This window comes from Bradyrhizobium sp. USDA 4353 (genome assembly GCF_054063215.1).
On the sequence record NZ_JBSSGB010000001.1, the window covers coordinates 2,609,305 to 2,666,975 of the forward strand.

45 protein-coding genes and 4 pseudogenes (1 of these 49 running past the window's edge) are annotated in these 57,671 nt (G+C 66.0%); 25 read left to right on the forward strand and 24 right to left on the reverse strand.

Features of this window, described 5'->3' with window-relative positions; genetic code table 11:
* Positions 1-127 precede the first annotated feature (127 nt).
* The 3 genes from ACVILH_RS11690 (at position 128) to ACVILH_RS11700 (ending at position 2,460) form a co-directional block, all read left to right on the forward strand.
* Positions 128-1,303 carry a DUF3734 domain-containing protein gene (locus ACVILH_RS11690; RefSeq protein WP_456713020.1) on the forward strand — a complete coding sequence of 392 codons (1,176 nt, stop codon included), beginning with the start codon at positions 128-130 and terminating at the stop codon, positions 1,301-1,303.
* Positions 1,304-1,307: 4 nt separating this feature from the next.
* Positions 1,308-2,099 (forward strand): 3-hydroxybutyrate dehydrogenase, encoded by a 792-nt coding sequence (locus tag ACVILH_RS11695; protein WP_456713021.1) that lies wholly within the window; start codon positions 1,308-1,310, stop codon positions 2,097-2,099.
* Positions 2,100-2,208: 109 nt separating this feature from the next.
* Entirely contained in the window at positions 2,209-2,460 is a 252-nt protein-coding gene (locus ACVILH_RS11700; RefSeq protein WP_006614646.1) for a SemiSWEET transporter, read from the forward strand.
* Positions 2,461-2,482: 22 nt separating this feature from the next.
* On the opposite strand, the gene ACVILH_RS11705 is transcribed toward ACVILH_RS11700, so the two are convergent.
* The 3 genes from ACVILH_RS11705 to ACVILH_RS11715 all read right to left on the reverse strand — a co-directional run bounded on the left by ACVILH_RS11705 (position 2,483) and on the right by ACVILH_RS11715 (position 5,643).
* Positions 2,483-3,142 carry a L,D-transpeptidase gene (locus ACVILH_RS11705; protein WP_456713022.1) on the reverse strand — a complete coding sequence of 220 codons (660 nt, stop codon included), beginning with the start codon at positions 3,140-3,142 and terminating at the stop codon, positions 2,483-2,485.
* Positions 3,143-3,317: 175 nt separating this feature from the next.
* The gene (locus ACVILH_RS11710) at positions 3,318-4,694 is read right to left on the reverse strand and encodes a lipopolysaccharide biosynthesis protein (protein ID WP_456713023.1); all 1,377 of its coding nucleotides are present in this window, start codon (positions 4,692-4,694) and stop codon (positions 3,318-3,320) included.
* A gap of 94 nt (positions 4,695-4,788) precedes the next feature.
* Complete coding sequence (locus tag ACVILH_RS11715) at positions 4,789-5,643, reverse strand: protein-disulfide reductase DsbD domain-containing protein (RefSeq protein ID WP_456713024.1); 855 nt, start codon at positions 5,641-5,643, stop codon at positions 4,789-4,791.
* A 137-nt stretch (positions 5,644-5,780) separates the two neighbouring features.
* On the opposite strand from ACVILH_RS11715, the gene ACVILH_RS11720 reads away from it, so the two are divergent.
* Positions 5,781-6,431, forward strand: coding sequence for a YqgE/AlgH family protein (locus tag ACVILH_RS11720; RefSeq protein WP_006614642.1), 651 nt, complete (start codon positions 5,781-5,783; stop codon positions 6,429-6,431).
* A gap of 361 nt (positions 6,432-6,792) precedes the next feature.
* On the opposite strand, the gene ACVILH_RS11725 is transcribed toward ACVILH_RS11720, so the two are convergent.
* On the reverse strand, positions 6,793-7,680 hold the full coding sequence (locus ACVILH_RS11725) for a TauD/TfdA dioxygenase family protein (RefSeq protein ID WP_456716953.1): 888 nt from the start codon (positions 7,678-7,680) through the stop codon (positions 6,793-6,795).
* 133 nt (positions 7,681-7,813) lie between these two features.
* Positions 7,814-8,593 carry an SDR family NAD(P)-dependent oxidoreductase gene (locus tag ACVILH_RS11730; protein WP_456713025.1) on the reverse strand — a complete coding sequence of 260 codons (780 nt, stop codon included), beginning with the start codon at positions 8,591-8,593 and terminating at the stop codon, positions 7,814-7,816.
* A gap of 136 nt (positions 8,594-8,729) precedes the next feature.
* On the opposite strand from ACVILH_RS11730, the gene ACVILH_RS11735 reads away from it, so the two are divergent.
* The 3 genes from ACVILH_RS11735 (at position 8,730) to ACVILH_RS11745 (ending at position 11,144) form a co-directional block, all read left to right on the forward strand.
* Complete coding sequence (locus tag ACVILH_RS11735) at positions 8,730-9,869, forward strand: PQQ-dependent sugar dehydrogenase (RefSeq protein WP_456713026.1); 1,140 nt, start codon at positions 8,730-8,732, stop codon at positions 9,867-9,869.
* Positions 9,870-9,965: 96 nt separating this feature from the next.
* Positions 9,966-10,700 carry an SDR family NAD(P)-dependent oxidoreductase gene (locus ACVILH_RS11740; RefSeq protein WP_456713027.1) on the forward strand — a complete coding sequence of 245 codons (735 nt, stop codon included), beginning with the start codon at positions 9,966-9,968 and terminating at the stop codon, positions 10,698-10,700.
* Positions 10,701-10,775: 75 nt separating this feature from the next.
* The gene (locus tag ACVILH_RS11745) at positions 10,776-11,144 is read left to right on the forward strand and encodes a CsbD family protein (RefSeq protein ID WP_456713028.1); all 369 of its coding nucleotides are present in this window, start codon (positions 10,776-10,778) and stop codon (positions 11,142-11,144) included.
* Between the two features lie 115 nt (positions 11,145-11,259).
* Here the strand turns inward: ACVILH_RS11745 and ACVILH_RS11750 are convergent, their stop codons facing one another.
* Entirely contained in the window at positions 11,260-13,077 is a 1,818-nt protein-coding gene (locus ACVILH_RS11750; RefSeq protein ID WP_456713029.1) for a DUF459 domain-containing protein, read from the reverse strand.
* Positions 13,078-13,228: 151 nt separating this feature from the next.
* Positions 13,229-14,632: a lytic murein transglycosylase gene (locus ACVILH_RS11755; protein ID WP_456713030.1), complete on the reverse strand. Its 1,404-nt coding sequence runs from the start codon at positions 14,630-14,632 to the stop codon at positions 13,229-13,231.
* Positions 14,633-14,848: 216 nt separating this feature from the next.
* Here ACVILH_RS11755 and galU point away from each other — a divergent pair.
* Positions 14,849-15,732 (forward strand): annotated as a pseudogene (galU, locus tag ACVILH_RS11760) (UTP--glucose-1-phosphate uridylyltransferase GalU).
* 34 nt (positions 15,733-15,766) lie between these two features.
* On the opposite strand, the gene ACVILH_RS11765 reads toward galU, so the two are convergent.
* Positions 15,767-17,272, reverse strand: a complete 1,506-nt coding sequence (locus tag ACVILH_RS11765; RefSeq protein WP_456713031.1) for a diguanylate cyclase — start codon at positions 17,270-17,272, stop codon at positions 15,767-15,769.
* A gap of 131 nt (positions 17,273-17,403) precedes the next feature.
* On the opposite strand from ACVILH_RS11765, the gene ACVILH_RS11770 reads away from it, so the two are divergent.
* The 7 genes from ACVILH_RS11770 (at position 17,404) to ACVILH_RS11800 (ending at position 25,537) form a co-directional block, all read left to right on the forward strand.
* Complete coding sequence (locus tag ACVILH_RS11770) at positions 17,404-17,661, forward strand: DUF7662 domain-containing protein (protein ID WP_456713032.1); 258 nt, start codon at positions 17,404-17,406, stop codon at positions 17,659-17,661.
* Between the two features lie 129 nt (positions 17,662-17,790).
* On the forward strand, positions 17,791-19,584 hold the full coding sequence (locus ACVILH_RS11775; RefSeq protein ID WP_456713033.1) for a peptide ABC transporter substrate-binding protein: 1,794 nt from the start codon (positions 17,791-17,793) through the stop codon (positions 19,582-19,584).
* Positions 19,585-19,839: 255 nt separating this feature from the next.
* Entirely contained in the window at positions 19,840-21,633 is a 1,794-nt protein-coding gene (locus ACVILH_RS11780; protein ID WP_456713034.1) for a peptide ABC transporter substrate-binding protein, read from the forward strand.
* Positions 21,634-21,674: 41 nt separating this feature from the next.
* Complete coding sequence (locus ACVILH_RS11785) at positions 21,675-22,634, forward strand: ABC transporter permease (RefSeq protein WP_456713035.1); 960 nt, start codon at positions 21,675-21,677, stop codon at positions 22,632-22,634.
* The gene (locus tag ACVILH_RS11790; protein WP_456713036.1) at positions 22,600-23,541 is read left to right on the forward strand and encodes an ABC transporter permease; all 942 of its coding nucleotides are present in this window, start codon (positions 22,600-22,602) and stop codon (positions 23,539-23,541) included. The genes ACVILH_RS11785 and ACVILH_RS11790 overlap by 35 nt, the downstream gene beginning before the upstream one ends.
* Positions 23,541-24,539 carry an ABC transporter ATP-binding protein gene (locus ACVILH_RS11795; RefSeq protein ID WP_456713037.1) on the forward strand — a complete coding sequence of 333 codons (999 nt, stop codon included), beginning with the start codon at positions 23,541-23,543 and terminating at the stop codon, positions 24,537-24,539. Before ACVILH_RS11790 ends, ACVILH_RS11795 begins: the two co-directional genes overlap by 1 nt.
* Positions 24,539-25,537, forward strand: a complete 999-nt coding sequence (locus tag ACVILH_RS11800; RefSeq protein ID WP_456713038.1) for an ABC transporter ATP-binding protein — start codon at positions 24,539-24,541, stop codon at positions 25,535-25,537. Before ACVILH_RS11795 ends, ACVILH_RS11800 begins: the two co-directional genes overlap by 1 nt.
* Positions 25,538-25,813: 276 nt before the next feature.
* On the opposite strand, the pseudogene ACVILH_RS11805 reads toward ACVILH_RS11800, so the two are convergent.
* Both ACVILH_RS11805 and ACVILH_RS11810 read right to left on the reverse strand, forming a co-directional pair.
* Positions 25,814-27,800 (reverse strand): annotated as a pseudogene (locus ACVILH_RS11805) (cache domain-containing protein).
* A 252-nt stretch (positions 27,801-28,052) separates the two neighbouring features.
* Positions 28,053-29,906, reverse strand: coding sequence for a feruloyl-CoA synthase (locus ACVILH_RS11810; protein WP_456713039.1), 1,854 nt, complete (start codon positions 29,904-29,906; stop codon positions 28,053-28,055).
* A gap of 248 nt (positions 29,907-30,154) precedes the next feature.
* On the opposite strand from ACVILH_RS11810, the gene ACVILH_RS11815 reads away from it, so the two are divergent.
* Positions 30,155-30,634, forward strand: coding sequence for a MarR family winged helix-turn-helix transcriptional regulator (locus tag ACVILH_RS11815; RefSeq protein WP_456713040.1), 480 nt, complete (start codon positions 30,155-30,157; stop codon positions 30,632-30,634).
* Between the two features lie 214 nt (positions 30,635-30,848).
* Here ACVILH_RS11815 and ACVILH_RS11820 read toward each other — a convergent pair whose 3' ends face one another.
* Together ACVILH_RS11820 and ACVILH_RS11825 are read right to left on the reverse strand one after the other, a co-directional pair.
* Positions 30,849-33,728 carry an EAL domain-containing protein gene (locus tag ACVILH_RS11820; protein WP_456713041.1) on the reverse strand — a complete coding sequence of 960 codons (2,880 nt, stop codon included), beginning with the start codon at positions 33,726-33,728 and terminating at the stop codon, positions 30,849-30,851.
* Positions 33,729-33,896: 168 nt separating this feature from the next.
* Entirely contained in the window at positions 33,897-34,895 is a 999-nt protein-coding gene (locus tag ACVILH_RS11825; protein WP_456713042.1) for an NAD(P)H-quinone oxidoreductase, read from the reverse strand.
* 86 nt (positions 34,896-34,981) lie between these two features.
* Here ACVILH_RS11825 and ACVILH_RS11830 point away from each other — a divergent pair, with 86 nt between their 5' ends.
* Positions 34,982-35,173, forward strand: a complete 192-nt coding sequence (locus tag ACVILH_RS11830) for a DUF1192 domain-containing protein (protein ID WP_456713043.1) — start codon at positions 34,982-34,984, stop codon at positions 35,171-35,173.
* 627 nt (positions 35,174-35,800) lie between these two features.
* Positions 35,801-36,313 carry a protease adaptor protein RcdA gene (gene rcdA / locus ACVILH_RS11835; RefSeq protein WP_006614619.1) on the forward strand — a complete coding sequence of 171 codons (513 nt, stop codon included), beginning with the start codon at positions 35,801-35,803 and terminating at the stop codon, positions 36,311-36,313.
* Between the two features lie 145 nt (positions 36,314-36,458).
* Here the strand turns inward: rcdA and rpmE are convergent, their stop codons facing one another.
* A complete protein-coding gene (gene rpmE / locus ACVILH_RS11840) occupies positions 36,459-36,686 on the reverse strand; it encodes a 50S ribosomal protein L31 (protein ID WP_012046762.1) in 228 nt (75 codons plus the stop codon).
* Positions 36,687-36,909: 223 nt separating this feature from the next.
* On the opposite strand from rpmE, the gene ACVILH_RS11845 reads away from it, so the two are divergent.
* On the forward strand, positions 36,910-38,763 hold the full coding sequence (locus ACVILH_RS11845) for an ABC transporter ATP-binding protein/permease (protein ID WP_456713044.1): 1,854 nt from the start codon (positions 36,910-36,912) through the stop codon (positions 38,761-38,763).
* A gap of 142 nt (positions 38,764-38,905) precedes the next feature.
* Entirely contained in the window at positions 38,906-39,106 is a 201-nt protein-coding gene (locus tag ACVILH_RS11850; protein WP_006614616.1) for a hypothetical protein, read from the forward strand.
* 299 nt (positions 39,107-39,405) lie between these two features.
* Here the strand turns inward: ACVILH_RS11850 and ACVILH_RS11855 are convergent, their stop codons facing one another.
* From ACVILH_RS11855 to ACVILH_RS11865, 3 genes and pseudogenes are all read right to left on the reverse strand, one after another.
* Positions 39,406-39,867, reverse strand: coding sequence for a GNAT family N-acetyltransferase (locus tag ACVILH_RS11855; protein ID WP_456713045.1), 462 nt, complete (start codon positions 39,865-39,867; stop codon positions 39,406-39,408).
* Positions 39,864-40,893 (reverse strand): annotated as a pseudogene (locus ACVILH_RS11860) (peptidoglycan -binding protein). Before ACVILH_RS11860 ends, ACVILH_RS11855 begins: the two are co-directional and overlap by 4 nt.
* Positions 40,894-41,181: 288 nt before the next feature.
* Positions 41,182-42,171 (reverse strand): flagellar motor protein MotA, encoded by a 990-nt coding sequence (locus ACVILH_RS11865; RefSeq protein ID WP_456713046.1) that lies wholly within the window; start codon positions 42,169-42,171, stop codon positions 41,182-41,184.
* Positions 42,172-42,354: 183 nt separating this feature from the next.
* On the opposite strand from ACVILH_RS11865, the gene ACVILH_RS11870 reads away from it, so the two are divergent.
* From ACVILH_RS11870 to ACVILH_RS11890, 5 genes and pseudogenes are all read left to right on the forward strand, one after another.
* Positions 42,355-43,170 (forward strand): DUF1295 domain-containing protein, encoded by an 816-nt coding sequence (locus ACVILH_RS11870; protein WP_456713047.1) that lies wholly within the window; start codon positions 42,355-42,357, stop codon positions 43,168-43,170.
* The gene (locus ACVILH_RS11875; RefSeq protein ID WP_456713048.1) at positions 43,167-44,195 is read left to right on the forward strand and encodes an SAM-dependent methyltransferase; all 1,029 of its coding nucleotides are present in this window, start codon (positions 43,167-43,169) and stop codon (positions 44,193-44,195) included. The genes ACVILH_RS11870 and ACVILH_RS11875 overlap by 4 nt, the downstream gene beginning before the upstream one ends.
* 275 nt (positions 44,196-44,470) lie before the next feature.
* Positions 44,471-45,664, forward strand: coding sequence for an efflux RND transporter periplasmic adaptor subunit (locus tag ACVILH_RS11880; protein ID WP_456713049.1), 1,194 nt, complete (start codon positions 44,471-44,473; stop codon positions 45,662-45,664).
* Positions 45,665-45,670: 6 nt separating this feature from the next.
* A pseudogene (locus ACVILH_RS11885) lies at positions 45,671-48,824 on the forward strand (multidrug efflux RND transporter permease subunit).
* Between the two features lie 333 nt (positions 48,825-49,157).
* Complete coding sequence (locus tag ACVILH_RS11890) at positions 49,158-49,769, forward strand: outer membrane protein (RefSeq protein ID WP_456713050.1); 612 nt, start codon at positions 49,158-49,160, stop codon at positions 49,767-49,769.
* Between the two features lie 227 nt (positions 49,770-49,996).
* Here the strand turns inward: ACVILH_RS11890 and ACVILH_RS11895 are convergent, their stop codons facing one another.
* From ACVILH_RS11895 to recQ, 8 genes are all read right to left on the reverse strand, one after another.
* The gene (locus ACVILH_RS11895; protein WP_257166422.1) at positions 49,997-50,788 is read right to left on the reverse strand and encodes an inositol monophosphatase family protein; all 792 of its coding nucleotides are present in this window, start codon (positions 50,786-50,788) and stop codon (positions 49,997-49,999) included.
* A 153-nt stretch (positions 50,789-50,941) separates the two neighbouring features.
* Positions 50,942-52,042, reverse strand: a complete 1,101-nt coding sequence (locus ACVILH_RS11900) for a tetratricopeptide repeat protein (protein WP_456713051.1) — start codon at positions 52,040-52,042, stop codon at positions 50,942-50,944.
* A 10-nt stretch (positions 52,043-52,052) separates the two neighbouring features.
* A complete protein-coding gene (locus tag ACVILH_RS11905) occupies positions 52,053-52,727 on the reverse strand; it encodes a thiamine phosphate synthase (protein ID WP_456713052.1) in 675 nt (224 codons plus the stop codon).
* Between the two features lie 656 nt (positions 52,728-53,383).
* The gene (fba, locus tag ACVILH_RS11910) at positions 53,384-54,451 is read right to left on the reverse strand and encodes a class II fructose-bisphosphate aldolase (protein WP_456713053.1); all 1,068 of its coding nucleotides are present in this window, start codon (positions 54,449-54,451) and stop codon (positions 53,384-53,386) included.
* A gap of 203 nt (positions 54,452-54,654) precedes the next feature.
* Positions 54,655-54,912 (reverse strand): hypothetical protein, encoded by a 258-nt coding sequence (locus ACVILH_RS11915; RefSeq protein ID WP_456713054.1) that lies wholly within the window; start codon positions 54,910-54,912, stop codon positions 54,655-54,657.
* A 45-nt stretch (positions 54,913-54,957) separates the two neighbouring features.
* Complete coding sequence (locus tag ACVILH_RS11920; RefSeq protein ID WP_456713055.1) at positions 54,958-56,148, reverse strand: phosphoglycerate kinase; 1,191 nt, start codon at positions 56,146-56,148, stop codon at positions 54,958-54,960.
* A gap of 297 nt (positions 56,149-56,445) precedes the next feature.
* Positions 56,446-57,453, reverse strand: coding sequence for a type I glyceraldehyde-3-phosphate dehydrogenase (gene gap, locus ACVILH_RS11925; RefSeq protein ID WP_456713056.1), 1,008 nt, complete (start codon positions 57,451-57,453; stop codon positions 56,446-56,448).
* Between the two features lie 145 nt (positions 57,454-57,598).
* On the reverse strand, positions 57,599-57,671 hold the 3' portion of the coding sequence (gene recQ, locus ACVILH_RS11930) for a DNA helicase RecQ (RefSeq protein ID WP_456713057.1). The gene runs 1,802 nt beyond the window's last position; the window shows 73 of its 1,875 coding nt (coding positions 1,803-1,875); its start codon lies off the right edge, out of view; its stop codon occupies positions 57,599-57,601.

Consider the following 57,671-nt stretch of genomic DNA (forward strand, 5'->3'; position numbering starts at 1 on the left):
TGCGCGGGCGGCAACCTGTCCGGTTGGGCCTCACCGCTGGCCGGAGGCGACCTATTCCGGAGGTTGATTTGACGTTATCAGGAACTCACGCCACGCTGGCGCAACTGCTGATAACCGATCGATTGACATGAATGCTCATCCGCTGCCGGCTCCGCCGACAACTCCGTCCGATGCCAAGCGCGTGCTCGTCCTGCAGGGCGGCGGCGCGCTCGGCTCCTATCAGGCCGGCGCCTATCAGGCGCTGTGCCATTTCGACTTTGAGCCGGAATGGGTCGCCGGCATTTCCATCGGAGCGATCAATTCCGCGATCATCGCCGGCAACGAGCCCGAGAGGCGCGTCGAGCGCCTCAAGGAATTCTGGCACATGGTGTCGTCGCCGGTGCCGTGGAAGCCGCTGCTCAACGGCGATCATCACCGCTCGGCCTTCAACGAGGCGAGCGCGGCGCTGATCGCGGCGTTCGGCGTGCCCGGCTTCTTCACGCCGCGCTTTCCGCCGGCGCCGCTGTGGCCCGCCGGCACGCCGCAATCGGTGAGCTATTACGACACCGCGCCGCTGAAAAAGACGCTGGAGCGGCTGGTCGATTTCGATCGCATCAACGATCTCAAGACCCGGCTGTCGGTCGGCGCCGTCGGCGTGTCCACCGGCAATTTCACCTATTTCGACAATGTCGAATTCAAGAAGCAGGGCAAGCGTATCACGCCCGAGCACATCATGGCCTCGGGCGCGCTGCCGCCCGGCTTCCCGCCGGTGGAGATCGACGGCGAGCATTACTGGGACGGCGGCATCGCCTCCAACACGCCGCTCGACTACGTGCTCGACATCGGCACCGACCGCGATCTCCTGATCTTCCAGGTCGATCTGTTCTCGGCACGCGGCGAGCTGCCGCGCACCTTGCTGGAAGCCGCCGAGCGCGAGAAGGACATCCGCTATTCCAGCCGGACGCGGATGAACACCGACAAGAACCGCATGATCCACAATCTGCGCAAGGCGTTCCGCGAGCTCTACGGCAAGCTGCCCGACGATCTGCGCAACGATCCCTCGCTGGAGATCCTGTGCAAGGCGGCGCAGGAGAACACCGTCACGGTCGTGCACCTGATCTATCGCAGCAAGAACTACGAGACGTCGTCAAAGGATTACGACTTCTCCCATGTCGCGATGGTCGAGCATTGGGAGGCGGGAGTGCGCGACGTCCATTTATCGATGCGCCACAAGGACTGGCTGGAGCGGCCGCAGTCCGGCGAAACCATGGTCACCTACGATCTCACGCAGGACGGCAACCTCGCTGCCGCCAAGAAGGAGTAAAGCAATGACGACGAATCTGAAGGGCAAGACCGCGGTGGTCACTGGCTCGACCAGCGGCATTGGGCTCGCGATTGCGCGCGGCTTCGCCAGCGCAGGCGCCAATGTCGTGATCAACGGCTTCGGCGCGCCTGATGACATCGAGAAGGAGCGCGCGGCGATCGAGAGCGAGTTCAAGGTCAAGGCGGTGCATTCGCCGGCCGACATGACCAAGCCGGCCGAGATCGCCGGCATGATCGCGTTGGGTGAGAGCACGTTCGGCTCGGTCGACATCCTCGTCAACAATGCCGGCATCCAGTTCGTCTCGCCGGTCGAGGATTTCCCGGCCGAGAAGTGGGAGCAGATCATTGCGATCAATCTCTCCTCGGCGTTCTACGGCATCCACGCCGCCGTGCCCGGCATGAAGAAGCGCGGCTGGGGCCGCATCATCAACACGGCGTCCGCGCACTCGCTGGTCGCCTCGCCGTTCAAGTCGGCCTATGTCTCGGCCAAGCACGGCATCGCCGGCCTGACGAAGACCGTGGCGCTCGAGCTCGCGACCCACAAGATCACCTGCAACTGCATCTCGCCGGGCTATGTCTGGACGCCGCTGGTCGAGAAGCAGATCCCCGACACGATGAAGGCGCGCAACCTCACCAAGGAGCAGGTCATCCACGACGTGCTGCTCGCCGCGCAGCCGACCAAGGAGTTCGTCACCGTCGACCAGGTCGCCGCGCTCGCGCTGTTCCTGTGCAGCGACGAGGCGGCGCAGATCACCGGCACCAACCTGTCGATCGACGGCGGCTGGACCGCGGAGTAGCCGCGGCACAGCAACGGACAAAGCGCCAGTTTCGCGCCGAAGCGGGTTTCGCTTCGGCGCGCGTCATTCTACAAGCGTGCGTTCCACGACCAGCGCACGGATCTTCCTCTTGTTGACCACGATCATCGGCCTCGGCGCCGCCACCTGCACCACATGCTCGTTCCTGCCCCAGGTCATCAAGGCCTGGCGCTCGCGCTCGACCCATGACATCTCGATGGGCATGTTCGTGCTGCAGACCACCGGCAATTCGATGTGGCTGCTCTACGGTGCGCTGATCAGCGATTTGCCGCTGGTGGTCGCCAACGCGATCACGCTCGGCCTCGTGGCGGCGATCCTCGGCCTCAAGCTGCGCTACGGCTAGGCTGCGCCGCGCGTCGCAACGATCAGCTGCGGCGGGCGAAGATGTTGGTGTTGGTCGACGCGACGCTCTGGCCCGGCGGCAGCACGACCACGGTCGAGCCGAGCTGGACATGACTGTAGAGGTCGGCGACGTCGGTGTTGGTCATCCGGATGCAGCCCGACGAGATGGCCTGGCCGATATATTCGGGCTGGTTGGTGCCGTGGATGCGGTACAGCGTGTCCTTGTTGCCCTCGTAGAGATAGATCGCGCGGGCGCCGAGCGGATTGGCCGGCCCGCCGGCGACACGCTTCGGATAGGGCCCGAGGCGCGCCTGGATGTCGGCCGTGGGAACCCAGTCCGGCCACTCGGCGAGCTTGCCGACAGTGGCGACGCCGGAGAACGCCATTGCCTCCTCGCCGACCGCCACGCCATAGCGGATCGCCTTGCGGTCGGGCAGGACGTAGTAGAGCAGTCGCGCATCGGTATCGACGACGATGGTGCCCGGCTGTTCCTCTCTCGTGTACTCGACGATGTGACGCTGGAACTGCTGCGGGATCTGCGCCTCGGCATAGGGCGCGCGGGCCAGTAGCTGGCGATCGCGCGGCGTCAGGGCGGCATCGGTCGTCGGCGACAGCGTCGCTTCCATGCAGCCGGCCAGCATCAATGTTGCGGCCAGCGATAGCGCGACCCCCAGTCTCGACATCTCGTTCTCCCCCAGCGCACGGTCAAATCATGTGCCCGGAGGATCGCGCCAATATCATGGCGGTGCACCCAACACTTGCGTGATCGGCGCGTGTGCCGACGCTGCGCGTTGCGAGGTTCTCAGTTCCGTCCAGCGCAGGACAAGATGACGCAACAGATGCGACGAGACCGGTTCCTCACGAGGCCTTGCCGAAGGCGAGAACGTGAAGGCCGAGCCGCTGCTTGACGATGCGAAACAGCAGCACGGTCTCGAACACCAGCGACAGCGAGGTCGCGGCCGCGGCGCCATGGCCGCCGAAGCGCGGCACCAGCAGGATGCACAGGACGAGGTTCATCACGAAGGCCGCCGCATAGGCCATCGCGCAGGCGCGCTGCTGGCCGAGCATGTTCAGGAGCCGCTCCACCGGGCCGATCGCCGCGCGCACCACGAGGCCGATCGCGGCGATGAACATGATGTCGTAGCCGGTCGTGAACTGCGCGCCGAACAGAAACAGCAGCGGCTTGCCGAGCGCGAGCAGCACCAGCGTCGCGGCGAGCGAGGGCCAGAACGTCCATTTGATCGCGTAGGCGACATAGGCCGACAGCCGCGCCTTGTCGCCGAGGGCATGATATTCGGCGAAACGATGCGCCGTCGTCGCCGACATCGCGTAGTGAATGAACGACACCAGCGCCAGCGTCTTCACGACGGCGAAGTAGATGCCGACCTCCTCGGAGGAACGGAATTGCTGCAGCACCAGCACATCGGTGTAGGACAGCAGCAGATAGAAGCTCTCGACCAGAAGGATCGGCAGCGAGATCGCGAGCCAGCCTCGCACATCGTACTGCTTCGGTCCATTCTCGATGTGACGATCGAGCCTGCGGTTCAGCACCAGCATCTGGCCGAGCATCGCGATCCACACCGCGGCTGCGCTTGCCGCCATCGCGGCGGTCGCGCCGAGATCGAAGCCGAGCACGAAGGCGCCGGCGGTGAAGCCGATGATCAGGGATTGCCGGATGATGAATTGCGGCATCAGGCCGAGGCTCATCCAGTCGTGCGAGCGCGCGATGCCGTCCTGGGTGTTGGCGACGACGAAGGCCGGCAAGGTGAGGCAGCCGATGTAAAGCGGCATGCGCTCGCTCGGATCGATCCAGGGCGAGAGCAGGGCGATCAGGCCGGCGAGCAGCAGCGCGGCGATGGTGGATGTCGCGAGCGTCAGCCAGCGGCCGCCGGAGAGGAAGCCGCGCAGCAGCGCGTGCTGGTTCGAGGTGCGGTAGTCCGGGATGATCTTCTGCGCCGAGGATGCGATGCCGAAATCCAGCATGCTGCCGAGCAGCAGCACCCAGGTCCAGACATAGACGTAGATGCCGTAGTCCGAGCCGCCCATCCAGCGCGCGAGCAGGATCTGGCTGAGATAAGCGAGCCCGGCGCTGAGCACGCGGATGATGAAGATGGTGCCGGCCAGCCGCCGCGTCAGCGAGGCCTCGCCGCTGCCGCCGAGCGCGGCCAGGCGCGCCTTCAGCCGCGCTGCGAGGCGCGTCGATGTCGTGTCGTTGCGGGCGTCGATCACGGCCACGGCAGAGGCTCCACGGCCGCGCGGATCGCGGCTGAGGATCCTCTCCTATCAACGCATCGTTAAGAATCGGTTGGGCGGGCGCGACGTGAGGGCGTTACGGCAGGTTGACGTTGAACTCGTAGGCCTTGTCCGGTCCGACGACCGTGAGCTTCAGCGCCGCGCCGTCTGGCTTGACGCCCGGCGGTACGCCGTCGAGCTCGAAAGCGAAGCGCTTGATGCCGGGCGTGCCGCTGTCGCGCGCGGTCGGGATCGGCAGCGCCCAGTCCGGCGTCGGACCCTCGACATAGAGGTGCACGCCGCGCGGATCGGCGACGGCGATATCGACGATGACGTCCTTCTTGCCGTCGCGCTTGATGTCGCGGATCGTCAGCGGATTGGTTTCGCCGACATTGACCGGCTTCGGCACCGCATCGAGCGCCGCCGACAGCGCGGTGTCCTCGGTGCTGGCGACGCTGGTGAAGGCGAGCTCGGCCTTTGCGTCCACCGGGATGCAGATCTTCTCGCAGACCGCGTAGCTGATATCGGCGCGCAAGGTCATCGGCTTGTCCGGGCTCTTGGCGACGATGCGCAGCGGCAGCACGACCTGGTCGTGATAGCCGAGCGAATGGCCGCCGGCGCCATCGTCGAATTTGGTCGGCGCCGGCCATAGAACCGTCACCGCTTCGACGTTCTCCGACTTGGAAAAGTCGAACCGCGGCGGCACGCCGGAATCGCCGGGCGTGCGCCAATAGGTCTTCCATCCCGGCTGCAGCTGAAACGCGATGCCGCCGAGCATCACCGGCCCGCTGCGCGAGCCGGCGAGCAGGCGCACTGCGGAATGGCTGTCGCGCTGCCAGGGCGAGGAGTCCTGCGCCCGCGCGCCGGACACGAGGCAGGACGACGCGAGGCAAGATGACGCGAGGGCGATGGCGAACAGTGTGGCGGAGTGATGAGGAACCAAGGCGGACATGAGACGTCTTTAGAGTGCTGTTCAGGCGCAAACCATTGAATTGCTTGTGAGGCGGATTCCGTCGCGGGGACCTGAACCTTGATTGACAGATGCGCATCCCAATATCAGGATATCAACGATCATGAGAGTCCTCGCGGATGAATCCTGAAGCAAAAAGGCTGGGCGACATTCGCCGCAAGGTAACGGGGATCGGCGACCACGCCTCTCACGGCGGCTACCTCGACGGCCAGTTGCTGGTTGCAATGCCCGTGATGGGCGATTCCCGCTTCGAGCGCTCCGTGATCTATCTGTGCGCGCACTCCGCTGAGGGCGCCATGGGTATCATGGTGAACCGCCCGGCGGGCAGCATCGATTTCCCGCAGCTCCTGATGCAACTGAATATCATCGAGAAGGGCAATCAGATCAGCCTGCCCGACAGCGCCGAGACCATGAAGGTGCTGAGCGGCGGCCCGGTCGATACCGGCCGCGGCTTCGTGCTGCATTCGAGCGACTACTTCATCGCCAACGCCACGCTGAAGATCAACGATGGCGTCTGCCTGACCACGACCATCGACATCCTCAAGGCGATCGCCAAGGGCAATGGTCCGAAGCACGCCATCCTCGCGCTCGGCTATGCCGGCTGGCGCGCCGGCCAGCTCGAGGAGGAGATCCAGGACAATGGCTGGCTGCATTGCGACGCCGACCCGGACCTGATCTTCGGCGACAATGTCGAGAACAAATACGATCTGGCTTTGCGCAAGATCGGCATCGATCCCGGCATGCTGTCGAATGCCGCGGGGCATGCATAGGCGCGATCGCACCGCTCCTGCGGCTCTCAAAGTTCACAACAAGGTTTTACTAGGACTCACTGGCTACCCCCGGGTCGTCCCGGCCCCCGCGCCGGGACCCATACGCCGCGGCGGGTGTGGTGACGCAAGATGGCGATCGAGCGGGCTCAATAACAGGCGTCACGGAGTATGGATCCCGGATCGGCGTCCGGCATCGCTTGCGCGCTGCCGGACTTGTCCGGGATGACACCGGATTTGTTGAGTCGGCCCGCGAACATCTCCATATCGCTTAATATGCGAAGTCCTGCGGTGGTTCTGGACTGCTTCGTCGCTGCGCTCCTCGCAATGCCGGCGTCATTCGACGGCCGCGTTTGAACTGCAGCTACTCCGCCGCCTGCTGCGCCACGGTCGGCTCGGTGCCGGCCACGGTCGCGCGGCGCATGTCGCGGGGCTGCGACTGATCGTAGCGGCGGACGCGGTGCATGGTCTGGCGATTGTCCCACATGATCAGATCGTGCAGCCGCCATTTGTGCACATAGACGAACTCGGGCTGGGTGGCGTGCTCGGTGAGGTCGCGCAGCAGCAGCCGTCCTTCGGGCATGCTCATGCCGATGACGGCGCCGGCATGCGACGACAGATACAACGACTTGCGGCCGTGCGCGGGATGTGTTCGCACCAGGCGTTGCAGCACCGGCTTGAACATTGCCTTCTCCTCATCGGTGTAGTCGAGGAAGCCGAGCGAGCCGCGCGAATACATCAGCGAATGTTCGCAGACGAGGTTGTCGATCTCGGCCTTGGTGTCCTGATCCAGCGCATCATAGGCGGCGCGCATGTCGGCGAACTCGGTGTTGCCGCCCTTGGGATTGACGATGCGCGCCGACAGGATCGAGTACTTTGCCGGGATCGGCCGGAACGAGCTGTCGGAGTGCCACAGGCAGTTGCCGAGATTGAACAGATGCGTGCGGTGATCCGGCGGCAGCGGCTTGCCGTCCTTGCCGAGATTGGACACGTCGTTCAGTCCGGTGGTGAGGCGATAATCCTCTTTCTTGGTCACCGTGCCGCCGCGCGCCTGCTCGCGCTCGCCGAAGTTCAGCGCGAAAGCGAGCTGCTGCTCGTCGGTGATGTCCTGATCATGGAACACCAGCACTGCATAGTGATCGATTGCGGCCTGCAACTCTGCGACCTCGTCGCGCGCCAGAGGCGTGCGCAGGTCGACGCCCGAGACTTCGCCGACAAAATGGGGATGAAGCTGCCGGATGGCGATCGCCATGGCGTCCTCCTTGCGTGTCCTCATCATGGCGGACTCGTGCCCGCTTCTCACCTGAGGCTACGCCCGCGCCCAGCGAAGTCAACGCGCAGCGCGGAGGGCGACGCGCACGGCTGTCATGCCGGCCCGGCAGACATCACGCGTTGCGCGCCATCAGCCCGCCGTCGACGGGGATCACAGCGCCGGTGATGAACGACGCCGCCGGCAGGCAGAGGCTCAAGGTGATGTGCGCCACTTCCTCCGGATCGCCATAGCGTCCGAGCGCGGTGCGGCGCCTGGCATAGATTGCCTTCTGCTCGTCGGGAATGCGCGCGGTCATCGCGGTCGTGATCGGTCCCGGACAGATGCAGTTGACGGTGATGCCGTCGCGTCCGAGCTCGACGGCGAGCGAGCGCGTCAGCCCGGTCACGCCTGCTTTCGCCGCCGAATAGGCACTGTGCAGCGCGGTGGCGCCGAGCGCCTCGGTCGAAGCGATGTTGACGATGCGCGGGCTGGTCGACCGGCGCAGATGCGGCAGCGCGGCACGGATGACGCGCTGCTGCGCCGTCAGCATCACGGCGATGCCCTTGGCCCAGGATTCGTCATAGGCCTCGTCGTCGATCGCGACGCGCACCGAGATGCCGGCATTGTTGACGATGATGTCGAGGCCGCCGAACTGCGACGCGGCCTCGTTCACGACGGTGCTGATCGCCTGGGGATCCGCGAGGTCGAGCCGCCAGGCGCGCGCAGTTCCGCCGGATGCCGCGATCTCGGCGGCGACAGCGTGCGCGCCGGCCTCGTCGATATCCGTGACGGCGACCCGCGCGCCATCATCGGCGAACACCCGCGCGGTCGCGCGGCCCATCCCGGAGGCCGCACCCGTGATCAGCACGGTCGATCCGCGGACTGTTCGACTGAGTTGCCGATGTTCCTGCATATTTGCGGCTCACGGAAAAATGCACATCGTCGCTGCGCTCCAGCGATTATCACCAATCAGACGCATTTGGTCAGCACCGATCTGGCCTGGCCGCGTTCACGTTGCTGACGGCATGGACCAACGAACCGGAGTGATCATGATGCTCAAGACAGTCATCGGCGTGGTGTTGGCTGCGGGATTGTTTGCTGCCGACGCCGCAGGCGCCGACAGCATCAACGCCGGTGGTCGCAAAGCCAGCGCCGTTCAGCCTTTCGAGGCCAAGACCGTGGCGGAGTTCGACACGCCCTGGGCGATCGCGTTCCTGCCGGATGGGCGGATGCTGATCACGGAGAAGCCGGGGAGGATCTTCGTCGTCACCCAGAGCGGGCAGACGACGGAGGTCGGCAACGTTCCTGCGGTGGCCGCGCGCGGTCAGAACGGCCTGCTGGACATCGCGGTCGCACCGGACTTCGCGACGTCGTCGCAGGTCTACGTCAGCTACACTGAGCCTGGCGCCGAGGGCAGCCGCCTCGCTCTCGCCCGTGCCACTCTGTCGCTGGCGGATGGCCGCGCCAGCCTGACGAAGCTCGCCGTCATCTGGCGCCAGACGCCGGCGGGCGGCGGTGGCCAGCCGGGCGGCATCATCGCTTTCGATCCGCAGGGAACACATCTGTTCCTGACGGTGGGCGACCGCATGCAGCCGACCAGCGCGCAGGACCCGCGGCAGGCGCGCGGCAAGGTGCTCAGGCTCAATCTCGACGGCTCGACGCCGTCAGACAATCCGATGGCCGAGGACAAGGGCGTGCCGGCGCAGACCTGGACCACCGGCCACCGCAATCCCTATGGCCTCGCTTTCGCGCCGGACGGCAAGCTCTGGCTGCACGAGATGGGCCCGCGCGGCGGTGACGAGCTCAACCTGATCGAGCCGGGCAAGAACTACGGCTGGCCGCTGGTCTCGAACGGCGACAATTACGACGGCACGCCGATCCCGCGCCATGCGACGCGCCCCGATCTTGTGGCGCCGCCGCTCTATTGGGATCCGGTGATCGCGCCGGCCGGTCTCGCCTTCTATGACGGTGGGATGTTTCCGCAATGGAAGGGATCGGCGCTGATCGGCGGCCTCCGGGCTCAGGCGCTGGTGCGCGTGGCGTTTCGCGCCGATGGCCAGCCGGACGAGGCCGAGCGCTGGGATATGGGGGAGCGCATCCGCGATGTCGCGGTGGCGCCGGATGGCGCGGTCTGGATCATCGAGGACGACTCGCCGGGCCGGCTCAGGCGGCTGACGCCGGCGAAGTAGGCTCCCGTCGCGTTCGCCGCGCTGACCTGCCGTCACGTTGACAGCACCACCGCCGCTCTCCACAGATGGCGAACAACAAAAAGGGAGAGCGGGGAGATGAACGCGCTCGATTTCTCGGGGCGGCAGGTGCTGGTGATCGGCGGCTCCAGCGGCATCGGCAACGGCATCGCGCAGGCGTTTCGCGCCCAGGGCGCTCGGGTCGCGATCTGCGGCACGCGCGCCAATGCGGCCGATTATCGCGCCGAGGATGGCTGCGATCTCGCGGGGCTCGACTATCATCAGCTCGATGTCAGCAACGCCGCCGCGATCGAGGCGTTCGCGCCGCGCTTGGACCGGCTCGACGTGCTGGTGCTGGCGCAGGGCGCGGTGCTGTATCGGCGCGGGGAGTTCGCGATGGACGGCTTCCGCAAGGTGCTGGAGGTCAACCTCATCAGCCTGATGGCCTGTGCAACCAAGTTTCACAGCCTGCTGAGCGAGGCCAAGGGCGCGCTGATCATCGTGTCGTCCACCGCAGCCTATCATTCGACGATGGGCAATCCCGCTTACAATGCGTCCAAGACCGGAGCGGTGGGGCTGACGCGAACGCTGGCTGAGGCGTGGGCCGCGGACGGCATCCGCGTCAACGGCATCGCGCCGGGCCTCGTCGATACCAAGATGACCAAGGTGACGACAGCCAATCCGCAGCGTCTCGAAGGCGCCCTGCAGCGGATTCCGCTGAAGCGGCTCGGCACGCCGCAGGACATGGCCGGCGCGGCGCTGTTCCTCGCCTCGCCGCTGTCGTCCTACATCATCGGGCAGACCCTCGTCGTCGATGGCGGGCTGATTTTGTAGTCGCTCGGAACCGTCGCCGCCCCAGCCGGTTAGCAGAGCGGAAAGCCCGCAAACGCGAGACAAGGAGAGGCGGCGATGGATACGGATCGGTTGACCGGAACGGCGAAGGATGTCGCAGGCAAGGTCGAGGGCGGCGTCGGCGAGATGACCGGTGACAAGAGCACGCAGGCCTCGGGCCGTGCGCGCGAGGCTTCGGGCGTGGTGCAGAACCTGTACGGCCAGGCCAAGGACGCTGCCCGCGAGGCCGGCGATGCCGCGATGGACTACGCCAAGGACACGTTCGGTGGCAGCACCGACAGCCTGCGTGACGGCACCCAGGCGCTGACCAAGCGGGTGCAGGACAATCCGATGGGCGCGTTGCTCGTCGCCGGCGGCATCGGCTTCCTGCTCGCGATGCTGATGCGTCCGTCGAGCCGGCCGCAGCCGCAGCGCTGGCGCTACTGAGCCCCCGCGCAGACGCTGACTGATTGAACAATCGGCCCGCATTCATTCGAATGCGGGCCGATTGGCGTTGATGGACGGGCGGATCGCGTTCGCTCTCGACCCGCGAAGTCGGTGATCAGCGCGCAGGTGCCTCCAGCACCGCCGCCGAACGGCCCACGGAGCCCGGCGGCCGCGGCGGCGCATTCGGATTGCGCACGGTCGGCGGTCGCGGCTGTGCCGGCTGTTGTTGCTGCTGTGGCGCGCCGAAGCCGAAGAAGTCGCGCATGCCGTTCTGGTTGCCGTTCTGGTTGGCTTGGCCGTTCGGGTTCGGCTGCTGCGTCTGGCTAGGGGCCGACTGGCCCGGTGCAGTCGGGGTCGTCAGCCGCCTCGGCCGCTGCTGCTGGCCAGGGCTTGCGGGCGCGGCCTCCGTCGGCGACGTCGCGGCGACGGGCGTATCCGGCTTGCTCAGCTCCTTCGGCGGCTCCTTGGCCTGTTCGCGGCCGACCTCGCGGCGCGGCCAGACAAAGTCGTCGGCGCGCCCGGCCGGCGGGCTGAGCGCCTCGCCCTTGACCAGGGTGCGCGCGGCCAGCGCGTCGACCGCAGCAGGACGAGAGCCGGGGCCGCCGAGCAGCTGGTCGGTGCCGACCGACGAGGCCACCAGCGGCAGGATCGGTCCGGCCACCGGGCGCGGCGCGGGTTGACCGGGCACGGCGTTGGCGTCCGGCGTCGCCGGCTCGGTCGGCAGCTCCAACGGGGCGGAGCGGGCCGCGAGCAGGCGGTTGATCTCGCGCTCGGCATAATGCGCGAGCTTGCGCGCGCCGGGCTTGGTGAAATAGACGCCGTCGTAGGAGCGCAGCTGGCGGATCTGGCCTTCGAAGTCCGGGCCCTTCTGCAGGAAGCGGCCGGCTTCGTCGACGAAGCCATCCCAGACGTCGACATAGGTGATGCCCGCCTTGCCGGCGGCGTCGCGATAGAGCGAATCGAGGAACAGGCTGTCGGCGGTGCCTTTCGGGCCGCGCACCGCGGGCAGGCCGACCCACAGCACCGGGACGCCCTTGCTCTTGGCGACCGCGATCATCTCCTCGATCTTCTTGGTGTAGAGCTCGACCCAACGCTCGTCGCGGAATTCGTACAGGGCGCCCGGCGCCCGCGCGGTCTTCTCCGGCGCGGCGACAGCCGGCGTATCGTTATCGGCCTCGTCCTGCGGCAGCTCGCTGTCGGCCGACTTGGCGGCCGTGTCGGTCTTCGCATCGGGCTTGGCGTCGGTCTTCGTGTCTGTCTTGGCCTCGCCGGACTTCGGATCGCCTGGCTTGCCGTCAGCCGGCTTGGCCTCACCCGGCTTGGCCTTGGCGTCCTTCTTGGTCTTGTCCGCCTTCTTGTCGTCGGGCTTGTCGGTCTTCTCCACCGCCGGCTCGCGGATCGGGAGACGGTCGTTGAGGCCGAGCATGATGACGATCGCGTCGGCCCGCTCGGTCGCCAGGATGCCCTTGGCGGCCGCGGCCCAGTCGGCCGGCTCGCCCTTGGGCTGGTATTTGATCAGGCCGGAATTCGTCTTGATCCGGCGGGTGATGCCCATGTCGGGCTGCTCGGAATAGGCATCCTCGAGGCCATAGGCCAACCAGTCGGCCATGCCGTCGCCGAGCACCAGCACGTAGCGCTCAGGCGCATTCGCATTGTCGCGCCGCTCCGGCGGCGGCGCCTTGGAATAATCCTGCTGCACCCGCTTCGGCTGCTGCGGCTGGAACGGCGCGAAGAAGTCGCTGCCGAACCAGCCACCGCCACCGCCGCCGCGTTGCGGCCCCGGCCGGGGCGGCGGCGACGAGAATGGATTGAAGTTGAAGAACTGGGCCGAGGCCGGGCCAGTGATCCCGACCAGCATGGCGATCACGACGGCCAAGACGACCGCCGGGCCGGGCTCGTTCAACAGCTTGAGGAGGAGCTTCAGCTTTGACATGCGCACCCGTCCGCGCCGCCGCGCGTCGAAATCGTGACAGTCCATATAATAGGACCCGAATCAGGCCGCAAACGGGCATTCACCGGATGGTGTTGATGTCCGCCGGCAATCGCCCCGAAAGGTTACCGGCACCGCTGGATTCCGGGCCCGATTAACGCCCCCGCAGCCGTTCCAGCACGTCGGAGGTGGCAAAACCGTCCGCCGGCGCCCCGATCGAGGCCTGAAAGTTCCGCAGCGCCTCGCGGGTCTGGCCGCCGAACTGGCCATCGGGCGTTCCGCGGTAAAATCCGCGGTCGGCGAGCAATTGCTGCAATTCCAGTCGCTCGGCGCGCGACAACGTGCGCTCCTCGCGCGGCCAAGCCTGGACGAAAGGCGGCGCGCCGCGCAGCCGGTCGGCGAAATGGCCGATCGCCAGCGCATAGGCCTCGGCCGGATTGTATTTCATGATGACGCGGAAGTTCTGCAGCATCAGGAAGCCGGGCCCCTGCGCGCCCGCAGGCGCCAGCAGATAGGCCCTCTCATTCGTCGCGGGGAATGGCTGGGCGTTGGCGCGCTTCAGACCGAGTTGCTCCCATTGACCGAAGCTCATGCTCTTGGCGCGGTCGGCCAGCATGTAGTTGAAGCCCTGGGGCACCACGACCTCGTAGCCCCAGCTCTGGCCGCTCTGCCAGCCGTCCTTCTTGAGGTTGTTGGCGGTCGAGGCGATCAGGTCGGCGGGATTGTCGACGACGTCGCGGCGGCCATCGCCATCGGCATCGACGGCGAAGCGCTTGAACGCGGTCGGCATGAATTGCGTGGGACCGAATGCGCCGGCCCAGGAGCCGCGCATCTGCTCCGGCCGGAGATCGCCGCGATTGAGGATCTCCAGCGCCGACAGGAATTCATCCTTGAAATAGGCCTGTCGGCGACCGATGCAGGCCAGCGTCGCGGTCGATTGCAGCACGTTGCGATCGCCGATCTGCGTCGAGTAGTTGGATTCGATGCCCCAGATCGCGGCGATGATGTAGCGGTCGACGCCATAGGCACGCTCGGTCGCGTCGAACTGCGCCTTGTATTTCGCCAGCACCTCGCGACCCTTGGCGAGGCGATTGTCGTTCACCAGGATGTCGAGATAGTCCCAGATCGACTTGGTGAACTCCGGCTGGGCATCGAGCAGGTCCATGATGCGCAGGTCCGGCGACAGGCCGGCGGTGAAGCGCTGGAAATTATCCTGGGTGATGTTGCGCCGTGCGGCATCTGGCCACATGCCGGCGACGCAGGCGTCGAAATTGCCGGCGGCCTCGCGAATCGCTGCCGCCGTCATCAGCGGATGGCCGGAGGCGCCGTCCTCGCCGCTCCAGGGCTGCGGGCCGCCGGGGGAGGGGGCCTGTGCCGGCTGGCCCGGGCTCGGATTGCCCTTGGTCAGGGTGCCCGTGAACAGGTTGTCGAGAAAGTTCAGCGGTCCGCCGCTGGATTGCGCCGATGCGGAACCGGACACCATCGTGACCACCGTCACCACGGCTGCCGCAGTGGCGCCGGCTTTCAGAGCTGCCAGGATTACGTTCCGTCGCGCCATGTCTCGATCCAGATCGCCGGAAGACCAGCCTTCACGAGGCCCGGTCCTGCTTAACGGGAGATTAACAAGGTTAAGGATTTCCGCAGCGAAATTTAGCCCTTCTGTCGCCGCGAAGCGGAACACCGGACCAACATCCGCCTTTGTTCTCGGCTGCAAACCAGCTACCACCATGCGATCGGTTTCGCATTCATTCGTCACAAGGTTTCATCAGGCCCCATGAAGATCCGCAAAGCCGTTTTTCCGGTCGCCGGCCTCGGCACCCGCGTCCTTCCCGCCACCAAGGCGATGCCGAAGGAGATGCTGACGATCGTCGACAAGCCGCTCATCCAATACGTCTTCGACGAGGCCAAGGAAGCCGGCATCGAGCATTTCGTGTTCGTCACCGGCCGCAACAAGACCTCGATCGAGGACCATTTCGACCGGATGTATGAGCTCGACGCGACGCTCGCGGCGCGCGGCAAGAAGACCGAGATGGATATCCTGGCGCGCGACCAGCCGGAGGCGGGCGCCGTCAGCTTCACCCGCCAGCAGGCGCCGCTCGGCCTCGGCCACGCCGTGTGGTGCGCGCGCGACATCGTCGGCGACGAGCCGTTCGCGGTGGTGCTGCCGGACGAGCTGGTGCTGAATTCGCCGGGCTGCCTGGCGCAGATGATCGCCGCCGCCAACAAGCTACCGGAGAAGAGCAACGTGCTCGCCGTGCAGGAGGTGCCGGCCGACCAGACCCATCAATACGGCATCTGCGGCGTAGGCCCGCGCGACGGCAAGATCTTCGAGGTCGACGGCATGGTCGAGAAGCCGGCCAAGGGCACCGCGCCGTCGAACTTCTCGATCACCGGCCGCTACATCCTGCAGCCGGAGATCTTCAAGATCCTGGCCACGCAGGAGCGCGGCGCGCAGGCGGCGAGATCCAGCTCACCGATGCGATGATCGGCCTGTCGAAGACGCAAAAATTCTACGGCGTGGATTTCGACGGCGAGCGGCACGATTGCGGCTCGAAGTCCGGCTTCCTCAAGGCCAACATCGCCTTCGCGATGGCGCGGCCCGACTTGCGCGACGGCCTGCGCGAGGACATGAAGAAGTATCTGGAGAGCAAGGGCTGATCGCGGCGCTCGTCTCACCAGGCGGCTGGCGGCCTCACGCCGCCAGCGCGGCGTGCGGTAGCGGCTTCGGCACGGGCACGGTGAGGCAACGGTTGCGGCCGGCCGCCTTGGCCATGTAGAGCGCCTTATCGGCGGCATTCATCAAAGCGGTCCAGTCCGTCTCGCGCGACGGCGTGACGCTGGCGACGCCGACGCTGATCGACGTGTTGGTCGCCTCGCCCGCCCACAAGGCGACCTTGTTGCGGATCGTCTCGGCGACGTGCAGCGCGTCGGCTTCCGCGGTCGCCGGCAGCAGCACCGCGAACTCCTCGCCGCCATAGCGCGCCGCGCAATCGCCGGCCCGCCGCACCGAATCCGAGATGCAGACGGCGATGCCGACCAGCACCTGGTCGCCGGCCTGGTGGCCGTGGGTGTCGTTGTAGCTCTTGAAGTGATCGGCATCGATCATCAGCAGCGCCAGCGGCACTTGCGCCCGCTGGGCCCGCCGCCACTCGATCTCGATGGTCTCGTCGAACTTGCGCCGGTTCTTCAGCCCGGTCAGCGGATCGGTGGTTGCGAGCCGCTCGAGCCGGGATTCGACCTTCGCGCGCAGATGGATCTCGCGCGCGGCGACCTGGGTGGCCGCGAGCACGAAGACGATGAGCGCCAGCATCAGCGCGCCGATCTGCGCCGCCTCGTTGCGCCAGACGGCGTAAACGCCGTCCCATGACCGGCTGGCCACCACGACCAGCGGGCCGGCATTGCGCCACACCAGGAGGCGCGGCACATCGTCCAGCGCGCCGGAGCTGCTCGACCAGCCGCTCGGCTCGCTCAAGGCGCGGGTCACGTCCGGCGCGCGTGCGAGGTTGCGGCCAATGGCGGCCTGATCGAACGGCGCCGTCACGATGATGGTGCCGTCGCGTCCGAACACAGTGATGCCGACGCCCGGGGCGAGCGAGAGCTGGCTGAACAGGTCTCGAAAATAGCTCAGCCGAATCGAGCCGGCGACGATTCCGGCGAAGCGTCCGTCGGGCGCGGCAATGCGGCGGCTGAGGACGATGGCGGAGCGGCCCTGATGCTCCGCGGGGCGGCTGACATAGAGGCCGGCGTCGGCACGGTCGCGATGCACCTGGAAGAACGTGGCGTCGCTGCGATCCTCCGGCAACGGATCGAGCGTGGCCGAGTCGATGGCGAGACGACCCTTGGCGTCGAACACCTGGATGGCGCCGAAATTCTTCGCGGTGGAGGCGCGGTCGAACAGGATCAAATGCCGGATCGGCTTGCTGACCTCGTTGATTTCGGGCAGCAACATGTTGCCGGCGACCGCGCGCAGCGAGAGATCGTAGAGCTCGATGTTGCGGCTGATGTCGGCGCCGATGCCGGCGGCAAGGTTTTCCAGCGACTGCCGGGCGCGCACCTCCTCGCCGCGGCGCAGGTCGATCATGACGCTGGCGCAGATGGCGGAGAAGCCGATGATGGTGGAGATGGAGCAGGTGACGAGCGTGCGCGCCGAGAGACGCCAAGGCGGCTTTGCCCGGCCTGTTCGGCGTGTCCAGCGCATCGGCTTGTCCCGTCCCCGTGGAGTCCCGTCCGTAGACTGACGGATACTTCGAAGTAACTCATGTTAAGTTAACGAGTGGTGGCGTTGCAGGCTGCGTTGCGCCCGGCCGCCGAGCGAGATGGAATTGCAATTTGCCCGACTATGACGCCCTAAGGGACTACCTCAAGCGGCAGACTCGTCCCGAGCTGGTGCTCAGCATCGACGAGATCGAGGAGCTGATCGGCGACAGCCTGCCGCGCGCGGCGCAGCGCGCCTCGTGGTGGGACAGCCTGCGGAGCCCGCAAGAGAAGATGCCGCAACGCGAGGCCTGCCTCGCGGCCGGCTATGTCGCCACCCGGCTGCCTGACGGCACCGGCGTCCGCTTCCGCAAGCTGAAGCCGCCGCGCTGAGCCGCCGGCCCTGCGGCAAATGGCCCGGATCATGCCTATCGATCACAAGCCTATAGCGTTGCGGCGAGGAACCTCGAAGCACGACCGCCGCGCGCTGCAATTGCATCACCGATTTGGAGAAGAACGACAGTGAACGAACAGGACCTGCGTCACGAGATTGCGGCGGTCAAGGACGGGCGGCTCTCGCGCCGCGATTTCGTGCAGCGGATGCTCGCGCTCGGGCTGACCGCGCCGCTCGCGGGCATGATGCTGGCGCATTCCGGGGTCGCGATGGCGGCGCAGGAGTTTCCGTACAAGCCGACCAAGGCGGGCGGCGGCGGGCCGCTGAAGATCCTGTTCTGGCAGGCGCCGACCCTGCTCAATCCGCACTTCGCCATCGGTTTGAAGGACCAGGAAGCGGCGCGGGCGTTCTATGAGCCGCTGGCCGGATGGGACGCCGACGGCAATCTCGTGCCGGTGCTCGCGAGCGAGATTCCCAGCCTCGCCAATGGCACCCTTGCGGCTGACGGGACCTGGGTGACCTGGAAGCTGAAGCCCAATGTGAAGTGGCACGACGGCCAGCCGTTCACCGCCGACGACGTGATCTTCAACTGGCAGTTCGCCACCAATCCGGAGACGTCGTCGGTCACCATCGCCGACTACAAGGACATCAAGACGATCGAGCGGATCGACGATCACACCGTGCGGCTCGTGTTCGCCCAGCCGACGCCGCTGTGGTTTACGGCCTTCGTCAGTGGCCGCGGCGCGATCATCCCGAAGCATTTGTTCGCCGACTATATCGGCGCGAAGTCGCGCGAGGCGCCGAACAATCTCAAGCCGGTCGGCACCGGCGCCTATCTGTTCGTCGACTTCAAGCCGGGCGACATGCTGACCGCCAAGCTCAATCCCAACTACCACGTGCCGAACCGGCCCTATTTCGACACGCTGGAGATCAAGGGCGGCGGCGACGCGGTGTCTGCGGCGCGCGCCGTGCTGCAGACCGGCGAATATGACTTCGCGTGGAATCTGCAGGTCGAGGACGAGATCCTGGTCAAGCTCGAGGCCGGCGGCACCGGCGTCGCCGAGATCGTGGCGACCGGCAACCTCGAATTCATCATGCTCAACGCCACCGACCCGAACGTCGAGGTCGACGGTGAGCGCGCGAGCCTCAAGACCAAGCATCCGCTGTTCTCTGATCCCGCGGTGCGCGAGGCGATCAATCTCCTGATCGACCGCGCCTCGATCCAGAAGTTCATCTACGGCCGCGGCGGCATCGCCACGTCGAACTGCGTCAACAATCCCGAGCGCTACCGCTCCAAGAACACGAGCTTCGAGTTCAACATCGAGAAGGCCAATAAAATTCTCGAAGAGGCCGGCTGGAAGAAGGGCGCGAGCGGCTTGCGCGAGAAGGACGGCAAGCAGCTCAAATTCGTCTTCCAGACCTCGACCAACGGGCCGCGGCAGAAGAACCAGGCGATCATCAAGCAGGCCTGCCAGAAGGCCGGCATCGAGATCGAGCTGAAGTCGGTGGTAGGCTCGGTGTTCTTCTCCAGCGACGTCGCCAATCCCGACACCTACTCGCATTTCTATTGCGACATGGAGATGCTGATGATGACGATGTCGTCGCCCGAGCCGCAGTCCTTCCTGAGCCAATACGTCTCGTGGGAGGCGGCGAGCAAGGCCAACAAATGGCAGGGCCGCAACGTCTCGCGCTGGCAGAACAAGGAGTATGACGATCTCTACAACGAGCTGCTACGCGAGCTCGATCCGGTGAAGCGCGCCGCGCTCTACATCAAGCTCAACGATCTGGTCTGCGCGGGTCGTCACGTGCTGCCGGAGCTCAACCGGCCGCGTGTCAGCGGCGTCCGCAAGGGCCTGCAGACGCATTCATCGGGATGGGACAACGATCTCTGGCAACTGCCGAGCTGGTATCGCGAGAGCTGAGTGCGATCAGCACCACGCGCGAATCGCGTGTGGTGCTCTGCTACAGCTTCTGACGTAGTTCCATTTTCCGAGGCTGCTCCGCAGCAAATGATTGTCGCACTGCAGGGTGCGACAATCGATCCATTCCTTCTTGCGAAATTGGCCCGGATTCTGCTTTGACAGTCGCTTCGAAGGCTGATCCAATTTTGTGCAGCTCTGCGCTGATGCATCGCGGGGCGCTTTTTTTGGCATCAGCAACACCTTGGAGCCGATTGAATGAACGAGCGTGACCTCCGTAGCCAGATCGCTGACGTCAAAGCCGGGCGCCTGTCGCGGCGCGATTTTGTGCAGCGGATGATTGCCGTGGGGCTCACCGCGCCGATGGCCGGCGCGATGCTCTCTTATTCCGGCATCGCGGTTGCGGCCGACGCCATTCCTTACAAGCCGACCAAGGCCGGCGGCGGTGGTCCGCTCAAGCTTCTGCTGTGGCAGGCGCCGACCCTGCTCAATCCGCATTTCGCGATCGGCACCAAGGATCAGGAAGCCTGCCGGCTGTTCTACGAGCCGCTCGCCGGCTGGGACAAGGAGGGCAATCTCGTTCCGATCCTCGCGGCCGAGATTCCCAGCAAGGAGAACGGCGGTCTCGCCGCGGACGGATTGTCCGTGACCTGGAAGCTGAAGCCCGGCGTGAAATGGCATGACGGCAAGCCGTTCACCGCTGACGACGTGATCTTCAACTGGGAATACGCCAACAATCCCGAGACCTCGGCGGTCTCGATCGGCAGCTACAAGAACATCAAGGCGGTCGAGAAGATCGACGATCTCACCGTGAAGCTGATCTTCCCACAGCCGACGCCGTTCTGGGCCGACGGCTTCGTGGCCTCGTTCGGCTGCATCATTCCCAAGCATCACTTTGCCGACTACATCGGCGCGAAGTCGCGCGAGGCGCCGGCCAACCTGAAGCCGATCGGCACCGGCCCCTATATGTTCGTGGACTTCAAGCCGGGCGACACCGTCGCCGGCAAGCGCTTCCCGGACTATCACGTTGCCACGCAGCCCTATTTCGACACGGTCGAGATCAAGGGCGGCGGCGACGCAGTGTCGGCCGCGCGTGCCGTGCTGCAGACCGGCGAATACGACTACGCCTATAATCTTCAGGTCGAGGACGAGATCCTGCTGAAGCTCGAGGCCGGCGGCCAGGGCAGGGCGGATCTCACGCTGACCGGCCACATCGAATATATCGGCCTCAACGTCACCGATCCCAATACCGAGGTCGACGGCGAGCGCGCCAGCCTCAAGACCAAGCATCCGCTGTTCTCAGATCCGGAGGTGCGCAAGGCGCTCAACCTCCTGATCGACCGCGCCTCGGTGCAGAAGTTCATCTATGGCCGCGCCGGCGTCGCGACGCCGAACTTCCTCAACAACCCCGAGCGCTTCCGCTCGAAGAACAACACGTTCGAGTTCTCGATCGAGAAGGCCAACCAGATCCTAGATGCGGCCGGCTGGAAGAAGGGCTCCTCCGGCATTCGCGAGAAGGACGGCAAGCAACTGAAGTTCGTGTTCCAGACCTCGATCAACGGCCCGCGCCAGAAGAACCAGGCGATCATCAAGCAGGCCTGCCAGAAGGCCGGCATCGATGTCGAGCTGAAGTCGGTCGTGGCGTCGGTGTTCTTCTCCTCTGACGTCGCCAACCCCGACACCTACTCGCATTTCTACTGCGACATGCAGATGTACCAGACGACGATGCCGCAGGCCGATCCGCAGTTCTTCATGAACCAGTTCGCCTCGTGGGAATGCGCCACCAAGGAGAACAAGTGGCAGGGCCGCAACGTCTGCCGCTGGCAGAACAAGGAGTATGACGAGACCTACAAGCTCGCCCAGAGCGAGCTCGATCCCGTCAAGCGCGCCGCGCACTTCATAAAGCTCAACGACCTCGTCGTGCGCGACAATTACGTGCTGCCTGAGATCAACCGGCTCAACGTGATCGGCGTCAAGAACGGCATGGTGCTGTACAAGAGCGGCTGGGACAACGACCTCGCGTTCATCGCGACCTGGCATCGGGCGAGCTGACGCGGCCCGCATGACCAGCCAGACATCGTAGGGGTGGAGCGATGGGAAACTACCTTCTCAGGCGCCTCATCGTCGCTATCCCGAGCCTGCTCGGCATCAGTCTCATCCTGTTCGTGCTGCTCGCGCTCGCGCCGGGCGATCCGTTCGGCGAGCTCGCGAGCAATCCGAACGTGCCGCCCGAGGTGCGCGAGGCCCTGCGCATCAAGTTCGGGATGAACGATCCCGTGCTGGTGCGCTATGTGCGCTGGCTGTTCGCCATGTTCCAGGGCGATTGGGGCTTCTCCTTCGCAAGTCGCGTCAATGTGGACACTCTGATCCTGCAGCGGATTCCGACCACGCTCTACGTGGTCGGCACCGCGCAGATCCTCGCGCTCGCGGTGGCGCTGCCGGTCGGCGTGCTGGCGGCGCGGCGGCCGTATTCGATCTTCGACCAGATCGCCAACACCTTCGCCTTCATCGGCTTCTCGCTGCCGACCTTCTTCACCGGCCTGCTCTTGATCCTGATCTTCAGCGTCAATCTCGGCTGGCTGCCGTTCGTCTACCGCGCCGATCTGCAGGCGACGGGATGGCAATGGTGGTGGGAGAGCATCAAGCAGGCGATCATGCCGATCACCGTGCTCGGCCTGTACCAGGCGGCGTCCTACACCCGCTATGTGCGCTCGGCCGTGCTCGACGTCATCAAGCTCGACTATGTCACGACGGCGCGCTCCAAGGGCCTCGACGAGCGCAAGGTCATCGTCAAGCACGTCGTGCGCAACGCGCTGATCCCGGTGGTCACCTTGGTCGCGCTGCAAATGCCGACCGTGTTCGGCGGCGCCATCGTCACCGAGCAGATCTTCCGCATTCCCGGCATCGGCTCGCTCCTGATCAGCGCGATCCTCGCCAACGACACGCCCGTCATCATGGCGGTGACCTTCGTGTTCGCCTGCCTCGTCGTCCTCTTCAACCTCATCGCAGACATTCTGTATGGCTGGCTTGACCCACGCATCTCCTTCCGTTGAGACGGCGCCGGTCGCCGCGTCGCCGAAACGGCGGTTCTCGCCAGGCCGCGACGCGCTCCGCCGCTTCCTCCGTCACCGCCTCGCGGCGGCCAGCATCGTCGTGCTGCTGCTGCTCGCGCTGTCGATCGTGCTCGGCCCATTCCTGTGGCGGATCCCGATCAACGAGATTGACTTCACCGCGCGCCTGTCGCCGCCATCCTGGGAGCATCCGTTCGGTACCGACGATCTCGGCCAGGACCTCCTGGCGCGCATGATCTATGGCGGCCGCATCTCGCTCGCGGTCGGCTTCGCCGCGATGGGCGTGGCGCTCTTGGTCGGCATCGTCGTCGGCGCGCTCGCCGGCACCGCGAAGGGCCCAGTCGATGCCGCGCTGATGTGGCTCACCGACCTGTTCCTGTCGCTGCCGCAACTGCCGCTGCTGCTGCTGATCATCTATCTGTTCCGCGACTTCCTCAAAGGCTGGCTCGGTCCCGAGGGCGGCGTCTTCGTGCTGATCGTGCTCGTGATCGGCGGATTCCGCTGGATGCCGGTGGCTCGCCTGGTGCGCGCGCAGTTCCTGTCGCTGCGCGAGAAGGAGTTTGTCGAGGCCGCGCGCGCGCTCGGCGCGTCGAACCTCCGTCTCATCGTCCGTCACATCCTGCCGAACGCGCTGGGCCCAGTCATTGTCGCCGGCACGATCGACGTTGCGGCTGCGATCATTGCGGAGTCGACCCTGTCGTTCCTCGGTCTCGGCTTTCCGCCTGACATTCCGACCTGGGGGCGGCTGCTGTTCGACGCCAAGGACTATCTCGACATCGCGCCGCATTGGGCGCTGTTCGCCGGCGGCGCGATCTTCCTCACGGTCATCGCGATCAACTTCATCGGCGACGGCCTGCGCGATGCGCTCGATCCGCGGAAGGTGATGTGATGGACGCTCGTGTCACGCCGCTCCTCGAGATCAAGGGGCTCAAGACCTATTTCAAAACCGACGAGGGCCAGGTCCAGGCCGTCGACGGCGTCGACATCACCATCAATCGTGGCGAGACGCTGTGCGTGGTCGGCGAGTCCGGCTCGGGCAAGACTGTCACCGCGATGTCGGTGCTGAAGCTGATCGCGATGCCGCCCGGCCGCATCGCCGGCGGCCAGATCCTGTGGCAGGGGCGGGACCTCGTGCCGCTGCCGACCTCCGAGCTCAATCGCATCCGCGCCAGCGAGATCGCGATCGTGTTCCAGGAGCCGATGACCTCGCTCAACCCGGTCTACACCGTCGGCGACCAGATCGCCGAGGTGATCCGGCTGCATCAGGGCCTGTCGAAGAAGGCGGCAATGGACCGCGCGGCGGAGATGCTGGCGCTGGTGCAGATTCCGAATCCGAAAGCTCGCGTGCACGACTATCCGCACCACTTCTCGGGCGGCATGCGTCAGCGCGTGATGATCGCGATGGCGCTGTCGTGCAATCCAAAGCTCCTGATCGCCGACGAGCCGACCACCGCGCTCGACGTGACGATCCAGGCGCAGATCCTCGATCTGCTGCTCGACATGAAGGAGCGGCTCGGCATGTCGATCATGCTGATCACCCACGCGATGGGCGTGGTCGCCGAGGTCGCGCAACGCGTCGTCGTGATGTATGCGGGGCGGGTGGCCGAGGAGGCGCCGGTCGAGCGCCTGTTTGCCAATCCGCGCCATCCCTACACGCAAGGCCTGATCCGCTCGATCCCGCGCATCGATCTCGCCGCGGTCAAGAAGAGCCGGCTGGAGAGCATTCCGGGCAGCGTGCCGAAGCTGATCAATCCGCCCGAAGGCTGCCGCTTCGCCTCGCGCTGCGGCTTTGCCATTCCCGAGTGCCGGCGCGCGCAGCCGCCGCTGCGCGAGATCGAGCCCGGCCACAAGGTGGCGTGCATCCGCGCCGAAGAGACGTTGTCGTGATGACCGAAGCTGTCACTGCTCCCGCCGCCGCGCCGGCGCCGCTGCTCACCGTGCGCAACCTGACCAAGGCGTTCCCGATCAAGGGCGGATTGTTGAAGCGCCAGATCGGCAGCGTGCGCGCGGTCGACGGCGTCAACTTCCACATCCAGCCGAGCGAGACCTTCGGCCTCGTCGGCGAGTCCGGCTGCGGCAAGTCGACGACGGGCCGCTGCGTGCTTCGGCTGATCGAGCCGAGCTCGGGCGAGCTGAACTTCGAGGGCAAGGACGTGATCTCGCTGTCGGGCGAGAGCCTGCGCGCACTGCGACGCGACATCCAGATCATCTTCCAGGACCCTTACGCCTCGCTCAATCCGCGCATGACCATCGGCGCCATCATCGGCGAGGCGCTGACGATCCATGGGCTCGCATCCTCGCGTCAGCAATACGAGGAGCGCATCGTTCATCTCTTGGAGACCGTCGGCCTGCAGGCCGATCACATGACGCGCTATCCGCACGAATTCTCCGGCGGCCAACGCCAGCGCATCGGCATTGCCAGGGCGATCGCGGTCGAGCCCAAGCTGATCATCTGCGACGAGCCGGTGTCGGCGCTCGACGTCTCGATCCAGGCCCAGGTCATCAATTTGTTGGAGGACCTGCAGCAGAAGTTCGGCATCGCCTATCTGTTCGTCGCGCACGATCTCTCCGTGGTCGAGCACATCAGCCGCCGGGTGGCCGTGATGTATCTCGGCCGCATCGTGGAGACCGCGCCGTCACGCCAGCTGTATTCGACGCCGAAGCATCCCTACACCGAGGCGCTGCTGTCCGCCGTGCCGATCCCCGACCCGAGCGTCAAGCGCAAGCGCATTCGGCTCAAGGGGGAGGTGCCGAGCCCGATCAATCCGCCGTCCGGCTGTCACTTCCACACCCGCTGCCCCATCGCCAAGGACGTGTGCAGCAAGGAAGTGCCGCCGCTCAAGGCCAGCGAAGAGGGCCATCTCGTCGCCTGCCATTTCCGCTAAGCCAGAGAGCGATATGTTTCCACGGATCGTATGATGGCAATCTCGCGCGTTTAGCGCCACTCTGGAAGTCAGCCCCGCTGCCACCCTCCCTGGAGGGGGAGGGTCGGATCACATGGAGCGCAGCGCAATGTGATCCGGGGTGGGGTGATCTCTCCACTTGCACCGGCTCCGGCCGAGAGATCACCCCACCCCGCTCGCCCGCTTCGCGTGCGATCGACCGTCCCCCGCCGGGGGAGGGTGAGACTGAGATCGCGGCGTTTGTCGTCGCCTTGGCGTTCACGCCGCCTGACGGTCCGAAATCAGCGCCGTCAAACGTGCCGACTGTTCGGCATTGAGCGTGAACTGAACCAGCGCGGTGCGATCGCCAACACGCGTGACCGTGCCGGGCAGATCCGACACCATGCCGGTGATCGCAAGCGTCACGGGCGTGTTCACCGACAGCCGGACCGGGATCTGTTCGAGCAGCGCGCCGCCCAGCGACAGGTTGCGCACGGTCATGCCGACGGGCTCGCCGTTCACCCGAAGCATGCCCGGTCGGTTGATGTTGAGTCGCGTCGACAGGCGGCGGTCGACATCGGACGTCGAGGTCCGGATCACCCGCACCAGCTCGGTGCGCAGGCGCTGGACCTTCTCGGCGACGGTGCTCGATCCATCGCGAATGTCGGTCGAACGACGACCGGCTTCGCTGGCCTCGCGCGAAACCTCCGAGATCTGGCTCGCGACCTCGCGGGCCGCCGCCGAGGTTTCCTCGACGGTGCGCGAGATCTCCAGGGTGACGCTGTTCTGAGCCTGGATCGCATCGGCAATTCCGGAGGACACGGCCTCGACGTTGCGGATCACCTCGCCGATCGCCCCGATCGAGGTCACCGAGGCGCGCGTCGACTCCTGGATCTCCGCGATCTGCTGCGCAATCTCGCTGGTCGCCTTGGCGGTCTGCTCGGCAAGCGATTTGACCTCGGAGGCGACCACCGCAAAGCCGCGGCCGGCCTCGCCGGCGCGCGCGGCCTCGATGGTCGCGTTCAGCGCCAGCAGATTGGTCTGGCCGGCGATCTCGCTGATCAGGCTGGTCACGGCGCCGACCTTGTCGGCCGCTTCCGACAGTTTCGCGATCGTGGCCTGCGCCTCGGACGACGCTGCTACGGCCTTACGGGTCAGCTCACGCGACGAGCTGACCTGATTGGAGATCTGCGAGATCGAGGCGGCGAGCTGCGACGACGCCTTCGCGACAGTCTGCGTCGTAGCCAGCGCCTGCTCGGCGGCGGCCGCCACGCTGCTGGAGTTGCGCTCGAGGGTCAGCGCGCTCTCCGTCATCGACTTCGCATTGTTGGCCATCTGCCCGGTGCCTTCGGCGACCTCGCCGACCGCGGTGCTCGCGGCGCGCTCGACCGCTTCGGCCATCTCCTGAAGGGCCTTGCTCTTGACGCGCTCGGCGACTTGGCGCTGCTCGTCCTCGAGCATAGCGGTCTGCTGAGCCTTCTCCTCGGTCTTTCAACCGGAACTGCTCGATGGAGCGAGCCATGTCGCCGAGCTCGTCGCTGCGATTGAGGCCGGGCAGCTTGATGGCGAAATTGCCGTGACCGAGCTCGTTCAGCGCGCCGCTCATCGAGGCCAGCGCCGACGACATCCGTCGGGCGATGATCAAGGTGATGGAGCCGATGATCAGCATCACCAGCATGGCCGCAATGAACACGCCGCGCTTGCTCTCCCACATCTGTGCTTCGAGATCGTCGACATAGACGCCGGTGCCGATGACCCAGCCCCAGGGCTCGAAGCCGGCGACATAGGACATCTTCGGTTGCGGCGCGTCCTTGCCGGGCTTCGGCCACATGTAGTCGACGACGCCGGCGCCCTGCCGTTTCACCACATCGGTCATCTCGACGAACAGCCGCTTGCCCGTGGGGTCCTTGTTCTCGGCGAGGCTCTGGCCGTTCAGCTCCGGCTTGATCGGATGCATGACCATCTTCGGAGCCATGTCGTTGATCCAGAAGTAGTCGCCGCTGCCATAGCGCAGCTTGCCGATCCGCTCGGCCGCCTTCTTCTGGGCGACCTCAGGCGCCACCTTGTCGCGCGCGACCGCATCGTACTCCTCGCGGGCAATGCTGACAGCCGTCTGCGTCAGATGGATCAGCTCGCTCTGCCGCTGGTCCTTCAGTGCGGTTTCGAGATTCTGAGTCTGCGTCGCGGCGAGTCCAGCGAGTCCGCAGAAGGACAATCCGATGATCGCGTAGATACGGAGGGCAAGCGAGAAACGCGGCTGAGCCATGGAGCTGTCCGGGCAGGAGTGAATCCAAATGCCAATGGTTTTACGGAATTGCAGTTGATGCCCGGTTAAGTGCGGATGGTAACATGTTGTTGGAGCGGGTCGAAATCACGTAGTTTTACGGTGTTCGTGCCGTCTCTCTCCCGCGGTTCAACTCACTTATTTGTAGGATGTAGTTGAGCAGGTCGGGGCGCGGCGTCCCCGTCGCGCTCGATCATGGCGGCGGGGGCCTCGGTCGTCGACGGCCGCTCAGCGTCAGACGAGCTTGATGACATCCGGCGCAGCGTCGTCTTTCAATCGTGCGACCAGGCTGGCGCGGCGGGTGAGGACGGCGCGCTGGTTGATATAGCCCTTGTCGGTGATCTCGCCGGCATCCAGCGATGGCGGCTCGGCCATCAGCAGCGCGCGCGTCGCATAGCGCGACGAGCCGACCGCCTCGGTGCGGAGCTTTGCGAGCCCTTGCATGATGGCCTCGCGCACGGACGGATGCGCCAGCACGTCGCCCGCTGTCGCAGTGTCTGTTAGTCCGGCCCTGGCGCGGCAGGCTGCGATGTTCGGCACGATCAGGAACTGCACCTCGTCGGTGCCGTGGCCGGCGATGACGATGTCCTGCGCCAGCGGCGCCAGCGCAGCGATGCCGGCGACGCGCAGCGCGCCGACATTCACCCAGGTCCCGGAGGAGAGCTTGAAATCCTCGGTGATGCGGCCGTCGAAGAACAGCCCGCGCTCCGGATGATCGGGATCCGCGAGCTTCACGGCATCGCCGATCTTGTAGAAGCCTTCCTCGTCGAACGCCGCAGCGGTGACCTCCGGCGCCTTCCAATAGCCCGGCATCACATTGGGCCCGCGGACGCGGACCTCGAGCTTTTCGCCTGTTGGCACCAGCTTGAGCTCGGTGCCGGGAATCGGCACGCCGATATTGCCGGCGCGCTCGGCGAAGAAGTGGCAGTCGGTGGCGAGCGGCGACGTTTCGGTCGCGCCCCAGGCCGAGACCAGCGGGGCAGGGCGGCCGATCGTGGCCAGGCTCATCTCGTTGAGCGCGTCCCACAGATTCTGCGGCAGCGCCGCCGCCGCGTAGAGGATGCATTTCACGCCGGAGAAGAATTTACGACGGAGATCCTCGTCTGCCCTGAGCGCTGTCACCAGCATGTCGAAGCCGCGCGGCACGTTGAAGTAGATCGTCGGCACCATGCTTCGGAGATTGGCGAGCGAGGTCTCGAACAGGCCGGGCGCCGGCTTGCCGCCGTCGATATAGATCGAGCCGCCATGGGCGAGCACCAGGTTGAAATTGTGGTTGGCGCCGAAGGTGTGGCTCCAGGGCAGCCAGTCGACGATGACGGGGCCGCCCTCGACCTCGCGCAGGAAGGTCCACAGCTGGCCCTTGGCCTGCTGACTCATCGTCAGCATCCCGTGCGTGTTGATCACCGCCTTCGGCTGCCCGGTCGAGCCCGATGTGAACAGCAGTTTTGCGATCGTCTCCGGTGTGACCGCAGCGAAGGCGCGATCCACCTCGGGGCCGGGCTTGGTGGACAGCACGGCTTGCAACGCGACGGTGTTCGTCCCCTCGCCATCGCCACTGATGATCACTGCGCGGTGCAGGCCGTCGACCGCCGCTAGCGCGCGGGCGAAGGCGCCGTGCGCGGCGACGAAGATGGCGCCGGGATCGAGCAGCCGGATCATGGCCCGCAGCTTCTCGTGATCGGTCGACATCAGCGAGTAGGCCGGCGAGATCGCGCAGACGGGGATGCCGACATGCTGCGCCGCGAGCGCCAGCACGGCATGCGCAATGCTGTTGTCGGAGAGGATCGCGAGCGGGCGCTCGGCGCTGAGGCCGTACGCGAGCAGCCACGCCGCGGCGGCGCGGACCTGCGTCAGCGTCTCGCCATAGGTCAGCCAGGTCCAGGTGTCGCCGCGACGCTCGGCCAGGAAGGTCCGGTCTGGCGCGTCGCGCGCCCACGTCTCCAGCCATTCGCCGGTGCAACGCGGGGCAGGCTGCAGCTTCATGCGCGAGCGCAGGATGATCGCGCCGTCCTCGCGCCGGATCGCCTCGATGGAGGGAGCGGCGAACATCGCGGGGGCTGACTGGAGATGGCGTTCGGCGCTAGCCATGGCCGGCCTCCTCCGGCGAGTGATCGAAAGAGCCGCGCTCGGCTCTGTTGCGCCGCCGCATTGCCGTTGCAATGCGCTCAGCCATGGCCATCGACGATGACATGGCTCCTCCTCCATCTTGTATTCGTTGCGGACCAGACTAACAGAATGGTTGTGAACTGCAATTATTGCTGATGTGACCATTTGTGGCGGCTTGTGCGCGGGATGCGCCCGGTCTAGGCATGGGCGTCTCATACCAGCGAGCCAGCATGTCGAAGAGCGCAGGCGCACGGGCGCAACGAGATGAAGCCGGACATGATGCTGCGATCCGCCTCGGCGAGCTCGAGAGCCATCTCGGCTATTTCGTCCGCCGCCTGCAGCACTGGATCTTCCGCGACGCCAACGCGGCGCTGGCGCCGCTCGAGCTCGACGTCATCCTCTATTCGATCCTGGAGACGATCGCCGCCAATCCCGGTGCCACGCAGATTGCCGTTGCCGGCGCGCTCGGCATCGAGCGCGCGCGCATGGTCGCGCTGCTCGACGATCTGCAGCAGGCCGGGCTGATCGTGCGTGAGCGCTCCGAGCAGGACCGCCGGGCGCATGCGCTCGGCCTGACGCCGCGCGGCCGGATGATCCTGAAGAAGGCGAATGCGCTGGTGGCCGCCCACGAGAAGCGCGTGGCGCGCCGGCTCGGCGCCGACAATTATCGCCGCGCGCTCGCCGCGCTGGCGCAGTTCGAGAGCGATTAGACGCAGACCGATGGGACTCTTCGCTGACGGCATTGTCGCGAGCCTCCTGCTGCCGCACCAATGCGCATCGGCAACACGCAGCCAGCACGCGAACGCGGTACTGACGCAAATCTACCTCAAGGCAGGAAAAAGAAAAGATACATCCTTGGGGTGTTGCCCCGCAGGCGACGCCGCGGCCACGTCGGAATGGGATGCGAGATGCGTCGAGGAGATCTCAGCTCGCTGCTTCCAGCCGCTCTTCGGTCAGCAGCCGCATCGCGGCGTCGGCATCCATCGGCTCGCCGAAGGCGTAGCCTTGCGCGTATTCGCAGCCGAGCTGATAGAGCTCGACCGCATCGGAGTCGGTCTCGGCGCCTTCCGCCACCACGTCCATGCCGAGGTCGTGGGCGAGCGCGATGATCGATTTGAGGATCACCGGCCGGGTGCCGCGCGCGGTGGTGCGCACGAAGGACTGGTCGATCTTCAAGGTGTCGAACGGGAAGCGCTGCAGATAGGCCAGCGACGAATGGCCGGTGCCGAAATCGTCTATCGATAGGCCGACGCCGAGCTCGCGGATTCGCGCCAGCATCTGCGCGGCGTGCTCCGGGTTCTCCATGACCAGCGATTCCGTCAGCTCGATCTTGAGCGAGCCGCGCGCCACCGAGGAGCGCGCCAGCACCGAGCGGATGTCGTGGATCAGGTCGTGGCGCAGTAGCTGGCGCGAGGAGACGTTGACGCTGGCGAAAATAGGTTCGCGCAGCCGCGTCGCGCGCTGCCAGACCGAGAGCTGGCGGGCGGTCTGGTCGAGCACGAAGGTGCCGAGGTCGACGATCAGGCCGATCTCTTCGGCGATGGTGATGAACTCGTTCGGCGACATCCGGCCGAGCTTCGGATGATCCCAGCGCGCCAAGGCCTCGAAGCCGGCAATCGAGCGATCCTCCAGCCGGACGATGGGTTGGTACAGGATGGTGATCTCCTGGCGCTCGATCGAGCGGCGCAGCTCGCTCTCGAGCGTCAGGCGGTCGTTCTTGCGCGCGCGCATCGCCGGCTTGTAGACGTCGATGCGGTCGCCGCCGATGCGCTTGGAGTGATACATCGCAAGCTCGGCATCCTTGATGATGTCCTCCGACAGCTGCGTCTGCGGATCGGACAAAGCGAGCCCGATCGAGGCGGTCAGGAAGATCTCGCGCTCGTTGAAGGCGATCGGCGCGCGGATGGTCTTGCGGATGGTCTCGGCAAAGGCGGTGATGCGGGCCGGGTCCTGCTCGGACAGCAGGATCAGGCCGAACTGATCGCCGGCCAGCCGCGCCAGCGTGTCCTGGGGCTTGAGGATGCGCGACAGCCGCCGCGCCAGCGTCAGCAGGATGGAATCGCCGACCGCGATGCCGACGGAATCGTTGACCTGCTTGAAGCGGTCGAGATCGATCACCATCAGGGTCGGCCGCAGGGTCGGCATCGTCTTGGCGAAATTGGCGACGGCAGCGAGGCGGTCGATGAACAGCTTGCGGTTGGGCAGGCCGGTCAGATTGTCGTGCACGCTGTCATGGAGCAGGCGCTCCTCAGCATTCTTGAACTCGGTCACATCCGTCAGCGTGCCGACGACGCGCGAGACCTCACCGTCCGAGCCGACGACGGGGCGCGCCTTGAGCGCGAACCACATGAAATGCCCGTCGGGCGTGCGCAGCCGGAAATCCTGCACGAGGCGGCCGCGGCGCTGGTCGAGGACGCTATCGAGCGCGGCGCGGAAACGGTCCTGGTCGAGCGGATGCAGCACCTCGAGCCATTTCGCCGCCGGGCCTTCCAGCGTGCCGCGCTTGAGCCCGAGCAGGCTTTCGGTCTCCGGGCTGGTGAACACCTTGTCGGCGGAGACGTCCCAGTCCCAGATCAGGTCGCCGGAGCCGGCCAGCGCCAGCGCGCGGCGCTCGACGTCGGAGACGATGCCGGTGGTGGCGCCGCCGCCGGCGAAGGCGTGCTGCATCACCGTGAAGCCGATCAGCATCACGATCAGCACGAGGCCGCCGAGCAAAGCCGGGCCGACGATGTCGTTGGTGACTTGGCCCGCCACCGTCATGCTGGCGGCGCCGACCCACACGGTCAGCAGGAACCAGGTCGGGATCAGCAGCACCGCGCGGTCGAAGCCGTGGCTGGAGAGATAGACGATCAGCGTGAAGCCGAGCACCGCGATCAAGAGCAGCGAGATGCGCGCGATGCCCGAGGCGACGGCCGGATCGAACAGCGCTACCGCGACCAGGGAGCCCAGGAAGAACAGCCAGCCGAGCGTGATGTGCGAATAGCGCACATGCCAGCGCGAAAGATTGAGATAGGCAAACAGGAACACCAGCAGGGTCGCGGCCAGGATCGCCTCGCCGGACGCGCGCCACACGCGCTCGGCATTGTTCGACATGTCCAGGACCTTGCCCCAGAAGCCGAAATCGACGCCGATATAGACCAGCACCGCCCAGGCCAGCGCAGCAGCAGCCGGAAACATGATGCTGCCCTTGACCACGAACAGGATGGTGAGGACGAGAGCAAGAAGACCGGAGATGCCGATCACGATGCCCTGGTACAAGGTGAACGAGTTGACCTTGTCCTTGTAGGCCTCCGGCTCCCACAGATAGAGCTGCGGCAGCTTGTCGGTGCGCAATTCGGCGACAAAGGTCACGACCGAGCCGGGATCGAGGGTGACGCGGAAGACGTCGGCGGTCGGGCTCTCCTGCCGCTCCGGCAGGTCGCCGATCGAGGGCGTGATGGTCGCGATGCGCGACAGGCCGAGATCAGGCCACAGCACGCCGGAGCCGACCACGCGGTAATGCGGCGCGACGATCAGGCGGTCGAGCTGGTCGTCGGTATTGTTGGCCAGCGCGAACACGATCCAGTGCTGGCCCCCCTCGCGGGCTCGCACCTCGATGCGGCGGACGATGCCGTCGGTGCCGGGCGCGGTGGAGACCTGGATGCGGTCGTTCTCGCTGCGCTGGTGATCGAGGATGCCCGTCAGGTCAATGGCAGGCGCGTCGCTGCGGACGCTGACGGCGTCAACGGCCTGAGCGGGAGCAGCGGCACCACACAGCACGAGGCCCAGCGCCACCAAGGACGCCAGGCACCTGACCAGACGCAATGTCAAATCTCCGCGTTCGACACCCAACCACAGCGAAACAGTTCAAACTTAAAGGCACGTTCGCAAAGGATTTGGAGCCGTTCCAGGCACGGTTCAGATGTGCGCGATCATTGGCACGAAAGCGAGGAAAATCAAAGAGTTTCCAAACACGCTCTGTTTAGAGAGCGACTAGATTTCCAACACAATTTTGCCAATATGTTGGCTCGTCTCCATGCGTGCATGGGCTTTTGCTGCATCCACCAGTGGAAAGCTCGAGTCCATCAGGGGCTTGATGCGGCCCTCGCGCAGGAACGGCATCACCTTGACCTCGATCGCCGCCACCATCGCCGCCTTGTCGGCATTGCTGCGCGGACGCAGGGTCGAGCCGGTGTGGGTCAGGCGCTTCACCATCAGCTTGACGAAGTTGACATTGGCCTTGGGGCTGCCGAGGAAGGCGATCTGGACGATGCGGCCGTCGGTCGCCGCCGCGTCGTAATTGCGCTCGATGTAGTCGCCGCCGACCATGTCGAGGATGACATTGGCGCCCTTGCCGCCGGTCGCTTCCTTCACAACGGCGACGAAATCCTCGGTCTTGTAGTTGATGGCGCGGTCAGCACCCAGCTTGACGCAAGCGTCCGCCTTGTCCTGCGATCCGACCGTGACCAGCACCTTGGCGCCGAACGCCTTGGCGAGCTGGATCGCCATGGTGCCGATGCCCGAGGATCCGCCATGCACCAGCAGGGTCTCGCCCTCCTTGAGGCCGCCGCGCTCGAACACGTTGTGCCAGACCGTCATCAGGGTCTCGGGCAGGGCGCCGGCCTCCTTGATCGACAGCGCCGGCGGCACCGCCATCGCCTGGGCGTCCTGTGCGATGCAATATTCGGCGTAGCCGCCACCGGCGACCAGCGACATTACGCTGTCGCCGAGCTTGTGCCGGACAGCACCTTCGCCGACCGCCACCACCTCGCCGGCCACTTCCAGCCCCGGCAGGTCGCTGGCACCGGGCGGCGGCGGATAGCTGCCGGAGCGCTGCGCGACATCGGGACGGTTCACGCCGGCGGCCTTCACCTTGATCAGGATCTCGCCCGGACCGGGCTTCGGCACAGGCCGGGTCTCCGGTTTGAGCACCTCGGGTCCGCCCGGCTGGCTGATGGCGACCACGGTCATTTGCGCGGGCAGCTGTTCCATGAGAGATCCTTAACGGAGTAATCAAGCGGGTGCTGCGGCGTGCTTAAGCCAGCCCGGGCCCCGCTGGCAACCGGGAGAGGGTGAAGATGGCAAACGAGGACGACGACCGGCCGCGCAAGGCCGGCTCGCACGAGATCGGCCAGGACCTGTCGATGCTCTCGGTCGAGGAGCTGACCGGCCGCATCGCGCTCCTGCGCGGCGAGATCGAGCGCATCGAGCAGGCGGTGGCCAAGAAGCGTGCCTCGCGCGATGCCGCCGCCAGCATCTTCAAGTCCTGAACACGTTCCGGGGGCACGTGGAAATACGGTCGGCCAGTGGCCGACATGGCTAATGAAGTTTGAAAAATTTCCGCCATTTACGGTTGATTAAGCTTTCGCGTTTACAACCGGAACCGTCCTCGTTTGGACACCGAGTGGCTCCTGTCCACTCTGTTTGACGCCTCCCTGTTATCAACTTCAAAGCCGCCGGCAACGGCGGCTCTTTTTTTGCCCGATCGGTATCGGTGAGCCGATCGCTGTACGGGGTTGTTAACCCATCGCACGACGAGGCGGCGGCCCTCGCTCATTGCGAGGAACGGCGCGTGCGGCTCCGTCTTGAGACACCGTCTCGGTCTTCCGTCGGCCAACCGGCACAAACCTTGTGTGCAGCGGCTGGGGACGAATGTCGTCCTCCTCCGACCGCACATTATTGCCGTGATTGTGTTTGCTAGTTGATCGCGTGAGGCGACTCGGCCGGCTCGGCCGTGCCGCAGCCGCAAGTGGTACGAGGGCACGGTGCATCCCACGCCGTGGAAACCATAAACGGCGTTGCTGCTGGACTCTCGAAACCGGCCGCGCAATGATTTGTTCATCATACCGGCGCGGTTGCCGGATTGCCTAATCAGTCGCGTATAAGAGGCGTTAACCATGTCGGACCGTTTGCTGGGCGATGGCGCTCTTGTTCAGTTCAATGAGCGGCTCACCAACTCTGCTGCATTCGGCGCGCTGTTCCGGGAAGGCATGGATCTGGTCGAGGAGACCGCCGCCTATCTCGACGGCGAGGGCCGCAACGAGGCCAAGGCGCTGGATCGGGCCGTCAGCCTGACCTACGCGACCGAGAGCATGCGTCTGACCACGCGGCTGATGCAGCTTGCCTCCTGGCTGCTGCTGCACCGCGCGGTGAAGGAGGGCGAGATGACCCTCGGCCAGGCCAACCGCGAGAAGACCAAGGTCAAGCTCACCGCCGCCGATCCGGGCCCGGCCGACCTGCTCGAGAAGCTGCCGCAGCAGCTCCAGGATCTGATCGCCCGCTCGATGAGCCTACAGGCCCGGGTGCGCCGCCTCGACGCCACCATCCATTCGCCGCCGCCGGACCAGAGCGCGATCGGCAATCCCCTGGTGCCGCATCTCAACCGGCTGAAGGCTGCGTTCGAGCAGTAAGCCGCTGACCTACGGCTCGGCCCCGCCGAGCCGGGTCGTTTCGGCAGTTATCCGGCCAAACAAAAACGCCCCCGTGTCCGGGGGCGTTTTGCTGTGAGGGTCTGTCGAATGGCCGTTGGGCCGCGCGAAGCGGCTCCGAAAGGCATCAATCCTTCTTGAGGAAGCCCTGGAACTTCTTCTGGAAGCGCGAGACGCGGCCGCCGCGGTCCATGATCTGCTGGGTGCCGCCGGTCCAGGCCGGGTGCGACTTCGGGTCGATGTCGAGGTTGAGCTTGTCGCCCTCTTTGCCCCAGGTCGAGCGGGTCTGGTACTCGGTGCCGTCGGTCATCACGACCGTAATCGTATGATAATTCGGGTGAATGTCGGCTTTCATGGCAGATCCTAGCGAGTGATGCGAAGACATGACGCGGCGCGGCCGCGCCTGATCCTGTCGTCACTGAAGGGGGACAATTGGCGCGCTCTATAGCCCAACGTCCTGCCCAAAACAAGCCAAGCTCTTGGATGAGCACCTTGGTACGTTTCCGGATTTGCAAACTCCGGCCCGGAAGGCCTATCTGGACGCCAGATCGGTATTTGGAAGAATTCTTAGGTGGCCCATGAGCGCAGTGGAACGGCTTGACGAACGGCATAACGTTGCCGGGCAGGATCCGGTCGGAGATGCCGTCGCGGCCGTGGAGGCGTTGGCCGAGCCGGCAAGCCCGGTCCGCCGCTCCAAGCTTCGCCCGCTGCTGGCGCTGTCGCCCTACATCATGCGCTATCGCGGCCGCGCGGTCCTGGCGCTGATCTCGCTGACGGTTGCCGCCCTGACCACGCTGCTGGTGCCGGTCGCGGTCCGCCGCATGATCGATTTCGGCTTCACGCCGAAGGGCATCGAGCTGATCAACAGCTACTTCAGCGTCATGATCGCGGTGGTCGCCGTGCTCGCGGTGGCGAGCGCCGCCCGCTACTACCTGGTGATGACGATCGGCGAGCGCATCGTCGCCGACATCCGCCGCGACGTGTTCGCGCATCTGATGTCGCTGTCGCCGTCCTTCTTCGATTCCGCGCGGTCCGGCGAGCTGGTGTCGCGGCTGACCGCCGACACCACGCAGATCAAGTCGGCGGCCGGCGCCTCGGTCTCGATCGCGCTGCGCAATCTGCTGCTGTTTCTCGGCGCGACCGGCATGATGGTGTTCACGAGCCCCAAATTGTCCGGCTTCGTGCTGCTGGCGATCCCGCTGATCGTGCTGCCGCTGGTCGCGTTCGGCCGCTGGGTGCGCCGTCTCTCACGCAACGCGCAGGACACGCTGGCCGATGCCTCGGCCTACGCGTCCGAGCTGGTCGGTGCGATCAGGACGGTGCAGGCCTATACCAGCGAGAAGCTCGCCGCAGGGCGCTTCGGCGGCGAGGTCGAACAGGCTTATGAAGCCGCGCGCGTCTCGACCCAGGCGCGCGGCGTGCTCACCGCGATCATCATCTTCATCGTGTTCTCCAGCGTCGTCGCCATTCTCTGGGTTGGTTCGCACGATGTGCTGACCGGCAACATCAGCGCCGGCCGGCTCGGCCAGTTCGTGCTGTACGCCGCCTTCGCCGCTGCCGGCCTCGGCCAGCTCTCTGAGGTCTGGGGCGAGGTCTCGGCCGCCTCGGGCGCCGCCGAGCGCCTGTTCGAGTTGCTGCACGTGCAGCCTGAGATCAAGCCGCCGGCGCGTCCGCTGGCGCTGCCGGAGCCGGCCCGCGGCGACATCGGCTTCGACCATGTGAGCTTCGCCTATCCGAGCCGTCCCGATGTCCGTGTGCTGGAGGACGTGTCGTTTGCGATCCGCGCCGGCGAGAAGGTCGCAATCGTTGGTCCCTCGGGCGCCGGCAAGAGCACGCTGTTTCATCTGCTGCTGCGGTTCTACGATCCGGCCTCCGGCTCGATCTCCGTCGACGGCGTGCCGGTGCGCGCGGCTGACCCGCGCAAGGTGCGCGAGCGCATGGCGCTGGTGCCGCAGGAGTCGGTGGTGTTCGCGACCAGCGCGCGCGAGAACATCCGCTTCGGCCGCCCCGAGGCCACCGATGCCGAGGTCGAGCGCGCCGCCGATCTCGCCCATGCCAGCGAGTTCATCCGCCGCCTGCCGGAAGGCTTTGAGACGCAGCTCGGCGAGCGCGGCGTCACACTGTCCGGCGGCCAGCGCCAGCGCATCGCGATCGCCCGCGCCATCCTGCGCGACGCGCCTTTGCTCTTGCTCGACGAGGCAACGTCGGCGCTCGACGCCGAGAGCGAGACCCTGGTGCAGACCGCGCTCGAAGGCTTGATGAAGGACCGCACGACCTTGGTAATCGCGCATCGCTTGGCCACCGTGCTGTCCTGCGACCGCATCCTGGTCATGGACCACGGCCGCATCGTCGAGCAGGGCACGCATTCGTCGCTGGTCGCCGCCAACGGCCTCTATGCACGGCTGGCGCGGCTGCAGTTCGAGACCGTGTAGTTCCGGCAACAATGTGGGCGCTCGGCAACACCGCGAAATCTCGCCGCAGCCCCTGCAACCTTTCTCCGGCTTTGTACGTTCCCTGCGCGAAACTTCACGGCGCCATTCATGCTGTGGCGCCTATCGCACAGGATGAACCGTCATGCCCTATCGCCGCGGCAGCTTTGCCCTCACGCCCCCGTCCTTCGTGATCTTCGCCATCGCGCTGGTGCTCGCCCTCGTCGCGATGCTCGCCCACTACATGCACGCCTCCGTGCCGCTGCTGTCAGCCGCCCACGCCTTCGACGCGCTGGCGATCGCCTTCGTGGTGCTGACGATTGGCGTGCTGTTTCGGGGCGTGTGAGAAGTCCGACCATTTCGGTCCAGCACCGAAGCTGATGCGCTGGATTCGACAAATGGCTTGGGGCAAACCCTCTGCGCGGCGGACGGTGCAACCTCTCCCCGCCCTTTGCGGGGAGAGGTCGGATTGCGCAGCAATCCGGGTGAGGGGCATGGCACGATCGGAGCCGCATCGCAGATCCATCGGACTCGCAGGCCGGTGTTGATAGTTGGCCCCGCCCGTGTGGCCGCCCCTCACCCCGACCCTCTCCCCGTGAAGAACGGGGAGAGGGAGCACAGCGCCGTCGTGGTTGCTTCTGCGATTCAATATTTTTGCGTCGGCGTCCACGCCATGCGTAGCACCGGGCGGCCTGACGTTGGGTTGACGTCCTCCCCCGCGTCGACAAAGCCACTGCGCTTGTAGAAGCGGATGGCGCGCGCGTTGTCCTTGTTGACCAGCAGCGTGATGCCAGACGGAGACCGCTGCTTGGCGGCGTCAACGAGCTGCGTCGCGAGCGGTGAGCCCCAATGCTGCGGTGACACCACGAGCTGATCGAGATAGCCCGTCGCGTCGATGGTGACGAACCCCGCGAGCATCCTCTCCACTTCGGCCACGATCACTTCGGCGTTCGGCACCAGCTCGTTACGCCACCGCTCGCGCCACCACGGCACCCGCGCGGCGAAGTCGATCGCGGGGTAGGCGAGCTGCCACGTCTCCTGCCACAGCGCGATCGCCGCGTCCTCGTCCTCGGCGCGATAGGGACGCAGGGTGAAGCTCGAGGTCACCGCTCCGTCAGCTTCAATTCGATGCGACGGTTGCGTCGGAAGGCCTCTTCGGTGTTTGCGGCGTCGAGTGGCTGGAATTCGGCGAAGCCGGCGGCGACGAGGCGCTGGGCGGGGACGCCGAGCGAGATCAGATATTGCACCACCGAGATGGCGCGCGCCGACGACAATTCCCAGTTCGACTTGAACACCGGGCTGTTGATCGGCCTGACGTCGGTGTGGCCGTCGACCCGCAGCACCCACGAGATCTCGGACGGAATCTGCTTGTCGAGATCGACCAGCGCCGTCGCCACCGAGTTCAGCTCCTGCTGGCCCTCAGGCAAGAGCGTCGCCTGGCCGGTGTCGAAGAACACCTCGGACTGGAACACGAAGCGGTCGCCGACAACGCGGATGTCGGGGCGGTTGCCGAGGATGGCGCGTAAGCGGCCGAAGAACTCCGAGCGGTAACGCGTCAGCTCCTGCACCCGCTGCGCCAGGGCGACGTTCAGCCGGGAGCCGAGATCGGCGATCCGGTTCTGCGATTCCTTGTCGCGCTTCTCCGAGGCGTCGAGCGCATCCTCGAGCGCGGCGAGCTGGCGGCGGAGCGCGCTGATCTGCTGATTGAGGACCTCGATCTGCGCCAGCGCCCGCGCGGTGACCTGCTTCTCGGAGTCGAGCGCGCGGGTTGAGCTCGGTGGCGCGTCCGGCGGCATTGCTGCCGGCGTTGGCAAGGCCGTCATAGAGGCCCTTGATGCGGTCGCGCTCGGCCTCGGCATTCGACAGGCCGGCTCGCAGCTGCGCGACCTGATCGTCCAGCGACAGCTTGCCGAGCTTCTCCAACGACAGCATCTCGTTGAGCTGCGCGATCTTGGCGTTGAGCTGCTCCAGCGCCTTGTCCTTGCCGGTGACCTCCTGCGACAGGAAGAACTGCACCACCAGGAACACGGTCAGCAGGAACACGATCGACAGAACGAGCGTCGACAGCGCGTCGACGAAGCCGGGCCAGTAGTTCATGCCGGAGTCACCCCGGCGGGAACGCGCAAGCGCCATTCAGCGTCTCCTCAAGTCACGACCGGCCTGTGACACGGCCAGACTACTCCGAATGAGGAGCGACGGCCGATCCGCAGACTCGGTGCACCCTCTCCCCTTGTGGGAGAGGGTGGATCGCGCACGCGGAGCGGGCGCGAGCCGGGTGAGGGGGTTGTCTCCGCGGAAAGAACCCCTCACCCGGCGCGCATTCGCTTCGCTCATGCCCGCCACCCTCTCCCACAAGGGGAGAGGGTATACCGCCGCCGCGGCTAGAGAAGTGAGTACGTCCAACGTCAACGACCGAGATCCTCAACTCTTCTCCGGCTGCCGGGCCAGCCGCTCCAGCAGCCGCTTGATCTCGCGGTTCTGCTCGCCCTGGCCGTCGGCCCATTCGCGGATCATCTGCTGCTCGGTGCGCATGTGCGCGACGAGGCCCTGGATCGCCTCGGCGAGGTTGGCCATGGCGGCGGTGGCGCCGCGGTTGGAGCCTTCCTCCATCGCCGTGCGCAGCCGCTCGATGGCGACCGAGAGGTCGGCGCCGGTGTCGCCGGTGCCGCCATATTCGCGCACCGTGCCGGCCAGCCAGTCCTCCAGATCGGTATAGAAACGGTTCTGCGCCTGGCTCGATTGCAAGTCGAGGAAGCCCAGGATCAGCGAGCCGGCGAGGCCGAACAGCGAGGACGAGAACGAGATGCCCATGCCGCTGAGCGGCGCGGCGAGGCCGCCCTTGAGGGTATCGAACAGCGCGCCGGCGTCGCCGCCGACCTTCAGCCCGTCGATCACCTTGCCGACCGAGCCCACCGTCTCGATCAGGCCCCAGAAGGTACCGAGCAGGCCGAGGAAGACCAGAAGACCGGTCATGTAGCGCGAGATGTCGCGGGCCTCGTCGAGCCGGGTGGCGATCGAGTCCAGCAGGTGCCGCATGGTCTGCTGCGAGATCGACATCCGCCCGGTACGCTCGCGGCCGAGGATCGCGGCCATCGGCGCCAGCAAGGTCGGGTGGCGCGGCACCGCCAGGCCGGGATCGGCGATGCGAAAATTGTTCACCCAAGAGACTTCCGGATACAGCCGGACGACCTGGCGGAAGGCCAGGATCACGCCGATCAGCAGCACCGCCCCGATCAGGGCGTTCAGGCCGGGATTGGCGAAGAACGCCATGATGATCTGCTTGTAGAGGATGACTCCGACCAGGGCGCACAGCACCAGGAAGACCAGCATCCGCACCAGGAAGATCCGGGGCGTCGACAGTTTGGTCGGTTCGACTGACATCGCGGAGCGGGGAGAGGGGCCTTGAGGCATTGTCGATGACATCCGTTGCGGGGGGACCGGTCCCGAAAATCCACTATGGCATGGCAGGGACGGGAGAGCAGCCGCGATCGGCGCAATCCTTATCCCTGTACGGAACCATGGCTGAAACCGGCAGGCATCCCCGGCGTAGTTAGTCCCGTGGTTCATTTCTAGCTGGAATGCCCGGGCTTTGTCATGACCGTCGTTGAATATCTGCAGGCGCTGCTGGCGCTGTCGCTGGCTTTGTCCGTCCTGATGGCGGGTGCCTGGGTGGTGCAGCAGCGCACCGGGAATTCCGGGTGGGTCGACACAATCTGGACATTTTCGGTCGGGCTCGTCGGGGCCGTCGGGGCCATCTGGCCCGTTGACGGCGCATCGCCGAACACGCGCCAATGGCTGGTTGCAGTCCTGGTCGCGGTCTGGTCGCTGCGGCTGGGCGGCCATGTCGCAGCGCGCAGCCGCGGCATCTCCGACGATCCCCGCTACGCCGAGTTCGCCCGGCAATGGGGCGACGCCGCGCCGCGGCGGATGTTCGTGTTCCTGCAGCAGCAGGCCTGGGGCGGGATTCCGCTGGTGTTCGCGATGTTCGTCGCGGCGCACGCCCCGGCCGCCGAGCTTCGCCTGCAGGACTATCTTGGCATCCTCGTGCTGTTCATCGGGATCGCCGGCGAGGGGCTGGCCGATGCCCAGCTCAAGGCGTTCCGTAGCAATCCCGCGAACAAGGGCAAAGTCTGTGACATCGGCCTGTGGCGCTGGTCGCGCCATCCCAACTACTTTTTTGAGTGGGTGTGCTGGCTCGCTTATCCCGTCATCGCGTTGTCACCCGACAACCCCTGGGGGCTCGCCAGCCTGCTGGCGCCGCTCCTGATGTACTACATCCTGGTCCATGTCACCGGCATCCCGCCGCTGGAGGAGCAGATGCTGCGCTCGCGCGGCGATCGCTACCGCGCCTATCAAGCGCGTACCAGCGCCTTCTTTCCTCTTCCCCCGCGCAACGGAGCCACCGCATGAGCTTCATCTCGACCATCATCGGTGCCGCTGAGCGGGTGCCGCTGCCCGACGCCGTGATCCGCGCCGCGATCCACGAATTGTGCGCGCGCACCGCGACGCGGCTCAGTGGCGTCAACGCGATGGGCGACGCCGAGTTTGCCCGGCTGCTGACGACGCGCCCGATCGCGGAGCACACGGACGCGGCGAATGCCCAGCATTACGAGGTGCCGGCGGCGTTCTTCGCTCGCGTGCTCGGGCCCAACCGCAAATATTCCTGCTGCTTCTACAAGGAGCCGGTCTCGACCCTGCAGGAGGCGGAGGAGGAGGCGTTGCGGCAGACGGTCGCCAATGCCGATCTGCAGGACGGCCAGAGCATCCTCGAGCTCGGCTGCGGCTGGGGCTCGCTGTCGCTGTTCATGGCCCGGCAGTTTCCGCACGCGAAGATCACGGCGGTGTCGAACTCGCATTCGCAGCGCCGTGCGATCGAGGAGATGGCCGCCGCGCGCGGCCTGCTCAATCTGCGCGTGATCACCGCCGACATGAATGCGTTCACGCCGGACGGCCGCTTCGACCGCGTGGTGTCGGTCGAGATGTTCGAGCACATGATGAACTGGCGCGAGCTGCTGTCGCGCGTCCGCTCATGGCTCGCGCCCGACGGTCGCCTGTTCATGCACATCTTCACCCATCGCTCCGGCTCCTATCTGTTCGACCGCAACGACCGCGAGGACTGGATCGCGCAGCACTTCTTCACCGGCGGCATCATGCCGAGCCACACCTTGATCCGGCAATTCAACGATCTGTTCGCAGTCGAGAAGGAGTGGCGCTGGAGCGGCACGCATTATCAACGCACGGCAAAGGACTGGCTCGCCAATTTCGATGCCGACCGGGATCGCGTGCTCGAGACGCTGCAGCCGGTCTATGGCGACGACACCGCGCTGTGGATGCGCCGCTGGCGCTGGTTCTTCCTCGCCACATCAGGCCTGTTCGGCCACGACGAGGGCCGCGAATGGGGCGTCAGCCACTATCGCCTGAAGCCGGTGAACTGACGAACTAACACCGAGCCGCTGAAACCCTCGGGATTCGCGTTTCGCTGTGCGGAACCTCGGGGAACTCTGCTGCCACAATGCGCTCACAATCGAGTGAGTCTCGAAAACATCTTTGAGAACAAGCGGCTAAGAGCTGTGACATACAGCCGCCCGACTGCTGCATTGCGCCGCAGCAGCACGCTTTTATGGTGCAGCCACGCTCGGCACCAGAATGGCGCCATGTCCCGGTCATCCGGTCGACTGTTTTCAAACATGATCGAGGGGCTCCAACGTCCATGTCTCGTTTTCGCGCGCCGTTGCTTGGCACTGTATTGATATTCGTCGCGGCCCTGCCGCTCGCCGGCTGCAACGACACCACGCCGGCCCAGGCCTCCGCCAACGAGCAGGCCGTCGTTCCCGATGTCGGCATCATCACGGTCGAGCAGAAGGCGCGAGCGATCGTGCGCGAATTGCCGGGGCGCATCGCGCCGACCCGTGTCTCGGACGTGCGTCCGCGCGTCTCCGGCATCATCGTCGAGCGCTTGTTCCGCCAGGGAAGCGAGGTCAAGGCCGGCGATCCTCTCTACCGCCTCGATCAGAAGCCGTTCGAGGTCGAGATCATGTCGAGCCGCGCCGCGCTCGCCAAGGCGGAAGCCGTGCATGAGCGCGCCGTGCAGCAGGCCAACCGCATCGCGCAGCTGTTCAAGGAGCGCGCCGCCCCGGCCGTCGAGAACGAGAAGGCGATTTCGTCGGAGCGTGAGGCCGCGGCCGACATCGAGGCGCGCAAGGCCGACCTCGCCCGCGCCCAGCTCAACCTGGACTACGCGACCGTTCGCGCGCCGATCGATGGCATCGTCGGCGCCGCCCAGCTCAGCGAAGGCGCCATCGCCGTGCAGAACGAGACCTCGCTGGTCACGATCCAGCAGCTCGACCCGATCTATGCCGACTTCACCCAGTCGGTCAGCGAGCTCAACCGCCTGCGCCGCGCCTTTGAGTCCGGCGATCTCGACCAGATCGCGCCTGATGCGATCAAGGTCCGCCTCGTGCTCGACGATGGCACGCCGTATTCGATTCCGGGCAAGCTGCTGTTCTCCGATGCCAAGGTCGATGCCGCCACCGGCCAGGTAACCTTGCGCGGCGAGTTCGCCAACCCGAAGCGCGAGCTGCTGCCGGGCATGTATGTCCGCGTCCGCATTGAGCAGGGCATCGACAGCGATTCCGTCGGCGTTCCGCAGCAGGCGGTGCAGCGCAACGCGGCCGGCGGCTCCGAGGTCTATGTGATCCGCGACGACAACCGCGCGATCGCGCGCCCGATCCGCACCGGTCCGGTGCAGGATGGCCTCGTGCTGATCACCGACGGCCTGCGCGCCGGCGACAAGGTCGTGGTCGACGGCTTCCAGAAATTCGCCGCTGGCGACAAGGTTGCGCCGCAGGCCTGGACCGAGGTCAGCGCAGCAGCGCAGCTCGAATCCAAGTCGGCGTCGCGGTAAGTCCCGATGCCGAGCTTCTTCATCGACAGGCCGATCTTCGCCTGGGTCGTCGCGCTGTTCATCTGCCTGATCGGCGCGATCGCGATCCCGCTGCTTGCAGTGGCGCAATATCCGATCATCGCGCCGCCCTCGATCTCGATCTCCACCAGCTATCCCGGCGCCTCGCCTGAAAACCTCTACAACAGCGTGACGCGGCTGATCGAGGAGGAGCTCAACGGCGCCTCGGGCATCCTCAATTTCGAATCCACCAGCGACTCGCTCGGGCAGGTCGAGATCACCGCCAATTTCGTGCCGGGCACGTCGACCAACGACGCCTCGGTCGAGGTGCAGAACCGCCTGAAGCGCGTCGAGGCGCGGCTGCCTGCGCGCCGTCATCCAGCAGGGCATCCTGGTCGAGGAAGCCTCCGCCGCGGTGCTGCAGATCATCACCCTGCGATCGACCGACGGCAGCCTCGACGAGGTCGGCCTCGGCGATTTCATGATCCGCAACGTGCTCGGTGAGATCAGGCGCATCCCCGGCGTCGGCCGTGCGACCCTTTATTCGACCGAGCGCTCGCTGCGCGTCTGGCTCGATCCGGCCAAGCTGATCGGCTACGGCCTCACCGCCGACGACGTCACCAAGGCGATCGGCGCGCAGAACGCGCAAGTCTCCTCGGGCAGCATCGGCGCCGAGCCCGCCACGACCGTGCAGCGGACCTCCGCGCTGGTGCTGGTCAAGGGCCAGCTCGATTCGCCGGACGAGTTCGGCGCGATCATCCTGCGCGCCAATGCCGACGGCTCGACGGTGCGGCTGCGCGACGTCGCGCGCATCGAGATCGGTGGTCTCAGCTATCAGTTCAACACCCGCCTCAACGGCAAGCCGACCGCCGGCCTCTCGGTGCTGCTGTCGCCGTCCGGCAACGCGCTGGCGACCGCGAGCGCGGTCGAGGCCAAGATGAAGGAGCTGTCGCGCTTCTTCCCCTCCACCATCGCCTATGAGATCCCCTACGACATCACCCCCGTGGTGAAGGCCTCGATCAAGCGCGTGCTGATGACCTTGGTCGAAGCCGTCGTGCTGGTGTTCGTGGTGATGTTCCTGTTCTTGCAGAACATCCGCTACACGATCATTCCGACCATCGTCGTCCCCGTGGCGCTGCTCGGCACCTGCGCCACCCTGATGCTGGTCGGCTACTCCATCAACATGCTGACGATGTTCGGCATGGTGCTCGCGGTCGGCATCCTCGTCGACGACGCCATCGTCGTGGTCGAGAACGTCGAGCGCATCATGAGCGAGGAGGGGCTGTCGCCGAAGGAGGCGACGCGCAAGGCGATGGGCCAGATCACCGGCGCCATCATCGGCATCACGCTGGTGCTGATGGCGGTGTTCGTGCCGATGGCGTTCTTCCCGGGCTCAGTCGGCATCATCTACCGCCAATTCTCGGTGACCATGGTCGCGGCGATAGGCTTCTCGGCGCTGCTCGCGCTGTCGCTGACCCCCGCGCTGTGCGCGACCTTGCTCAAGCCCGTCCAGGCCGGGCACGGTCATGCGAAGAGCGGCGTGTTCGGCTGGTTCAACCGCTTCATGGATGTCAGCCGCGCCAAATACACCGGCGTGGTCGGCGGCGCGCTGAAGCGCACCGGACGGCTGATGATGATCTACGCGATCTTCATCGTCGGCCTGTCCTGGGCCTTCATCCAACTGCCCGGCGGCTTCCTCCCGGTCGACGACCAGGGCTTCATCACCACGGACGTGCAGACGCCGGCGGATTCGTCCTACGCGCGGACGCAGGCGGCGGTGGAAGCGGTCGAGAAATATCTCGCCAAGCGCGCTGGCATCGACGACGTCACCTTCCTCACCGGCTTCAGCTATGCCGGCCAGGGCGTCAACACCGCGCAGGCCTTCATCTCGCTGAAGGACTGGTCCGAGCGCGGCAAGCAGGACAGCGCCGCGGCGCTGGTCGCCGACATCAACCGCGATCTCGCCTCGCTCCGCGACGCCAAGATCACCGCCCTGCAGCCGCCGCCGATCGACAATCTCGGCAACTCCTCCGGCTTCAGCTTCCGTTTGCAGGACCGCGGCCAGAAGGGCTACGCCGCACTCGTCGCGGCCGCCGACCAGCTGATCGCGGACGCCAACGCCAGCCCGGTGCTGCAGAAGGTCTATGTCGAGGGCCTGCCGCAGGGACCGCAGGTCAATCTGATGATTGATCGCGAGAAAGCCGGTGCCTTCGGCGTCACCTTCGAGGACATCAACAACACGATCTCGACCAATCTCGGCTCGACCTATGTGAACGACTTCCCCAACCGCGGCCGCATGCAGCGCGTCGTGGTCCAGGCCGACCGCATCAGCCGCATGAATGCGGACGATATCCTCAACTACAGCGTCAAGAACGCCAAGGGGCAGTTGGTGCCGTTCTCCTCGTTCGCGACCATCCAATGGGCCAAGGGGCCGACCCAGATCGCCGGCTTCAACTACTATCCGGCGATCCGCATCTCCGGCGAGGCCAAGCCTGGCTTCACCTCGGGCGATGCGTTGAACGAGATGGAGCGCCTGGCTGGCAAGCTGCCGCGCGGCTTCGGCTATGAATGGACCGGGCAGTCGCTGCAGGAGAAGCTGTCGGGCTCGCAGGCGCCGCTGCTGCTCGGCCTGTCTGCGCTGGTCGTGTTCTTGTGCCTCGCCGCGCTGTACGAAAGCTGGACCATTCCGCTCGCGGTGCTGCTGACGGTGCCGCTCGGCATCCTCGGTGCCGTGGTCGCGGCCAATCTGCGCGGGCTCTCCAACGACGTCTACTTCACCGTCGCGCTGATCACCATCATCGGCCTCGCGGCCAAGGACGCGATCCTGATCATCGAGTTCGCCAAGGATTTGCGCGCCCATGGCAAGCCGCTGGTCGCCGCGACCATCGAGGCCTGCTCGCTGCGCTTCCGGCCGATCATCATGACCGGCCTCGCCTTCGTCTGCGGCGTGCTGCCGATGTCGATGGCATCAGGCGCCGGCGGCGCCGGCCAGCAGGCCCTCGGCACCAACGTGATGGGCGGCATGATCGCCGTGGTCATCCTGGCGCTCCTGATGGTGCCGGTGTTCTTCGTCTCGGTGCAGCGCGTGCTGGCGGGGGATCGGGAGAAGGCAGAGGCGGCGGAGCGCGAGGTGTATGGGCCGCCGGCGCCGGCGAAGCCGTAGGCGATTGACGCTCTTGCTCCACACTCTCGCCGCGTAACCGGTGCGCTCCCCTCCCCCTTGCGGGAGGGGTCGGGGGTGCGGGTCCACGAATCCCGCTCTTTCGATCAGCCGCCCCCGTCGCAAGAGGTGGTGTGAGTGATCAGACCCGGATCTCCCCTATGCAAATCGATGCGTCCCATGACGTTCAGCGCCCGGAGACCCCCACCCCCGACCCCTCCCCGCAAGGGGGAGGGGAGCACACCGCCGGTGCCGCGGACATGGTTGCTGCAACCCGCGCGGCTGGAGTTCCCCGACCACTCCATGTATGCTCCGACGACATGTAACGGGTACGGCATGTCGATGATCTCTCGCAAAACCGCTCTCGCCTTCGCGCTCGCTGGCCTCTGCTTCGGCAACGATGCAGCTCTCGCCCAGTCCGGTCCCGTGAAATACTGGCTGCCGAGTTGGCCGATCGGCTTCAGCACCGATCCCGGCGTCGTCCAGAGCCTGGATTCCTACAGCAACGTCCCCGGCTTCACGACGAGCGGCAGCAAGAGCGGCTTCTTTGCGCGCAGCTATAGCGTGGCGAACAACTGGTCTAGCCTGTCCGGCGTCGGCCTGAGCCCGAGCCTCGTCAATCGCTACGGCTCGCTCGGCACCTATACCACCGAAGGCGCGCAGTACGGCTACACGTTCAAGAGCGGCGTCAGCTTCTATGGCGGCTTCGAGGCGCTGAAGGTCACGCCTGGCCTCGGCGGTCCGTTCGCGACCTTCGACGGGCGCTCCACCTCGACGCCCGCTTACGCGATCAACGGCGGCGTCGAGTTCAAGCCGACCTCCAATGTCAGCCTGTCGCTCGGCTTCAGCTACGCCGGCCAGTCCTCGGACCGCACTGACAGCGACATCAACTCGCCGGCGCTGCCTGGTGCCACGCCGCAGGCGTTTACCAGCGGGCGGCGATACTAGGCGCCAGCCTCACTCTCGGTGTCGTCCCGGACAAGCGCGCGGCACGCGCGCGCAGATCCGGGATCCATAACCCCAGCGAGATGTTTGAGGCACACTGGTCGCCCATCTCGCTCCATCAGAACAGCCGGTGGTTATGGGTCCCGGCTCAAGGCCGGGACGACACCGTGTGTGAGGCGCGAGTGGGCAACGCCACTTGATGAAGGCGGCTTGCCGCCCCGGTGAATCGATTAGGCCGCCGCCTTCAGCACCTTCACCAGCTCGCGGTGGATCACCTCGTTGCCGCACACGACGTGCCCGGTCGCCAGCGCATCTTCCTTGCCGTCGATCCCCGACACCGTGCCGCCGGCCTCGCGCACCATGATCATGCCGGCCGCGATGTCCCAGGGCTGCAAATCGCGCTCCCAATAGGCGTCGAAGCGGCCGGCGGCGACGAAGGCGAGGTCGAGCGAGGCCGCGCCGAAGCGGCGCAGGCCCGCGACCTTGACCTGCAGCGAGGTCATCTCGCGCAGGAACTGCTGGTGGTCGCCGCGGCCGATATGCGGCAGGCCGCAGGCGATGACGCATTCATGCAGCTGCTTGCGGGCGGCGACGCGCAGCCGCTGGTCGTTGAGGAAGGCGCCCTTGCCGCGCTCGGCGATGTACAGCTCGTCATTGGCCGGGTTGTAGATCACGCCGGCAATCACGGTGTCCTCGCGCTGCAGCGCGATCGAGATCGCGAATTGCGGAATGCCGTGCAGGAAATTGGTGGTGCCGTCGAGCGGGTCGACAATCCAGGTATGCGACTTGTCGCTGCCTTCGCGCTTGCCGCCTTCCTCGCCGAGGAAGCCGTAGCCGGGCCGCGCCTTGGAGAGATCCTCGTAGAGCATCTCCTCGGCCTTCTTGTCGGCGCGCGAGACGAAGTTCGCCGGCCCCTTCAGCGACACCTGGAGATGCTCGATCTCGCCGAGATCGCGCTTGAGGTTGCGGCCGGCGCGGCGCGCGGCCTTGACCATGACATTGATGAGGGCGGAATGAATCATGTGCTCGATTGCGCTGGGCTGACCGCACCTTGCGGTGCGCGCCTCGGCCAGAGGGCGGAGGCGGTTGAAAAGGGCTGGCTGTGGGTGCCCTGACCGGGCCGCCGCGTCAAGGCCGGATCAGGCGCCGGCTCATGTCCAGGTTATTCGTCCAGGTTATTTGATCGTGCCGAGCCAGCGCTTGGCGGCCGCTTCACCCTTGGCGCGGTCCTCGGGCGGCATGTCGGCGAATTTCTCCTCCAGCTTGGGATCACCCTTGCCGGCAGTCTTGGCCACCAGGTGCCACTTATACGCCTCGATCTTGTCCAGCGGCGTGGAGATGCCATACCAAAGCACCCAGGCGAGCCGGTTCTGGGCGACGGGGCTGTTCTGCCGGGCGGCCCGGCGCAGCAGCGCGATCGCCGCCGGCTGGTCCTTCGGCACCCCGGTGCCGTTGAACAGCGCGATGGCGTATTCCACCTCGGCGTCGAGATTGTCGGCGAGCGCTGCGGCCTGCAGCAGGCGCGCGGCCTTCTCCAGGTCCTTGGGCACGCCGGTTCCCTCCTTGTAGAAGGTCGCCAGCGCATATTGCGCCTCGGGATTGCCGGCTTCCGCCGCCACGCGCAGCAACTCGGCCGAGCGCCTGAGGTCCTGCGGGAAGGTCTGACCGTCGAGATAGAGCAATGCGAGATTATAGGCCGCCTTGGGCTCGCCGAGCTTGGCGGCCGAGGCGAGCAGCTTGACCGCCTCCGCCTTGTCGACCGGGCCGCCGCGGCCCGCGAGCCGCATCATGGCGAGCGCGAACATCGCCTCGCGGTCGCCGGCCTCGGCGGCGCGCTTGTACCAGATCGCCGCCTTCTCATAGTCGCGGCGGATGCCCTGGGCGTTCTCATAGAGTTGCCCGAGCATGGCCATCGCCTTGGGATCGCCGGCCTGCGCGCGGGGCGTCGCCAGGTCGAAGGCCGTCTTGTACTGGCCGCGCTGATAGGCGCCGTAGACCAGATCGACATTGGGGTCGTTGGCCGCCGGCTGCTGCGTCGGGGCGGGGGCGGGCGCAGCCGGCTTGGCCGAGGGGGCGGGGGCCGGCTTCTTCGCCGCGGCGGCGGGGGCGGGTGGCTTCGGTTTCTCGGCAGCCTTTTCGGCCGGCTTTTCGACAGGCTTCGGCTTCTCGGCCGGCGGCTGCTGTAGGGCGGGTGGCGTCAACGAGATCTGCGCGCGCGCACCCGCTCCCATGGCCAGGAGTGCAGCAGCGAGGCATGTCAGGCGCAGCATCGTCATGGTCCGCCGTTCAGCTTCCGGCGACGGCCACGGGAGCCGTCGCGTAGGCCTGGCGGATCGTCGCGCCGATCTCGGCCAGCGCGGCTGCCGGGCCGCGTGCATCGTTCCAGACGAGGTCGTCCACCAGCACGAAATCCGCCCCCGCGGCGACGAAGTCGGCCGCCTCTTTGAGCGAGATCGCGTAGCCGACGCAGGGCGGCTCGAACAGCTCGGCCCACCAGGCCAGGCGCTCATTGACGGCATCCGGTGATGGCCGCCGGCCCTGCGCATCGCGCTCGCCGAATAGCACGTAGTCGGCGCCGAGCTCGCCTGCCCGCATCGAATCGTGCCGGGTCGACAGTCCGCCGCCGCCGGCGATGCGGTCCGGCTTGAGGCCCGGTAGGGCCTCCTCCAGCGCGGCGATGCCGGTTAGATGCGCCCCATCGGCGCCGGCGCGCGCCACGATGTCGGGACGGCCGTCGATCAGCAGCGCCGCTCCCGTGCTCTGGATCGCCGGCGCCAGCGTCTTCACCGTCGTGATCATGCTGCGCGGGTCGCTGTCCTTGAGCCGCACCAGCACCGCGGCGACGTCGGCGCTGGCGAGGATCGTGGGCAGGCTGGCGGCGAGCGCCGCCGCGTCGGTCACGACCGGCGTCGCCAGATAGAGCCGCGGCTCGGGCCGCGCGGGAGAGGTCTTGCCGGACAATTTATGCCGCCTTCTTGTCGCGCCGCGCCATCAGGTAGCGGGGAATCCTGTCATTGTCGATGTGGTGAGCCACGGCACGCCCGGGGGCGGGGCGTGCGCTCTGCGGGTAAACCGCGGGGCGGTGATCCGCAAGCCCGCCGGCCCCTGCCGTTCGGGCGGCACGCATGGCCGTGGCGGGTGCCGCCGTCGCAGGGGCGACGGGGTTCAGTGCGAGGACGTCCATCATCTGCTCCAGACCGCACCTGCCGTGCCCGTCAAACTAGACGGTTCTCGGGCGGCTGCCGAGCAAACATTGGCCGCAGCCAAGGCAGGCTCTCACAGAGGTGAACGGGGAGTTGCTGGCGGAGCAAGCTCTTCACCTCGGCATCGGTCTGCTCCCCTCCCCCTTGCGGGGAGGGGTCGGGGGTGGGGGTCCCCGGGGGCTGAACTCAATGATGATGTGCGCCCCGGGCTCGTCAGTCGCCTCGTGAACGGTGTGCGCAAGAGCGCTCGCTCAATGGTCATCCGAGCCATATCGCTTGCAGACGGAAGCGTGCTCATCATGAATAGTTCGACTCGTGGACCCCCACCCCCGACCCCTCCCCGCAAGGGGGAGGGGAGCTCACCGCCGCCGCGGCGGCTATCGATGTTGAGCAATCCCAGACCTGAGCAGCCGCTCACGCCACCTTCGGGTCGAGCTCGCCACCGGCGTAGCGCTTGGCCATCTCGGCGGTGGTCAGCACCCGCTTGATCTTGCCGGCCTGGCCCGCGGTGTTGAACTCCTCGAAGCGCTGCTTGCAGAGCTTGGTCATCGCTTCCATCGCTGGCTTCAGATACTTGCGCGGATCGAACTCTTCCGGGTGCTCCGACAGCACCTTGCGGATCTGGCCGGTCATCGCCATGCGGTTGTCGGTGTCGATGTTGATCTTGCGCACGCCGTTCTTGATGCCGCGCTGGATCTCGGCGACCGGCACGCCCCAGGTCGGCTTCATCTTGCCGCCATGGGCGTTGATGATCTCCTGCAGGTCCTGCGGCACCGACGAGGAGCCGTGCATCACCAGATGCGTGTTCGGCAGCTTGCGGTGGATCTCCTCGATCACGTTCATGGCGAGGATGTCGCCGTCCGGCTTGCGGGTGAACTTGTAGGCGCCGTGCGAGGTGCCCATCGCGATCGCCAGCGCGTCGACCTTGGTCTCCTTGACGAACTTCACAGCCTCGTCGGGATTGGTCAGCAACTGGTCGTGCGACAGCTTGCCCTCGGCGCCGTGGCCGTCCTCCTTGTCGCCCATGCCGGTCTCCAGCGAGCCGAGCACGCCGAGTTCGCCCTCGACCGAGATGCCGCCGAGATGCGCCATCGTGGTCACCGTCTTGGTGACGCCGACATTATACTCCCAGTCGCCCGGGGTCTTGCCGTCGGCCTTGAGCGAGCCGTCCATCATGACCGACGTGAAGCCGGACTGGATCGCAGTCATGCAGGTCGCCGGCTCGTTGCCGTGGTCGAGATGCACGCAGATCGGGATCTGCGGATAGATCTCGGTGAGCGCGTCCATCATGTGCTTGAGCATGACGTCGTTGGCATAGGCGCGGGCGCCGCGCGAGGCCTGGATGATGACCGGCGCGTCGGCGGCGCTCGCCGCCGTCATGATCGCCAGCGCCTGCTCCATATTGTTGATGTTGAACGCCGGGACGCCGTAATCGTGCTCCGCCGCGTGATCGAGCAATTGACGCAAGGTAATGCGGGCCATGGCTGGAACTCCCTGATGATGAATAGGACCGTGCAGCGGCTGATGCACGCGTCTAAACGGCTGCACCGTGCATAACGCGGTGATCGGCGGAATCCAAGGGTGGCGGCGACGCAGGTAGGACGGGGCGCGGTCAGGCGATGTTCGGGTCAGCAGTCGGGGTCGGGGCAAACTGCGTGACGGCCGACATCGCTGAGCTCGTCCAATCAGCTTCTCTTGGCTTCGAGAGCCGCCATGCGCTCCTCGACCGCGCTGACCCGTTCGTCGAAGTCGCTGGCAGCGGCGCGCATCATGACCAGCATGCCAGCGGAATCACGGCGCTGCTTGCGGATCAAGGTTTCCATCCGCTCGTGCTCGGCTCGGTTGTCCTGCCTGAACTGACTGACCTCCGATCGGAGCGCGGAAATGCTCTCCTGGATCTTGACCAGGATCGAATGAACAGCGTCTGTCGGGGTGTCGGCCATGAATGGAACATAACAGAAACATCCATGGCCGACAAGCTCCGAGTCTCAGGATTTCAGCACCTCGACCCCCGGCAGCGGCTTGCCTTCCATCCATTCCAGGAAGGCGCCGCCGGCGGTCGAGACGTAGCTGAAATCGCCGGCCACGCCCGCCTGGTTGAGCGCTGCGACGGTGTCGCCACCGCCGGCCACCGAGATCAGCTTCTTGGCCTTGGTGCGCTCCGCCGCATGCTTGGCCGCGACCATGGTGCCGCGGTCGAACGGCGTCAGCTCGAAGGCGCCGAGCGGGCCGTTCCACACCAAGGTCGCGGCGTCGTCGATCGCCGCATGGATGCGCGCGGTCGATTGCGGACCGACATCGAGGATCATGCTGTCCGGCGGGATCGCGTCGAGGCCGTAGGCGAACGACGGCGAGTTGGCCGCGAAGTGGAACGACACGGTGGCGTCCACCGGCAGGATGATGGCGCAGTTCGAGGCCTCCGCCTTCTCCATGATCCGCAGTGCGGTCGCGGCGAGATCCTTCTCGGCGAGCGACTTGCCGATCTGCACGCCCTGGGCATGCAGGAAGGTGTTGGCCATGCCGCCGCCGATCACCAGAGCATCGACCTTGGTGACGAGGTTTTCCAAGAGGTCGATCTTGGTCGAGACCTTGGCGCCGCCGACGATAGCGATGACCGGCTTGGCGGGACGTCCCAGCGCCTTGTCGAGCGCGTCGAGCTCGGCCTGCATGGTGCGGCCGGAATAGGCCGGCAGCTTGTGGCCAAGGCCTTCAGTCGAAGCATGGGCGCGGTGCGCGGCCGAGAAAGCGTCGTTGACCCAGATGTCGCCGAGCTTGGCGAGCTCGGCCACGAACGCCGGATCGTTCTTCTCTTCCTCCTTGTGGAAGCGCGTGTTCTCCAGGCACAGCACGTCGCCGTCCTTCATCGCGGCGATCGCGTTCGCCGCGGGCTCGCCGATGCAATCGTCGGCGAAGGCGACCGGGCGCTTGATCACCTGTGACAACGCTGATGCGACCGGTTTCAGCGAGTCCTTGGCGTCGCGGCCCTTCGGCCGGCCGAAATGGGCGAGCAGGATGACCTTGCCGCCCTTGCTCGCGATCTCGTTGATGGTCGGCGCGACGCGCTCCAGGCGCGTGGCATCGCTGACGTGGCCGTTCTCCATGGGCACGTTGAGGTCGACGCGCAGCAGCACGCGCTGGCCTTTGACGTCGACGTCATCGAGGGTGCGAAATTGTTTCATTGAAGCCACCGTTGAACGAGGGACTGAACGTGACGCGTCGTAGTTGGATCAAGTGGCGATCGCGGAGCTCGCTTCACCTCTCCCCATCGGGGAGAGGTCGGCGCCCAGCGCCGGGTGAGGGGGCTTGGCTCTGTCGGAAGATCGTCCGGATCCCCTCACCCGGATTGCATCTGGCGATGCAATCCGACCTCTCCCGATGGGAGAGGTGAAGTCCTCCGCTGACGCACCCTCGAACCCGGACTCTCGAAATCCCGGGTTCGATGCTGTGCATCGCCCCGGAATGACTGAGAGAGTTAGTTACAGCAGCTTGCCCATCGCGACGGCGGTGTCGGCCATGCGGTTGGAGAAGCCCCACTCATTGTCGTACCAGGACATCACGCGCACGAGGTTGCCGTTCATGACCTTGGTCTGGTCCATGTGGAACGTCGAGGAGTGCGGATCGTGGTTGAAGTCGATCGAGACGTTGGGCGCGGTGGTGTAGCCGAGCACGCCTTTGAGCTCCTGCTCGGCGGCGCGCTTGATCGCCTCGTTGATCTCCTTCGGCTCGGTGTTGCGCTTGGCGACGATCTTGAGGTCGACCACCGAGACGTTCGGCGTCGGCACGCGGATCGCGACGCCGTCGAGCTTGCCCTTCAGCTCCGGCAGCACCAGGCCGATCGCCTTGGCGGCGCCGGTCGAGGTCGGGATCATCGACATCGCCGCGGCGCGGCCGCGATAGAGATCCTTGTGCATGGTGTCGAGCGTCGGCTGGTCGCCGGTGTAGGCGTGGATCGTGGTCATGAAGCCGGTCTCGATGCCTACCGTGTCGTTCAGCACCTTGGCGACCGGCGCCAGGCAGTTCGTGGTGCACGAGCCGTTGGAGACGACGAGATGATCCTTGGTCAGCGAGGTGTGATTGACGCCATAGACGATGGTGGCGTCGGCGCCGTCGGCCGGAGCCGAGACCAGCACGCGCTTGGCGCCGGCGGTCAGATGCGCGGAAGCCTTGTCCTTCGAGGTGAAGATGCCGGTGCATTCCAGTGCGATGTCGACGCCGAGATCCTTCCACGGCAGCTTCGACGGATCGCGCTCGGCGGTCACCTTGATCTTGCCGCTGCCGATGTCGATGGTGTCGCCGTCGACGGTCACGGTGTGGGGAAAGCGGCCGTGCACGCTGTCGAAGCGCAGCAGATGGGCATTGGTCTCGACGGGGCCGAGATCGTTGATGCCGACCACCACGATGTCCTTGCGGCCCGATTCCGCAATGGCGCGCAGAACGTTGCGGCCGATGCGGCCAAACCCGTTGATCCCGACCCGGACTGCCATTTTCGTCTCCTTCAATGACGTTTCTCGTCCCCGTCTGCGTCCTCCTAACAGGAGCGCCACGAGGGTTTTGGAACTAATGCCGACCGGTTCTGCCGGGCGGGAGCGGACGATAAGGACCTTTTGGTAGACCTTTTTCGCACAAATCTCAACTGTCTGGCGGCGATCCGGCTCCTGCCGAACGCGCAGCGTTGATCAGCGCCAGCAGCTCGTCGCCATAA

What these genes read in the sequence shown, in the direction of transcription:
- ACVILH_RS11690 (WP_456713020.1), top strand. Translation starts at nt 128, where the DNA reads ATGAATGCTCATCCGCTGCCGGCTCCGCCGACAACTCCGTCCGATGCC.
- ACVILH_RS11695 (WP_456713021.1), top strand. Translation starts at nt 1,308, where the DNA reads ATGACGACGAATCTGAAGGGCAAGACCGCGGTGGTCACTGGCTCGACC.
- ACVILH_RS11705 (WP_456713022.1), bottom strand. Translation starts at nt 3,142, where the DNA reads ATGTCGAGACTGGGGGTCGCGCTATCGCTGGCCGCAACATTGATGCTG.
- ACVILH_RS11715 (WP_456713024.1), bottom strand. Translation starts at nt 5,643, where the DNA reads ATGTCCGCCTTGGTTCCTCATCACTCCGCCACACTGTTCGCCATCGCC.
- ACVILH_RS11720 (WP_006614642.1), top strand. Translation starts at nt 5,781, where the DNA reads ATGAATCCTGAAGCAAAAAGGCTGGGCGACATTCGCCGCAAGGTAACG.
- ACVILH_RS11725 (WP_456716953.1), bottom strand. Translation starts at nt 7,680, where the DNA reads ATGGCGATCGCCATCCGGCAGCTTCATCCCCATTTTGTCGGCGAAGTC.
- ACVILH_RS11730 (WP_456713025.1), bottom strand. Translation starts at nt 8,593, where the DNA reads ATGCAGGAACATCGGCAACTCAGTCGAACAGTCCGCGGATCGACCGTG.
- ACVILH_RS11735 (WP_456713026.1), top strand. Translation starts at nt 8,730, where the DNA reads ATGATGCTCAAGACAGTCATCGGCGTGGTGTTGGCTGCGGGATTGTTT.
- ACVILH_RS11740 (WP_456713027.1), top strand. Translation starts at nt 9,966, where the DNA reads ATGAACGCGCTCGATTTCTCGGGGCGGCAGGTGCTGGTGATCGGCGGC.
- ACVILH_RS11745 (WP_456713028.1), top strand. Translation starts at nt 10,776, where the DNA reads ATGGATACGGATCGGTTGACCGGAACGGCGAAGGATGTCGCAGGCAAG.
- ACVILH_RS11750 (WP_456713029.1), bottom strand. Translation starts at nt 13,077, where the DNA reads ATGTCAAAGCTGAAGCTCCTCCTCAAGCTGTTGAACGAGCCCGGCCCG.
- ACVILH_RS11755 (WP_456713030.1), bottom strand. Translation starts at nt 14,632, where the DNA reads ATGGCGCGACGGAACGTAATCCTGGCAGCTCTGAAAGCCGGCGCCACT.
- ACVILH_RS11765 (WP_456713031.1), bottom strand. Translation starts at nt 17,272, where the DNA reads ATGCGCTGGACACGCCGAACAGGCCGGGCAAAGCCGCCTTGGCGTCTC.
- ACVILH_RS11780 (WP_456713034.1), top strand. Translation starts at nt 19,840, where the DNA reads ATGAACGAGCGTGACCTCCGTAGCCAGATCGCTGACGTCAAAGCCGGG.
- ACVILH_RS11785 (WP_456713035.1), top strand. Translation starts at nt 21,675, where the DNA reads ATGGGAAACTACCTTCTCAGGCGCCTCATCGTCGCTATCCCGAGCCTG.
- ACVILH_RS11790 (WP_456713036.1), top strand. Translation starts at nt 22,600, where the DNA reads ATGGCTGGCTTGACCCACGCATCTCCTTCCGTTGAGACGGCGCCGGTC.
- ACVILH_RS11795 (WP_456713037.1), top strand. Translation starts at nt 23,541, where the DNA reads ATGGACGCTCGTGTCACGCCGCTCCTCGAGATCAAGGGGCTCAAGACC.
- ACVILH_RS11800 (WP_456713038.1), top strand. Translation starts at nt 24,539, where the DNA reads ATGACCGAAGCTGTCACTGCTCCCGCCGCCGCGCCGGCGCCGCTGCTC.
- ACVILH_RS11810 (WP_456713039.1), bottom strand. Translation starts at nt 29,906, where the DNA reads ATGGCTAGCGCCGAACGCCATCTCCAGTCAGCCCCCGCGATGTTCGCC.
- ACVILH_RS11815 (WP_456713040.1), top strand. Translation starts at nt 30,155, where the DNA reads ATGTCGAAGAGCGCAGGCGCACGGGCGCAACGAGATGAAGCCGGACAT.
- ACVILH_RS11825 (WP_456713042.1), bottom strand. Translation starts at nt 34,895, where the DNA reads ATGGAACAGCTGCCCGCGCAAATGACCGTGGTCGCCATCAGCCAGCCG.
- ACVILH_RS11830 (WP_456713043.1), top strand. Translation starts at nt 34,982, where the DNA reads ATGGCAAACGAGGACGACGACCGGCCGCGCAAGGCCGGCTCGCACGAG.
- rcdA (WP_006614619.1), top strand. Translation starts at nt 35,801, where the DNA reads ATGTCGGACCGTTTGCTGGGCGATGGCGCTCTTGTTCAGTTCAATGAG.
- rpmE (WP_012046762.1), bottom strand. Translation starts at nt 36,686, where the DNA reads ATGAAAGCCGACATTCACCCGAATTATCATACGATTACGGTCGTGATG.
- ACVILH_RS11845 (WP_456713044.1), top strand. Translation starts at nt 36,910, where the DNA reads ATGAGCGCAGTGGAACGGCTTGACGAACGGCATAACGTTGCCGGGCAG.
- ACVILH_RS11850 (WP_006614616.1), top strand. Translation starts at nt 38,906, where the DNA reads ATGCCCTATCGCCGCGGCAGCTTTGCCCTCACGCCCCCGTCCTTCGTG.
- ACVILH_RS11865 (WP_456713046.1), bottom strand. Translation starts at nt 42,171, where the DNA reads ATGCCTCAAGGCCCCTCTCCCCGCTCCGCGATGTCAGTCGAACCGACC.
- ACVILH_RS11870 (WP_456713047.1), top strand. Translation starts at nt 42,355, where the DNA reads ATGACCGTCGTTGAATATCTGCAGGCGCTGCTGGCGCTGTCGCTGGCT.
- ACVILH_RS11875 (WP_456713048.1), top strand. Translation starts at nt 43,167, where the DNA reads ATGAGCTTCATCTCGACCATCATCGGTGCCGCTGAGCGGGTGCCGCTG.
- ACVILH_RS11880 (WP_456713049.1), top strand. Translation starts at nt 44,471, where the DNA reads ATGTCTCGTTTTCGCGCGCCGTTGCTTGGCACTGTATTGATATTCGTC.
- ACVILH_RS11890 (WP_456713050.1), top strand. Translation starts at nt 49,158, where the DNA reads ATGTCGATGATCTCTCGCAAAACCGCTCTCGCCTTCGCGCTCGCTGGC.
- ACVILH_RS11895 (WP_257166422.1), bottom strand. Translation starts at nt 50,788, where the DNA reads ATGATTCATTCCGCCCTCATCAATGTCATGGTCAAGGCCGCGCGCCGC.
- ACVILH_RS11900 (WP_456713051.1), bottom strand. Translation starts at nt 52,042, where the DNA reads ATGACGATGCTGCGCCTGACATGCCTCGCTGCTGCACTCCTGGCCATG.
- fba (WP_456713053.1), bottom strand. Translation starts at nt 54,451, where the DNA reads ATGGCCCGCATTACCTTGCGTCAATTGCTCGATCACGCGGCGGAGCAC.
- ACVILH_RS11915 (WP_456713054.1), bottom strand. Translation starts at nt 54,912, where the DNA reads ATGGCCGACACCCCGACAGACGCTGTTCATTCGATCCTGGTCAAGATC.
- ACVILH_RS11920 (WP_456713055.1), bottom strand. Translation starts at nt 56,148, where the DNA reads ATGAAACAATTTCGCACCCTCGATGACGTCGACGTCAAAGGCCAGCGC.
- gap (WP_456713056.1), bottom strand. Translation starts at nt 57,453, where the DNA reads ATGGCAGTCCGGGTCGGGATCAACGGGTTTGGCCGCATCGGCCGCAAC.